Annotated in this window: 50 protein-coding genes, 2 pseudogenes and 1 riboswitch (1 of these 53 running past the window's edge); of the genes and pseudogenes, 22 read left to right on the top strand and 30 right to left on the bottom strand. The window is 77.0% G+C overall.

Features of this window, described 5'->3' with window-relative positions; translation table 11 throughout:
* The 7 genes from BLS82_RS06375 to BLS82_RS06345 form a co-directional block, all read right to left on the bottom strand.
* Positions 1–31 carry the 5' portion of a CinA family protein gene (locus BLS82_RS06375; RefSeq protein ID WP_092864863.1) on the bottom strand. The gene continues 434 nt to the left of window position 1, outside the view, so 31 of the gene's 465 nt are visible here — the first part of the coding sequence; its start codon is at positions 29–31; its stop codon lies off the left edge, out of view.
* A 58-nt stretch (positions 32–89) separates the two neighbouring features.
* The gene (pgsA, locus tag BLS82_RS06370) at positions 90–716 is read right to left on the bottom strand and encodes a CDP-diacylglycerol--glycerol-3-phosphate 3-phosphatidyltransferase (RefSeq protein ID WP_092863008.1); all 627 of its coding nucleotides are present in this window, start codon (positions 714–716) and stop codon (positions 90–92) included.
* Positions 713–2,236 (bottom strand): MiaB/RimO family radical SAM methylthiotransferase, encoded by a 1,524-nt coding sequence (locus BLS82_RS06365; protein ID WP_092864860.1) that lies wholly within the window; start codon positions 2,234–2,236, stop codon positions 713–715. Before BLS82_RS06365 ends, pgsA begins: the two co-directional genes overlap by 4 nt.
* 68 nt (positions 2,237–2,304) lie before the next feature.
* Positions 2,305–5,055: a DNA translocase FtsK gene (locus BLS82_RS06360; protein WP_092863005.1), complete on the bottom strand. Its 2,751-nt coding sequence runs from the start codon at positions 5,053–5,055 to the stop codon at positions 2,305–2,307.
* Between the two features lie 95 nt (positions 5,056–5,150).
* Entirely contained in the window at positions 5,151–6,836 is a 1,686-nt protein-coding gene (locus BLS82_RS06355) for a ribonuclease J (protein WP_092863002.1), read from the bottom strand.
* 64 nt (positions 6,837–6,900) lie between these two features.
* The gene (dapA, locus tag BLS82_RS06350; RefSeq protein ID WP_092864857.1) at positions 6,901–7,815 is read right to left on the bottom strand and encodes a 4-hydroxy-tetrahydrodipicolinate synthase; all 915 of its coding nucleotides are present in this window, start codon (positions 7,813–7,815) and stop codon (positions 6,901–6,903) included.
* Between the two features lie 10 nt (positions 7,816–7,825).
* Positions 7,826–8,797, bottom strand: coding sequence for a lysophospholipid acyltransferase family protein (locus BLS82_RS06345; protein ID WP_092863000.1), 972 nt, complete (start codon positions 8,795–8,797; stop codon positions 7,826–7,828).
* A gap of 100 nt (positions 8,798–8,897) precedes the next feature.
* Here BLS82_RS06345 and BLS82_RS06340 point away from each other — a divergent pair, with 100 nt between their 5' ends.
* On the top strand, positions 8,898–9,644 hold the full coding sequence (locus BLS82_RS06340) for an alpha/beta hydrolase (RefSeq protein WP_092862997.1): 747 nt from the start codon (positions 8,898–8,900) through the stop codon (positions 9,642–9,644).
* A complete protein-coding gene (locus tag BLS82_RS06335; protein WP_092862994.1) occupies positions 9,641–10,285 on the top strand; it encodes a hypothetical protein in 645 nt (214 codons plus the stop codon). The genes BLS82_RS06340 and BLS82_RS06335 overlap by 4 nt, the downstream gene beginning before the upstream one ends.
* Before the next feature lie 6 nt (positions 10,286–10,291).
* On the opposite strand, the gene BLS82_RS06330 is transcribed toward BLS82_RS06335, so the two are convergent.
* On the bottom strand, positions 10,292–11,260 hold the full coding sequence (locus tag BLS82_RS06330; protein ID WP_092862991.1) for an ROK family glucokinase: 969 nt from the start codon (positions 11,258–11,260) through the stop codon (positions 10,292–10,294).
* 7 nt (positions 11,261–11,267) lie between these two features.
* The gene (locus tag BLS82_RS06325) at positions 11,268–12,209 is read right to left on the bottom strand and encodes an ROK family glucokinase (protein WP_092862988.1); all 942 of its coding nucleotides are present in this window, start codon (positions 12,207–12,209) and stop codon (positions 11,268–11,270) included.
* 190 nt (positions 12,210–12,399) lie between these two features.
* Here BLS82_RS06325 and BLS82_RS06320 point away from each other — a divergent pair, with 190 nt between their 5' ends.
* On the top strand, positions 12,400–14,190 hold the full coding sequence (locus BLS82_RS06320) for an AMP-dependent synthetase/ligase (protein WP_218123827.1): 1,791 nt from the start codon (positions 12,400–12,402) through the stop codon (positions 14,188–14,190).
* Here BLS82_RS06320 and BLS82_RS06315 read toward each other — a convergent pair.
* The 3 genes from BLS82_RS06315 to BLS82_RS06305 are packed head-to-tail and all read right to left on the bottom strand — an operon-like array spanning position 14,178 to position 17,164.
* Positions 14,178–15,344 (bottom strand): glycosyltransferase family 4 protein, encoded by a 1,167-nt coding sequence (locus BLS82_RS06315; RefSeq protein ID WP_369811064.1) that lies wholly within the window; start codon positions 15,342–15,344, stop codon positions 14,178–14,180. The genes BLS82_RS06320 and BLS82_RS06315 overlap by 13 nt on opposite strands.
* A gap of 25 nt (positions 15,345–15,369) precedes the next feature.
* Positions 15,370–16,968, bottom strand: a complete 1,599-nt coding sequence (locus BLS82_RS06310) for a hypothetical protein (RefSeq protein WP_143028762.1) — start codon at positions 16,966–16,968, stop codon at positions 15,370–15,372.
* Entirely contained in the window at positions 16,940–17,164 is a 225-nt protein-coding gene (locus tag BLS82_RS06305; protein ID WP_092862980.1) for a hypothetical protein, read from the bottom strand. The genes BLS82_RS06310 and BLS82_RS06305 overlap by 29 nt, the downstream gene beginning before the upstream one ends.
* A 157-nt stretch (positions 17,165–17,321) precedes the next feature.
* On the opposite strand from BLS82_RS06305, the gene BLS82_RS06300 reads away from it, so the two are divergent.
* Together BLS82_RS06300 and BLS82_RS06295 are read left to right on the top strand one after the other, a co-directional pair.
* The gene (locus tag BLS82_RS06300) at positions 17,322–19,115 is read left to right on the top strand and encodes a DEDD exonuclease domain-containing protein (protein WP_092862977.1); all 1,794 of its coding nucleotides are present in this window, start codon (positions 17,322–17,324) and stop codon (positions 19,113–19,115) included.
* The gene (locus BLS82_RS06295) at positions 19,112–19,393 is read left to right on the top strand and encodes an Lrp/AsnC family transcriptional regulator (protein WP_092862974.1); all 282 of its coding nucleotides are present in this window, start codon (positions 19,112–19,114) and stop codon (positions 19,391–19,393) included. Before BLS82_RS06300 ends, BLS82_RS06295 begins: the two co-directional genes overlap by 4 nt.
* Positions 19,394–19,464: 71 nt before the next feature.
* Here the strand turns inward: BLS82_RS06295 and trpD are convergent, their stop codons facing one another.
* On the bottom strand, positions 19,465–20,517 hold the full coding sequence (gene trpD / locus BLS82_RS06290) for an anthranilate phosphoribosyltransferase (protein ID WP_092862971.1): 1,053 nt from the start codon (positions 20,515–20,517) through the stop codon (positions 19,465–19,467).
* Positions 20,518–20,573: 56 nt separating this feature from the next.
* On the opposite strand from trpD, the gene BLS82_RS06285 reads away from it, so the two are divergent.
* The 5 genes from BLS82_RS06285 (at position 20,574) to BLS82_RS06265 (ending at position 26,091) form a co-directional block, all read left to right on the top strand.
* Positions 20,574–21,221: an aa3-type cytochrome oxidase subunit III gene (locus BLS82_RS06285; RefSeq protein ID WP_092862968.1), complete on the top strand. Its 648-nt coding sequence runs from the start codon at positions 20,574–20,576 to the stop codon at positions 21,219–21,221.
* A 137-nt stretch (positions 21,222–21,358) separates the two neighbouring features.
* Positions 21,359–22,153, top strand: coding sequence for a cytochrome bc1 complex diheme cytochrome c subunit (locus tag BLS82_RS06280; RefSeq protein WP_092862965.1), 795 nt, complete (start codon positions 21,359–21,361; stop codon positions 22,151–22,153).
* 109 nt (positions 22,154–22,262) lie between these two features.
* Positions 22,263–23,291, top strand: a complete 1,029-nt coding sequence (locus BLS82_RS06275; protein WP_092862962.1) for a cytochrome bc1 complex Rieske iron-sulfur subunit — start codon at positions 22,263–22,265, stop codon at positions 23,289–23,291.
* Positions 23,288–24,937 (top strand): cytochrome bc1 complex cytochrome b subunit, encoded by a 1,650-nt coding sequence (locus tag BLS82_RS06270; RefSeq protein WP_092862959.1) that lies wholly within the window; start codon positions 23,288–23,290, stop codon positions 24,935–24,937. The genes BLS82_RS06275 and BLS82_RS06270 overlap by 4 nt, the downstream gene beginning before the upstream one ends.
* A 35-nt stretch (positions 24,938–24,972) precedes the next feature.
* Positions 24,973–26,091, top strand: coding sequence for a polysaccharide deacetylase family protein (locus tag BLS82_RS06265; protein ID WP_143028761.1), 1,119 nt, complete (start codon positions 24,973–24,975; stop codon positions 26,089–26,091).
* A gap of 31 nt (positions 26,092–26,122) precedes the next feature.
* On the opposite strand, the gene BLS82_RS15260 is transcribed toward BLS82_RS06265, so the two are convergent.
* The 8 genes from BLS82_RS15260 to BLS82_RS06220 form a co-directional block, all read right to left on the bottom strand.
* Entirely contained in the window at positions 26,123–27,022 is a 900-nt protein-coding gene (locus BLS82_RS15260) for a universal stress protein (protein WP_176818964.1), read from the bottom strand.
* Positions 27,023–27,219: 197 nt separating this feature from the next.
* Positions 27,220–27,618 (bottom strand): cytochrome c oxidase subunit 4, encoded by a 399-nt coding sequence (locus tag BLS82_RS06250; protein WP_092862949.1) that lies wholly within the window; start codon positions 27,616–27,618, stop codon positions 27,220–27,222.
* A gap of 1 nt (position 27,619) precedes the next feature.
* Positions 27,620–29,359 (bottom strand): aa3-type cytochrome oxidase subunit I, encoded by a 1,740-nt coding sequence (gene ctaD / locus BLS82_RS06245; protein WP_092862946.1) that lies wholly within the window; start codon positions 29,357–29,359, stop codon positions 27,620–27,622.
* On the bottom strand, positions 29,359–30,219 hold the full coding sequence (gene coxB / locus BLS82_RS06240; RefSeq protein WP_218123677.1) for an aa3-type cytochrome oxidase subunit II: 861 nt from the start codon (positions 30,217–30,219) through the stop codon (positions 29,359–29,361). The genes ctaD and coxB overlap by 1 nt, the downstream gene beginning before the upstream one ends.
* 216 nt (positions 30,220–30,435) lie before the next feature.
* Positions 30,436–31,182 carry a leucyl/phenylalanyl-tRNA--protein transferase gene (gene aat, locus BLS82_RS06235; protein WP_255378166.1) on the bottom strand — a complete coding sequence of 249 codons (747 nt, stop codon included), beginning with the start codon at positions 31,180–31,182 and terminating at the stop codon, positions 30,436–30,438.
* Between the two features lie 20 nt (positions 31,183–31,202).
* A complete protein-coding gene (gene erpA, locus BLS82_RS06230; protein WP_092862940.1) occupies positions 31,203–31,586 on the bottom strand; it encodes an iron-sulfur cluster insertion protein ErpA in 384 nt (127 codons plus the stop codon).
* Between the two features lie 109 nt (positions 31,587–31,695).
* On the bottom strand, positions 31,696–32,832 hold the full coding sequence (locus BLS82_RS06225) for a glycerate kinase family protein (protein WP_092862937.1): 1,137 nt from the start codon (positions 32,830–32,832) through the stop codon (positions 31,696–31,698).
* Positions 32,833–32,934: 102 nt separating this feature from the next.
* A complete protein-coding gene (locus tag BLS82_RS06220; protein WP_092864848.1) occupies positions 32,935–34,326 on the bottom strand; it encodes a dipeptidase in 1,392 nt (463 codons plus the stop codon).
* On the opposite strand from BLS82_RS06220, the gene BLS82_RS06215 reads away from it, so the two are divergent.
* Positions 34,226–35,029, top strand: a complete 804-nt coding sequence (locus BLS82_RS06215) for a DUF3043 domain-containing protein (protein WP_092862934.1) — start codon at positions 34,226–34,228, stop codon at positions 35,027–35,029. The genes BLS82_RS06220 and BLS82_RS06215 overlap by 101 nt on opposite strands.
* A 61-nt stretch (positions 35,030–35,090) precedes the next feature.
* Positions 35,091–35,423 (top strand): annotated as a pseudogene (locus BLS82_RS06210) (aldo/keto reductase); the annotation flags it as partial.
* A gap of 97 nt (positions 35,424–35,520) precedes the next feature.
* Here the strand turns inward: BLS82_RS06210 and BLS82_RS06205 are convergent.
* Positions 35,521–35,736, bottom strand: coding sequence for a hypothetical protein (locus BLS82_RS06205; RefSeq protein ID WP_092862931.1), 216 nt, complete (start codon positions 35,734–35,736; stop codon positions 35,521–35,523).
* Between the two features lie 28 nt (positions 35,737–35,764).
* Here BLS82_RS06205 and BLS82_RS06200 point away from each other — a divergent pair, with 28 nt between their 5' ends.
* Positions 35,765–36,484, top strand: a complete 720-nt coding sequence (locus BLS82_RS06200) for a hypothetical protein (RefSeq protein WP_092862928.1) — start codon at positions 35,765–35,767, stop codon at positions 36,482–36,484.
* A 56-nt stretch (positions 36,485–36,540) separates the two neighbouring features.
* On the opposite strand, the gene BLS82_RS06195 is transcribed toward BLS82_RS06200, so the two are convergent.
* Positions 36,541–37,263: a M50 family metallopeptidase gene (locus tag BLS82_RS06195; RefSeq protein WP_218123675.1), complete on the bottom strand. Its 723-nt coding sequence runs from the start codon at positions 37,261–37,263 to the stop codon at positions 36,541–36,543.
* Positions 37,264–37,297: 34 nt separating this feature from the next.
* Between BLS82_RS06195 and BLS82_RS06190 the strand changes: the two genes are divergently transcribed.
* Positions 37,298–38,977: an ABC-F family ATP-binding cassette domain-containing protein gene (locus BLS82_RS06190; protein WP_092862922.1), complete on the top strand. Its 1,680-nt coding sequence runs from the start codon at positions 37,298–37,300 to the stop codon at positions 38,975–38,977.
* A gap of 46 nt (positions 38,978–39,023) precedes the next feature.
* On the opposite strand, the gene BLS82_RS06185 is transcribed toward BLS82_RS06190, so the two are convergent.
* The 3 genes from BLS82_RS06185 to BLS82_RS06175 all read right to left on the bottom strand — a co-directional run bounded on the left by BLS82_RS06185 (position 39,024) and on the right by BLS82_RS06175 (position 41,882).
* Positions 39,024–39,944, bottom strand: coding sequence for a MetQ/NlpA family ABC transporter substrate-binding protein (locus tag BLS82_RS06185; RefSeq protein ID WP_092862919.1), 921 nt, complete (start codon positions 39,942–39,944; stop codon positions 39,024–39,026).
* A 91-nt stretch (positions 39,945–40,035) separates the two neighbouring features.
* Positions 40,036–40,797 carry a methionine ABC transporter permease gene (locus tag BLS82_RS06180; RefSeq protein ID WP_369811063.1) on the bottom strand — a complete coding sequence of 254 codons (762 nt, stop codon included), beginning with the start codon at positions 40,795–40,797 and terminating at the stop codon, positions 40,036–40,038.
* Between the two features lie 23 nt (positions 40,798–40,820).
* A complete protein-coding gene (locus BLS82_RS06175) occupies positions 40,821–41,882 on the bottom strand; it encodes a methionine ABC transporter ATP-binding protein (protein WP_092862916.1) in 1,062 nt (353 codons plus the stop codon).
* A 358-nt stretch (positions 41,883–42,240) separates the two neighbouring features.
* Positions 42,241–42,353: riboswitch (SAM riboswitch) on the bottom strand.
* A gap of 165 nt (positions 42,354–42,518) precedes the next feature.
* Between BLS82_RS06175 and BLS82_RS06170 the strand changes: the two genes are divergently transcribed.
* Entirely contained in the window at positions 42,519–44,051 is a 1,533-nt protein-coding gene (locus BLS82_RS06170) for a leucyl aminopeptidase (protein WP_176818962.1), read from the top strand.
* Positions 44,052–44,111: 60 nt separating this feature from the next.
* Here the strand turns inward: BLS82_RS06170 and BLS82_RS06165 are convergent, their stop codons facing one another.
* The gene (locus tag BLS82_RS06165) at positions 44,112–44,462 is read right to left on the bottom strand and encodes an oxidoreductase (RefSeq protein ID WP_092864839.1); all 351 of its coding nucleotides are present in this window, start codon (positions 44,460–44,462) and stop codon (positions 44,112–44,114) included.
* Between the two features lie 102 nt (positions 44,463–44,564).
* Here BLS82_RS06165 and lpdA point away from each other — a divergent pair, with 102 nt between their 5' ends.
* The 3 genes from lpdA (at position 44,565) to BLS82_RS06150 (ending at position 49,151) form a co-directional block, all read left to right on the top strand.
* On the top strand, positions 44,565–45,953 hold the full coding sequence (lpdA, locus tag BLS82_RS06160) for a dihydrolipoyl dehydrogenase (protein ID WP_092864836.1): 1,389 nt from the start codon (positions 44,565–44,567) through the stop codon (positions 45,951–45,953).
* A gap of 98 nt (positions 45,954–46,051) precedes the next feature.
* Complete coding sequence (gene sucB, locus BLS82_RS06155) at positions 46,052–48,232, top strand: 2-oxoglutarate dehydrogenase, E2 component, dihydrolipoamide succinyltransferase (RefSeq protein ID WP_092862913.1); 2,181 nt, start codon at positions 46,052–46,054, stop codon at positions 48,230–48,232.
* A gap of 28 nt (positions 48,233–48,260) precedes the next feature.
* Complete coding sequence (locus BLS82_RS06150) at positions 48,261–49,151, top strand: TIGR01777 family oxidoreductase (RefSeq protein ID WP_092862910.1); 891 nt, start codon at positions 48,261–48,263, stop codon at positions 49,149–49,151.
* 45 nt (positions 49,152–49,196) lie between these two features.
* Here BLS82_RS06150 and BLS82_RS15255 read toward each other — a convergent pair whose 3' ends face one another.
* Positions 49,197–50,837: a serine/threonine-protein kinase gene (locus BLS82_RS15255; RefSeq protein WP_176818960.1), complete on the bottom strand. Its 1,641-nt coding sequence runs from the start codon at positions 50,835–50,837 to the stop codon at positions 49,197–49,199.
* A 72-nt stretch (positions 50,838–50,909) separates the two neighbouring features.
* On the opposite strand from BLS82_RS15255, the gene BLS82_RS06140 reads away from it, so the two are divergent.
* The gene (locus BLS82_RS06140; RefSeq protein ID WP_092864833.1) at positions 50,910–52,184 is read left to right on the top strand and encodes an NAD(P)/FAD-dependent oxidoreductase; all 1,275 of its coding nucleotides are present in this window, start codon (positions 50,910–50,912) and stop codon (positions 52,182–52,184) included.
* Positions 52,185–52,262: 78 nt separating this feature from the next.
* Positions 52,263–53,213, top strand: a complete 951-nt coding sequence (locus BLS82_RS06135; protein WP_092862907.1) for a phosphatase PAP2 family protein — start codon at positions 52,263–52,265, stop codon at positions 53,211–53,213.
* Here the strand turns inward: BLS82_RS06135 and BLS82_RS06130 are convergent.
* Positions 53,164–54,222: a Gfo/Idh/MocA family protein gene (locus BLS82_RS06130; protein WP_218123672.1), complete on the bottom strand. Its 1,059-nt coding sequence runs from the start codon at positions 54,220–54,222 to the stop codon at positions 53,164–53,166. The genes BLS82_RS06135 and BLS82_RS06130 overlap by 50 nt on opposite strands.
* A gap of 20 nt (positions 54,223–54,242) precedes the next feature.
* Positions 54,243–56,732, bottom strand: coding sequence for an MMPL family transporter (locus tag BLS82_RS16020; protein WP_218123671.1), 2,490 nt, complete (start codon positions 56,730–56,732; stop codon positions 54,243–54,245).
* A 60-nt stretch (positions 56,733–56,792) separates the two neighbouring features.
* Between BLS82_RS16020 and lipB the strand changes: the two genes are divergently transcribed.
* A complete protein-coding gene (lipB, locus tag BLS82_RS06120) occupies positions 56,793–57,473 on the top strand; it encodes a lipoyl(octanoyl) transferase LipB (RefSeq protein ID WP_092862900.1) in 681 nt (226 codons plus the stop codon).
* A 66-nt stretch (positions 57,474–57,539) separates the two neighbouring features.
* Positions 57,540–57,671, top strand: a pseudogene (locus BLS82_RS16735) (lipoyl synthase); the annotation flags it as partial.

Here is a 57,671-nt window from a genome sequence, read left to right as displayed (position 1 = left end):
CCGTCAGCCCGGCGGCCCGCAGCGCGGCCACGACCGCCGCCGCCTCAGCCGCCGCCTCAGCCGCCGCCTCCCCCGCGGGAGCGCTCGGGTCAGCGGCCGCCACGGGCGGAGCGGCGCAGCCGCACGGCCCGCACCACGTAGTCGGCGCCGGTGACGACCGTGACGACCACGGCGGCCAGGAGCACGGCGAAGGCCGTCCCCCGCGCCACCGCCTCGGCCGCGCCGTCGAACCACGTGCGCAGCGGCAGCAGGTACATGCCCAGGGCGACGAGCTGGAGCACCGTCTTCAGCTTGCCCCCGGACGACGCCGGGATCACCCCGTGGCGGATGACCCAGAAGCGCAGCGCCGTGACCCCGAGCTCGCGCCCGAGGATGACGACGGTGATCCACCACGGCACCTCGCCCAGCCACGACAGCCCGACGAGCACCGTGCCGAGCAGCAGCTTGTCCGCGATCGGGTCGGCGACCTTGCCGAAGTCGGTGACGAGGTTGCGCCGGCGGGCCAGCTCGCCGTCGATGCGGTCGGTGATGCCGGCGAGCACGAACGCCGCGAACGCCAGCAGGCGCAGCACCGGGTCCGCGCCGCCGTCCAGGAGCAGCAGCCAGGCCACCAGCGGCACGAGCGCGACCCGCACCACGGTCAGGACGTTGGCGATGTTGAGGTTGCGCGGCGGCGGCGACGCCGAGGGCACCGCTAGGGGGTCGGCGCGGGTCACGACGGCCTCCCGGCGCCGGCCTCCAGCGGCTCGGCGACGAGGTCGACGCCCTCGGCGGCGACGACGCGCGCCGGCACGAGGGCGCCGACCGGGTGCGCCGCGGCCGGGCCGAGCAGGCGGGTGGTGCCGTCGACGTCCGGGCCCTGGTGCTCGGCGCGCCCGACGGCGGCGCCGTCCTCGACCTCCTCGACCAGCACGGTGACGAGCGAGCCGACCCGCTCCTCGGCGCGCTGGCCGGTCAGCTCCTCCACCAGCCGCGAGAGGCGCGCCACCCGGGCGGCGACCTCGTGCTCGCCGACCTTGGCGTCCAGCGACGCGGCCTGCGTGCCCTCCTCGTCGGAGTACCCGAAGACGCCCACGACGTCCAGGCGCGCGGCGGTGAGGAACCGCTCGAGCTCGGCGACGTCCTCCTCCGCCTCCCCCGGGAACCCGGCGATGACGTTGGAGCGCACGCCGGCGTCCGGGGCGAGGGCGCGCACGTGCTCGAGCAGCCCGAGGAAGGCCTCCGTGCCGCCGAAGCGCCGCATGCGCCGCAGCACGCCCGGCGCCGCGTGCTGGAAGGACAGGTCGAAGTAGGGGACGACGCCGGGCGTGCCGGCGATCGCCTCCAGCAGGCCGGGGCGCACCTCGGCGGGCTGCAGGTACGACACGCGCACGCGCTCGACGCCGTCGACGGCGGCCAGCTGCGGCAGCAGGCGCTCCAGGGCCCGCAGGTCGCCGAGGTCCTTGCCGTAGGAGGTGGAGTTCTCCGAGACGAGGAACAGCTCGCGCGCGCCGCGCTCGGCGAGCCAGCGCGCCTCGGCGAGCACGTCCTGCGGGGGCCGGGAGACGAACGCGCCGCGGAAGGAGGGGATGGCGCAGAAGGTGCAGCGGCGGTCGCACCCCGAGGCCAGCTTCAGCGGCGCCCAGGGGCTGGGGGCACCTCCCGCGTGCGGGGACCCGTCCAGGCGGGCTCGCACCACCCGCGGCCCCGAGGGGGGCGCCGCGCCCGCCGGCAGGTCGCCCGCAGGGCCGTGGCCGGGCAGCGCGACCGCGCCCGCCGCGGCCTGGCGGGCGGCGGGGCTGACCGGCAGCAGCGAGCGCCGGTCGCGCGGCACGTGCGGCGCCGGGGCGCGGCCGTGCAGCAGCCCCTCCAGGTGCGTGGACAGGTCCGCGTAGCTGTCGAAGCCGAGCACCGCGTCGGCCTCGGGCAGGGCCTCGGCCAGCTCCGCGCCGTACCGCTCGGCCATGCAGCCGACCGCGACGACCGCCCGGGTGCGCGGGCGGCGCCTCCCGCCCGCGCCGTCGCCCGACCCGCGCGCGGGCGCGCCCTTGAGGTCGGCGACCTCCAGGAGCACGTCGACGGAGTCCTTCTTCGCCTGCTCGATGAAGCCGCACGTGTTGACGACGGCGACGTCGGCGTCCGCGGGGTCCTGGACGAGGTCCCACCCGGCGCCGGCGAGGCGGCCCGCGAGCTCCTCGGAGTCGACCTCGTTGCGGACGCAGCCCAGCGTGACGAGAGCGACGCTGCGTGCTGGCACGCGCCCAGGGTACGGGTCCGCGCCCGCGTCCACCGGCCCGTCGTGGGGGCCGTGGACGCGAGCGCGCCTCACGCCCGGTCGGTCAGCTGCCAGGCGTCCTCGGACGCCCCGTCGTCCTCGCCGTCGTCCTCGCCGTCGTCCTCGCCGTCGTGCCACCCGGTGCCGTCCGCGCCGGCGCCCGCCGCGGAGGCGCCCGCCGAGGCGAGGGGGGTGGCCCCGCTGCGCGCCGACCCCGCGGTCGCGCCGCCGGAGCCCGCGGCCGCGCCGCCCTGCCCGCGCAGGGACGCCAGCAGCGTCGGCAGGTCGTCGGGCTTGACGAGGACGTCGCGGGCCTTGGAGCCCTCGCTGGGGCCCACGACGTCCCGGGACTCCAGCAGGTCCATGAGCCGCCCGGCCTTGGCGAAGCCCACGCGCAGCTTGCGCTGCAGCATGGACGTGGAGCCGAACTGCGTGGTCACGACGAGCTCGGCGGCCTGCAGCAGCAGCTCCAGGTCGTCGCCGATGTCCTCGTCGACCTCCTTCTTCGCGCCGGTCGACGCGCCGACGTCCTCGCGGTAGTCGGGGTCGAGCTGGCCCTTCACGTGCGCCACGACGGCGGCGACCTCGGTCTCGGTCACCCACGCGCCCTGCACGCGGGCCGGCTTGGAGCTGCCCATGGGCAGGAACAGCGCGTCGCCCTGGCCGATGAGCTTCTCCGCGCCCGGCTGGTCCAGGACGACGCGGGAGTCCGCGAGCGAGGACGTCGCGAACGCCAGGCGCGAGGGCACGTTGGCCTTGATCAGGCCCGTGACGACGTCCACGCTCGGGCGCTGGGTCGCCAGCACCAGGTGGATGCCGGCCGCGCGGGCGAGCTGGGTGATCCGGACGATGGAGTCCTCGACGTCGCGGGGCGCGACCATCATCAGGTCGGCGAGCTCGTCGACGACGACGAGCAGGTACGGGTAGGGGCGCAGCACGCGCTGGCTGCCCGGCAGGGGCTCGACCGCGCCGGCGCGCACCGCCCGGTTGAAGTCGTCGACGTGCTTGAACCCGAACGCGGCGAGGTCGTCGTAGCGGGCGTCCATCTCCGCCACGACCCACTGCAGCGCCTCGGCCGCCCTCTTCGCGTTCGTGATGATCGGCGTGATGAGGTGCGGGATGCCGTCGTAGGCGGTCAGCTCCACGCGCTTGGGGTCGACGAGGATCATCTTCACCTGGTCGGGCGTGGCCCTCATGAGGATCGAGACGATCATCGAGTTGACGAAGCTGGACTTGCCCGCGCCGGTGGCGCCCGCGACGAGCAGGTGCGGGGTCTTGGCGAGGTTCGCCACGACGTAGCCGCCCTCGACGTCCTTGCCGACGCCCATGAGCATCGGGTGCTCGTCCTTGCGGGCCGCCGAGCTGCGCAGCACGTCGCCGAGGGAGACGGTCTCGCGGTCGGTGTTGGGGATCTCCACGCCGATGGCGGACTTGCCGGGGATCGGCGAGAGGATGCGCACGTCGGCGCTGGCCACCGCGTAGGCGATGTTCTTGCTCAGGGCCGTGACCTTCTCGACCTTCACGCCGGTGCCGAGCTCGACCTCGTAGCGCGTCACGGTCGGGCCGCGGGTGTAGTCGGTGACCCGGGCGTCGATGCCGAAGTTCTCCAGCACCCCGGTCAGCGCCTCGACGACGCGCTCGTTGGCCGGCGTGCGCGTCTTGTGGCTGCTGCCCGTGGCCAGCGCGGCGTCCGGCGGCAGGGTGTAGGTGACGTCGCCGGAGAGGAACAGCTGCTCCACGCGCTCGGGCAGCTGCGTGGTGGGCGGGGCCTCCAGGACGGCGCGGTCCGGCTCGGGGCGGCGCTGCGGCGCGGGCGGGGCCGGGACGGGCACGGTCCGCGCAGCGGCCTCCTCCGCCCGAGCCGCCGCCCGGGCGGAGGCCTGGTGCGCGTCCAGCGCCTCCTGGACCTCCAGGGCCTCCTCGGCCTCCCGCGCCTGCTGGGCCTCGCGGGCCTCGCGGGCCTCCCGGTCGGCGCGCACGAGCGGGGACTCGTAGGCCTCGTCGCCGTCGCGCGGCTCCCCCAGCGGGTGCGCGCCGGCGCGGCGGCGCCGGGCGCGGGCGCGCGGCGCCGGCTCCTCCAGGTCGCCGTCCTGGCCCGTCAGGCGGGAGTAGCCCTCGCGCAGCCGCGAGGGGATGGCGTGCACGGGCGTCGCGGTGACGACGAGCACGCCGAACAGGGCGAGCAGCACCAGCAGCGGCACGGCCACCCAGACGGTCAGCGCCGCGGCCAGGGGCGTGGCGACGAGGTACCCGACGATGCCGCCGGCCTCCCGCACGGGCGCGGCGCCCTCGGTGGGGTTCGGGGACCCGGAGCCGAGGTGGACCAGCCCGGCGACGGCCACGGCGATGGCGCTGAGGCCGATGGCCACCCGGTTGTTGGCCCGGGCGGAGTCGGGGCGGCGCAGCAGGCGCACGGCGCAGACCAGCAGCAGCAGGGGCAGCGCCAGCCCGACCCGCCCGACCGTGCCGCCGACGACCGCGTGCACCACGTCGCCGAAGGAGCCCCGCAGGCCCCACCACTCGCGGGCGGCGACCACGATGGCCAGCCCCACCAGGGCCAGCCCGACGCCGTCGCGCCGCACGTCCGGGTCCAGGTCCGTCCCACCGTCCTCCCGCAGGCGGCGGGCCGTCCCGCCGACGAGGTGCGCCGTCCCCATCCAGGCGCGGCGGACGGCGCGCAGCGGCAGCGGCAGCCTGGCGGGCTCCGCGCGCTGCTCGCGCCCCGCCGGTCGCCGCGTGGACCGGACCGGCGCGCGTCGGGTGCTCTTCGCCCCCCGGCGCGTCGGGGTGCGCGTCGCCATGCACCCACGCTACCGCGCAGTCACATCTTCAACACCCGTCCCACGCCGGGGCCGCCGGACCTCGACCTCGGGCGGAGGTCGAGGTCCAGCCGTGCTCAGGCCTCCAGGACCACCGGGATGATCATCGGTCGGCGGCGCAGCGTCGTGCCCGCCCAGCGCCCGACGACCCGGCGCACCACCTGCTGCAGCTGGTGGGTGTCCCGGGCCCCGTCGCTGGCGGCCTGGGCCAGGGCGTCGGCGATGCGCGGCTTGATGGTCTCGAAGACCGCGTCCTCCTCGGCCACGCCCCGCGCGTGCACCTCCGGGCCCACGACGACCTTGCCCGTGGCGGCGTCGACGACGACGAAGACGGACACGAACCCCTCGTCGCCGAGGATGCGGCGGTCCTTCAGGTCGGCGTCCGTGATGCTGCCCACGGAGGAGCCGTCGACGTAGACGTAGCCGCACGGCACGGCACCGGCGATCTGCGCCCGGCCGTCGCGCAGGTCCACGACGACGCCGTCCTCGGCGATGACCACCCGCTCGCGCGGCACCCCGGTGCTCACGGCGAGGTCGGCGTTGGCGTGCAGGTGGCGCACCTCGCCGTGCACGGGCATGACGTTGCGCGGGCGCAGGATGTTGTAGACGTACAGCAGCTCCCCCGCGCTGGCGTGCCCGGACACGTGCACGCGCGCGTTGCCCGAGTGCACGACCTCCGCGCCGAGGCGGATCAGGCCGTTGATGACGCGGTAGACGGCGTTCTCGTTGCCGGGGATGAGGGAGGACGCCAGCACCACCGTGTCGCCCGTGCCGACCTGGATGCGGTGGTCGCGGTTGGCCATGCGCGACAGGGCCGCCATCGGCTCGCCCTGGGAGCCGGTGCACATGAGCACCACGCGCTCGTCCGGCAGGTCCTCGACGTCGCGCAGGTCGACGAGGACGCCCCGCGGCACGTCCAGGTAGCCCAGGTCGGCCGCGACGCCCATGTTGCGCACCATCGAGCGCCCCACCAGGGCCACCTTGCGCCCGTGCGCGGCCGCCGCGTCGAGGACCTGCTGCACCCGGTGCACGTGGCTGGCGAAGCTCGCGACGATGATGCGCCGCTGCGCGGTGGCGAAGACCCGCTCCAGCGCCGGGCGGATCTCCCGCTCCGACGTCGTGAACCCGGGGACCTCCGCGTTGGTGGAGTCGACCATGAACAGGTCCACGCCGGCCTCGCCGAGCCGGGCGAAGGCGCGCAGGTCGGTGATCCGCCCGTCCAGCGGCAGCTGGTCCATCTTGAAGTCGCCCGTGTGCAGCACCGTGCCCGCCGCCGTGCGCACGGCGACCGCGAGGGCGTCGGGGATGGAGTGGTTGACCGCGACGAACTCGCACTCGAAGGGCCCGAGGCGCTCGACCTGCCCCTCGCGCACGGCGAGGGTGTACGGGGTCAGGCGGTGCTCCTTGAGCTTGGCCTCCACCAGCGCCAGCGTCAGCGTGGAGCCGACGAGCGGGATGTCCGGGCGCAGGCGCAGCAGGAAGGGCACGGCGCCGATGTGGTCTTCGTGCCCGTGGGTGAGCACGAGCGCGACGACGTCCCCGAGCCGGTCGGCGATGTGGCTGAAGTCGGGGAGGATCAGGTCGACGCCCGGCTGGTTCTCCTCGGGGAAGAGCACGCCGCAGTCGATGAGCAGCAGCTTGCCGTCGATCTCGAGCACGGCCATGTTGCGGCCGACCTCGCCCAGGCCCCCGAGCGGGACGATCCGCAGCGCGCCCGGCGCGAGCGCGCGCGGCGGGGACAGCTCCGGGTGCGACTGGCTCACGCCGCCTCCTCCGTCGTCGCCGTGAGCGATGCCCTGCGCTCGACGGTTCGCTCGCTTCGCTCGTTCACAGGACTCCCGCTTCCTCGAGGTCGGCGCGCAGCTGCTCGACCTGGGAGGGCGTGGCCTCCACCAGCGGCAGGCGCACGGTGCGGTGGGCGAGGGTGCCCTGCAGCTGCAGCGCGGCCTTGACCATGATCGCCCCCTGGGTGCGCGTCATGATCGCGGTCACGGCGGGCAGCAGCCGGCGGTGCAGGGCCAGGGCCGTCGCGAGGTCGCCGGCGTCGACCGCCGCGGCCATCTGCGCGTACTGGGCCGCGGCCACGTGGCCCACGACGCTGACCATCCCCACCGCCCCCTGCGTCAGGTGGGCCAGGTTCAGCGTGTCGTCGCCGGAGTAGTAGGCCAGGTCGCAGCCGGCCATGACGACCGAGGAGGCGAACAGGTCCGCCTTCGCGTCCTTGACGGCGACGATCCGCGGGTGCTCGGCCAGGCGCAGCAGCGTGTCGGTGGCGATCGCCACGGCGGTGCGACCGGGGATGTCGTAGAGCATGACGGGCAGGCCCGTGGCGTCCGCGACCGCCTCGAAGTGGCGGCGCAGGCCCTCCTGGGGCGGCTTGTTGTAGTAGGGGCTGACCACCAGCAGCCCGTGCACGCCCGTGGCCTCCGCCGCCCTCGCCCGCGCGACGCTGTGCGCGGTGTCGTTGTTGCCCGAGCCCGCGACGACGGTCGCGCGGTCGCCGACGGCCTCCACCACGGCCGCCAGCAGCGCGTCGTGCTCGCGCTCGGCCAGCGTCGGGGACTCCCCGGTCGTGCCCGCGACGACGAGCCCGTCGTTGCCGGCGTCCACCAGGTGCGCGGCGAGGCGCTGGGCGGCGTCGAGGTCGAGCTCCCCCTCGGCGGTGAAGGGGGTGGCCATCGCGGTCAGGACCGTGCCGAAGGGCCGCGGCCGGGACGGCGGCGGGGCGGCGGGGGCGGACATGGGGGCCACGCTACCGGGGCTCCCCGCGCCGCCCTCCGCGCTCGTCCTCGACGACGGCGTCGAGCGCGTCGTCCAGCATGCCGTCCGCGGAGGCGTCGCCCGACCCGCTCACCGACCCGTTCGCCGACCCGCCGCCCGACCCGTCGAGCGCGGCGCCGTCGTCGGCGACGGGCTCCTGCTCCGGCGCCGGGCGGCCGCCCGGGGCGCTGTCGGCGGCGGCCTGCGCGGCCGCGCGCGCCCGGGCCACGCCCTCCTCGCCGCCCACGGCGCCACGGGTCGCGGCGGCGAGGCGGTCCTTGACCGAGGCCGCGCTCAGGCGCTCCTTCATCGTGGTCGCGTACAGGTCGACGTACTCCTGGCCCGACAGCCGCATGATCTCGTACATGATCTCGTCCGTCACGGAGCGCAGCACGAAGCGGTCGTTCTCCATGCCGGCGTAGCGCGAGAAGTCCAGCGGCCGCCCGATGACGACGCCGACGCGGCGGATCCGCGGGATCGTCCGCCCCACCGGCTGGACGACGTCCGTGCCGAAGAGGGCGACGGGGATGACGGGCACGCCCGCCGTCAGCGCCATGCGGGCCACGCCCGTGCGGCCGCGGTACAGGCGCCCGTCGGGGCTGCGGGTGCCCTCCGGGTACAGCCCGAGCAGCTCGCCGCGCGCGAGCACCCCGAGCCCGGTGCGGATCGCCGCCTCGCTGGCCTTGCCGCCGGAGCGGTCGATCGGCAGCTGCCCGACGCCCTTGAAGAAGCCCGCCGTCAGCCGGCCCTTGACGCCGCGGCCGGTGAAGTAGTCCGACTTCGCGAGGAACGTGACCCGGCGCGGGACGACCAGCGGCAGGAAGACGGAGTCGGAGAAGGAGCGGTGGTTGGCCACGAGGATCGCCGGCCCCGCCGCGGGCACGTTCTCCAGGCCGCGCACCCACGGGCGGAACAGCGCGGTCATCAGGGGGTACAGGACCGCCTTGGCGAGCCAGTAGAACACGCGGTCCTCCTCCCCCGGCGACCGTCGACCGGGTGCCCGCACTCTAGGTCCACGCCGCCGGGTGCGGCAGGAGCGGCGGTCGCCGTGACACCATGACGGCGTGCCCGTCCTGCCCGGCGCCGAGCCCTTCTCCGCCGACGGCGGGGACCGGGCGGTGCTGCTGTGCCACGGGTTCACGGGCTCCCCGCAGGGCCTGCGCCCGTGGGCCCAGGACCTCGCCGACGCCGGCCTGACGGTGCGCCTGCCGCGCCTGCCCGGGCACGGCACCACCTGGCAGGAGATGGCCCGCACCGGCTGGGACGACTGGGTGGCGGCCGTCGCGGCCGAGCTGGCCGCCCTGCGCGCGCGCGGCTGCACGACGGTCGTGGGCGGGCTGTCGATGGGCGGGGCGCTCGCGCTGCGCCTGGCCGCCGACCACCCCGGGGACGTCGCCGGGCTGGTGCTCGTCAACCCCTCCGTGCGCCAGGGCGCCCGCGAGCGCCTCGCGGTGCCCGTGCTGCGCCGGCTGGTCGCGAGCGCCCCCGGGGTGGGGGGCGACCTGCGGGTGCGCGACGTCGCGGAGCTCGCCTACGACCGGGTGCCGCTGGGCAGCCTGCACACCTTCCAGCGCGCCAGCCGCGAGCTCGTGCGCGACCTGCACCGGGTGGTCGCGCCGCTGGTGCTGCTGCGCTCGGCGGTCGACCACGTCGTCCCGCCCTCCAGCAGCGCCCTGGTGCTCTCCTCGGTCTCGTCCACGGACGTGCGCGAGCACGTGCTGGCCGACAGCTACCACGTGGCGACGCTGGACCACGACGCGCCGGCGATCAGCGCCACCACGCTCGACCTCGTGCGGAGGGTGGCGCCGTGAGCGGGACCCCGGAGGACCGGGAGGGCGAGCGGCCCGAGGAGCGCCCGGGGCCCGAGACGCCGCCGGAGCGCAGCGGCGTGGACGTCGAGGCCGCCTGGGCCGACATCGTCGCGCACTGGGACGCCGAGCGGCCGCCCGTCGGCGCCTGGCCCGCCCAGGAGGACACCGAGCCCCTCGACCCCCCCGGCCCAGCCGACCTGACCGGCCCGGTCGCTCCCCCCGGCCCGGTCGCTCCCCCCGGCCCGAGCGACGCGACCCGCGACGCCCGAGACGCCCGCGACCCGTGGACCGGCGAGACCGCCAGGGGGTCAGCCGGAGGGTCAGCCGCGGGGTCCGCCGGGGAGGCCGCGGCGCGCCGTCCCCGCCCGCCCCGGCCGGAGCCGGAGCCGGCGGAGGACCCGGAGGACCGCTTCGTGCCGCCGGAGCCGGCGCCGCTGCGGCCGTCGTGGTCCTCCTGGCTGCCGTGGCTCGGCGCGGTCGGCGCCCCCGTGCTGCTGCTCGTCACGGTCGTGGTGGGCCCGGCCCTGCCCGGGACGGCGGTGCTGCTGCTCGTGGCGGCCTTCGTCGCGGGCGCGGTGGCCCTGGTGCTGCGCCTGCCGACGTCCCGCGACGACGACGAGGACGACGGCGCCGTCGTCTGAGGGCGCTCAGGCGGTGGCGTGTCGGCGGCCGAGGTCGGCCATGCCGACCAGCCCCGCCTGAGCGCCCAGCTGCGCGGCGAGCACGCGGGCCTGCGGCCGGTACCCCCGGCCGGTCAGGGAGCGGGCGAACGCCGCGCGCGCCGGGCCGAGCAGCAGGTCCCCGGCCTCGGACAGGCCGCCCCCGACCACGAACGTGCCGGGGTCGAGCGCCGCTGCGAGGTTGGCCAGGCCCGTGCCGAACCAGGTGCCGACGTCCTCGAGGACCTCCCGCGCGGCCGGGTCCCCCGCCTGCGCCGCCTCGGTGAGCAGCGGCCCGGTCACCGCGTCGGGGTCCCCGCCGGCGCGGCGCAGCAGCTCGTGGGCCACCGGGGAGCCGGAGCGCGCCAGCTCGCGCGCCTCGCGGGTGACCGCGTTGCCCGAGGCGTACTGCTCCCAGCAGCCGCGGCCGCCGCACTCGCAGCGGTGGCCGCCGGGCACGAGCACCATGTGCCCGAACTCCCCGGCCACCCCGTAGCGGCCGCGCTCGAGGCGCCCGTCGAGGACCAGGGCGCCCCCGATGCCGGTGCCGAGGGTGATGCACACCAGGTGGCTCTCCCCGCGCCCGGCACCGAAGCGCCACTCGGCCCACGCGGCGCCGTTGGCGTCGTTGTCGACGAGCACGGGCCGGTCGAGGCGGTTCTGCACGGCGTCGCGCAGCGGCTCGTTGCGCCACGCCAGGTGCGGGGAGAACAGGACCGTGGCGCGGTCCTGCGCCACGAACCCGGCCGCCCCGACGCCCACCGAGACCACCTCGGCGCCGCACACCCGCGCGTGGGCGGCGAGCTCGCCCACCACCTCCACGATGGTGTCCTCGACGGCGCCGGCGTCGCGCCCGGGCGTGGGGCGGCGGGCGGTGCACACGACGGCGCCGTCCTCGTCGACCAGGCCGGCGGCGACCTTGGTGCCGCCGATGTCGACCCCGACGGCGAGGCTCACGGGCGCCTCACCGGATCCGCGCGAGCCCGGCGACGCCGATCATCCCGGCGTCGTTGCCGAGCTGCGCCAGCTCCACTGCCGGCTCGGGGCGGTGGCCGCGCGCGGTCAGCTGGCGCCGGAAGGCGGCGCGCACGGGCTCCAGCAGCAGGTCCCCCGCCGCGGAGACCCCGCCGCCGACGACGACCATCGACGGGTCGAGCACCGCGACGACGCTGGCCGCGCCCTCGCCGATCCAGCGGCCGAGGTCCGCGAGCAGCTCGACGGCCGCCGGGTCGCCCTCGGTGGCGGCGCGGGTCACGTGCGGGCCCTCGATCCGGTGCGGGTCGCCGCCGGCGAGCTCGAGCAGGCGGGCGGCCGCCGGCGGGGCCGTGACGGCCAGCTCGCGGGCCTCGCGCACCAGCGCCCGCCCGGAGGCGTACTGCTCCCAGCAGCCGCGGTTGCCGCACCCGCAGCGGAAACCGTCGGGCACCACGCGCAGGTGCCCGAGCTCCCCGGCGAAGCCGGCGGGCCCGCGCAGCAGGTGCCCGCCCGTGACGATGCCGCCGCCGAGCCCGGTGCCGATGGTCAGCAGCACCATGTCCTGCACCGCCCGGCCGGCGCCGTGGACGAACTCGCCCCAGGCGGCGGCGTTGGCGTCGTTCTCGACGACCACGGGCAGGTGGAGCTGGCGCTCGAGGTCCGCGCGCAGCGGCTCGTCGCGCCAGGCGAGGTTCGGCGCGAAGGTGACCACCGACCGGGTGGCGTCGACGAACCCGGCGGCGGCCACGCCGACGGCCTCGGTCTCGTGCTCGGCGCGCAGCTCGCGCACGGCGTCCACGACGGCGTCCTCGATGGCCTGCACGTCCGTGGCCGGCGTCTCGCGCCGCACGCGGGCGAGGATGCGCCCGTCCTCGGTGACCACGCCGGCGGCGATCTTCGTGCCGCCGATGTCCACGCCGATGGTGTGCACGCTGCCGCCTCCTCCTCCCGCTCCGGGCCGCGCCCGGAGCGCGGCGCCAGCCGGGGAGGCTATCGGCGGCCCCGCCGGGCCCGCACCGCGGTGCCGCCGTGCGGGCGATCCTGCACCCCCGCGAGCGGCCGTCCCGATAGGCTCGTCCTCCTCCGCCGCAGCGCCGTGGCGCCGAGCCAGAGGAGCAGCCGTGTCCGAGCACGCCGTCCCCCTCGCCGTCCGGGTGGACCCGGCCACCACCATCCCGGACCTGGTCCTGGACGCCGCCCGGCGGGACCCGCAGCAGCCCCTCTACCGGCGCTGGCGCGACGGGGCGTGGGTCGACGTGAGCGCCGCCGCGTTCCTCGAGGAGGTCACCGCGCTCGCGAAGGGCCTGGTGGCGGCGGGCGTGCAGCGCGGCGACCGCGTCGGCCTGCTGGCCCGCACCCGCTACGAGTGGACCCTCGCGGACGTCGCGATCTGGTTCGCCGGGGCCGTCTCCGTCCCCGTCTACGAGACCTCCTCCGCCGAGCAGGCCCGCTGGATCCTCTCCGACTCCGGCGCCGTGGGCTGCGTCGTCGAGGGCGCGCGGCACGCGCAGCTGGTCGCCGGGGTGCGCGGGGACCTCCCGCAGCTGCGCTCGGTGTGGAGCATCGAGGACGGCGACCTGGAGCGCCTGGCCGCCGAGGGCGCCGCCGCCGGCGACGAGGAGCTGCAGGCGCGCCGTCGCGGGGCCCGCGGCGACGACCTGGCGACGATCATCTACACGTCCGGGACGACGGGGCGGCCGAAGGGCTGCCAGCTCACCCACGCCAACTTCGTCGTGCTGTCGAAGAACGCCATCCACGCCGTGCCCGAGGTCTTCTCCGCCGAGGGCGCCTCGACGCTGCTGTTCCTGCCGCTGGCGCACGTGTTCGGCCAGTTCATCCAGGTGCTGTGCCTGGCCAGCCCGGTCACCCTCGGCCACGCCGCCGACATCAAGAACCTCACCACGGACCTCGCCACGTTCCGCCCGACGTTCCTGCTCGCCGTCCCCCGGGTCTTCGAGAAGGTCTACAACGGCGCCGAGCAGAAGGCGATCGCCTCCGGCCGCGGCCGGGTCTTCGCCCGCGCCGCGCAGGTCGCCGAGCGGTACAGCCGGGCGCTGGACGACGGCGGGCCGGGCCTGGGCCTGCGCGCCCAGCACGCGCTGTTCGACCGGCTCGTGTACTCGCGGCTGCGCGCCGCCCTCGGCGGGCGCGCGCAGTACGCCGTGTCCGGCAGCGCGCCCCTCGGCGAGCGCCTGGGCCACTTCTTCCGCGGCGCCGGGATCGTGGTGCTGCAGGGCTACGGGCTGACCGAGACCACCGCGCCGACCTGCGTCACCCTGCCGGGGAGCCTGAGGATCGGCACGGTCGGCCCGCCGCTGCCCGGCTGCTCGGTGCGCGTCGCGGACGACGGGGAGGTCCTCGTCGCCGGCCCGCACGTCTTCACCGGCTACTGGAACGACCCGGCGGCGACCGCCGCCGCGATGGAGGGCCCGTGGTTCCGCACGGGCGACCTCGGCGTCCTGGACGACGAGGGCAACCTGACGATCACCGGCCGCAAGAAGGAGATCATCGTCACGGCGGGCGGGAAGAACGTGGCGCCCGCGGTGCTCGAGGACCAGCTGCGCGCGCACCCGCTGATCAGCCAGACCATCGTCGTCGGCGACCAGCGCCCGTTCGTGGCGGCCCTGGTCACCCTCGACGCCGACATGCTGCCCGCGTGGCTGAGGAACCACGGCAAGCCGGAGATGACGGTCGCGCAGGCCGCGCAGGACCCCGACGTGCTCGCCGAGGTCCAGCGCGCCGTGGACACCGCGAACACGGCCGTCTCGCGGGCCGAGTCGATCCGCAAGTTCGTCGTCCTCGACACCGACTTCACGGAGGAGGGCGGTCACCTGACGCCCTCGATGAAGCTCAAGCGCTCCGTCATCGCCCGCGACTACGCGCCGCGCGTGGAGGAGATCTACGCCGGCTGAGCCGGTGCTCCCGGGGCGAGCAGCTGCTGCAGCCGGTCGGCCTGGTGCCGCCAGCGCCACCGCTGCGCCACCCACGCCCGGCCGCGCTCGCCCATCGCCCGCGCCCGGTCCGGGTCGGCGAGCAGGCCCGCGAGCCCGTCGGCCACGGCGACGGGGTCGGTGCCGTCCACGACGAGGCCCGTCTCGCCGTCCCGGACCGCCTCCGGGGCGCCGCCGGAGCGCCCGGCGACCACGGGCAGCCCCGTGGCGGCCGCCTCCAGGTAGCAGATGCCCAGGCCCTCGGTCTCCAGCCCGCCGAGGCGGTCGCGGCTGGGCATGCAGAAGACGTCGCCGGCGTCGTAGTGGGCCGGCAGCTCCTGCGCGGGCACGCGGCCGGTGAGCACCACGTGCCGCTCCAGGCCCAGGCGCCGCACCTCGCGCTCCACGGCGGGGCGGTGCGGCCCGTCGCCGACCAGCAGCAGCACCGCGTCGGGGGCGCGCGAGAGCACGCGCGGCAGGGCCCGCACCAGCACGTCCTGGCCCTTGCGCGCCACCACGCGCGAGACGCACACCACGACCGGGCGCCGCCCGAGGCCGAGCCGCGCGCGCACCTGCTCACCGCCGCACCCGGGCCGGAACACCGCGTCGTCCACGCCCGGCACCAGCGGCACCATGCGCGGGCGCAGGTGCTCCGGCAGCGCGGCGGCGATGCGCCGGCGGGTGTGCTCGACGAGGTAGGTCAGGACGTCGTTGCGCTCGGCGACCGCGCGCAGCAGGCGGCGCGCGCCCGGCACGGCGGCCCACCACACCTCGTGCCCGTGCGTGGTGGCCACGGTGCGCGCCACGCCGGCGCGCCGCAGCGCGGGGGCCATCAGCCCCAGGGGGGCCGCGGCGCCGAACCAGGCCCGGTCGCAGCCGTGCGCCCGCGCCGTCGCGGCGACCCGGGCGGCGGTGGCGGGCGTCGGCAGCAGCACCCGGGTCGGGTCGCGCACCACCGGGAAGGGCAGCGTCGCGTCGAAGGCGGCGTCGCCGTCCTGGCGGGAGGCGTGGACGACGACGCTGCCGGGCGGGGCGAGCGTCGTCATCGCCAGCACGAAGGACTCGATGCCGCCCGGGCGGGGCGGGAAGTCGTTGGTGACCACGAGGGTGCGGCCTGCGGCCGGCGCTGCGGGCACCACGGCACCACTGTACGGACGCCGCTCAGGCGGCCAGCTCCTGCAGGCGCGCCCGCCAGTCGCGCACGAGGGCCTCCCGGTCGGTGCCCAGCACCTCGCCCAGCGCCTCCTGCGCGTGCGCCTCGGCCGCGCGCTCCCGCTCCGCGCTGCCGGGAGGGGCGAGCTCGTGCGCGGCGTCCGGCGCCTGCGCACCGCCCTGGGCCTGCGCACCGCCCTGGGCCTGCGCACCGCCCTGGGCCTGCGCACCGCCCTGGACCGCGGCGTCCGCGGACGCCGCGCGGTACAGCCGCACCAGAGCGGCCCCGCCGGAGCGCTCGGCCACGAGGTCGGCCGCCAGCCACGCGCCGGCGTAGGCGCGGGCCAGCCGGCCGCCGGCGGGGTCGAAGTCCTCCTCCCCGGGCAGGTCCTGCGGGGCCCGCCCCGCGCGCACCTCCGCGAGCAGCTCCGCCGCCACCACCTCGGGCGGCAGCCCGCTGCCCTCGTAGGCCACCCAGTCGGCGAAGCCCTCGCTCAGCCACACCGGCACCGGCCGCGTCGCCGTCGAGCGGGTCGCCACGTGCGCCAGCTCGTGGGCGAGGACCACGCGCTGGCCCTCGGGGACCAGCGCGTCGAAGGCCCCGGGGTTGAGCAGCACCCGGTCCGCGCGCCCGCCGGCCGCCGCCCCGGGCGCGCCGCCGGTCGTCACGGCGGCGATCTGCTCCAGCCCCGCGGCGTCGGCGCGCCCCAGCAGGCGCGCGAGCTGCTCCTGCGTGGCGGGCACCTCCACGACCGTGGTGCGCGGCCACGCCGTGCCCCACACCCGGTCCACCCGCTCGGCGGCCTCGGCCACCAGGGGCGCGCGCGCCCTGAGCACGGCGGGGTCCGCGGTGCCGACGAGCAGCGCCCGCGGCGTGCGCACCGCCGTCACGTCGCCGAGGTCCCACAGGTCCGGGTCGGTGGTGCCGTCGGCGTCCCCCGCCAGCGCCCAGCCGCCGCCGCGCGGCACCACCGTCAGGTGCTGCTCGCGGCGCACCTCACCCGCCCCGGCGCCCTGGAGCCGGTAGGAGAGGACGACGCGCGCCACCCAGCTGCCCGCCGGCAGCGCCGCCCGCCGCTGCGGCGGCAGCTCGGGCCCGGTGCCCTGGTGCGCCCAGCTCCAGGACTCCAGCGGCACGGCGGCCAGCCGGTCGAACACCTGCGCCTGGCGCTGCGCGTAGTCGGCGGCGAGCCCGGCGTCGACGGCCTCGAGCCAGCCCTCGCGGTCGCGCGCCAGCAGCGCCGCGGCGCGCTCGGCGAGCAGCGCCTGCAGCGCCGCGCCGCGCTCGTCGGCCGCCGGCGGCAGCGCCGACCCGGCCGCGTCGCCCTCGGCGGCCGGCCACGAGGCCGCGGCCACCTGCCGCGGCGCCGGCGCCGCTCGCGGACCGGCGCCGGCCCACAGCCCGGCGCCGAGCAGGAGCGCCAGCACCGCGGCGAGCGCGGCGGAGGGACGGCGGGACGGCCGCGCCCGGTGCCTGCCGGTGCGCCGGCCCGCGGGCCCGCCGGGACGCGGACGGGTGCGGGACCCCGGCAGCTGCGCGCGGTGCCGGCCGGTGCTCCCGGTGGAGGGGGCCGGGTGGTCAGCCGGCGCGGGGGGCACCGCTGTCACGGCCGCCATCGTAGGCAGCGGGGACCAGCCGCAGCGGCGGGACGAGCCCGGAGGAGGCGAGCACGCCGAGGGCGGCGCGCTCGCCGTCGTCCAGCCGCACCGCCCGCGCCGGCGCGGGCACGCCCAGGAGGACGGTCACGACGCAGTCCGAGCACGCGGCGCCGCGGACCTCGCAGGTGTCGCAGTCGACCAGCACGACGCACCTCCCCTGCCGCCACCGGCACCTCCGGCGGGACGGGCAGGACGCTAGGGACGGGGTCCGACAGGACGGACCGCAGCGACGGGCCGCAGCGGGCGGCCGGAGGGCGGGACGGCGCCGCCGGCTGTCGGTGCCGGCGCCTAGCGTCCGCGCCATGGCTCCCGCGGCGGCCCGTCGGGCCCCTTCCCCCGCGCCGGAGCTCGTCCAGGGCACTCTCGACGAGCTCGGCACGCCCCTGTCAGAGGTCACCTTCGTCGTCGTCGACCTGGAGACGACGGGGGCCTCGGCCACCAGCTGCGGCATCACCGAGCTGGGCGCGGTCAAGGTCCGCGGAGGGCGGGTGGTCGGGGAGATGAGCACCCTCGTGCGCCCCGAGCAGGCCATCCCCGCCGCCATCGCCGTCCTGACCGGCATCACGGACGCGATGGTGGCCACCGCCCCGCGCATCGGGGCCGTGCTGCCCACCTTCCTCGAGTTCGCGCGCGGCTGCGTGCTGGTCGCCCACAACGCGCCCTTCGACGTCGGCTTCCTCGTCGCCGCGTGCGAGCGCACGGGCACGACGTGGCCGCGCCCGCAGGTGGTCGACACCGTGCGCCTGTCGCGGCAGGTCCTCGGCCGCGACGAGGTGCGCAACCACAAGCTGTCCACGCTCGCGCGCCACTTCGGGGCGTCGACGGCGCCCACGCACCGCGCGCTGGACGACGCGCGCGCCACCGTGGACGTGCTGCACGCGCTGCTGGCCCGCGTCGGCGGCCTGGGCGTGACCACGCTGGAGGAGCTGGCCACCTACAGCGCCCGCGTGCCCGAGCAGCTGCGCCGCAAGCGCCACCTCGCCGACGGCGTGCCGTCCGCCCCGGGGGTCTACCTGTTCTCCGACGCCGAGGGCCGCGTGCTCTACGTCGGCACCAGCGGCGACCTGCGGGCGCGGGTGCGCAGCTACTTCACCGCCTCCGAGCGGCGCTCGCGCATGGCGGAGATGGTCGCGCTCGCCGCGCGGGTGACACCCGTGGTGTGCGCGACGCCGCTGGAGGCCGCCGTCCGCGAGCTGCGCCTGATCGCCGAGCACGACCCGCGCTACAACCGCCGCTCCCGCCGCCCCGACCGGGCGCCCTGGGTCAAGCTCACCGCCGAACCGTTCCCGCGCCTGTCGGTGGTGCACCAGGTGCGCGACGACGCGGCGGCCGGGGCCGCCTACCTCGGCCCCTTCTCCACCCGGTCGGCCGCCGAGGCCGCCGTGGCGGCGCTGCACGGCGCCTTCGCGCTGCGCCAGTGCACCGGCCGGCTGCCCCTGCGCCCCTCCCCCTCGGCCGCCGCCTGCGTGCTGGCGGAGATGGGCCGGTGCGGCGCGCCGTGCACGGGCGCCCAGTCCGCCGCGGAGTACGCGCGGGTGGTGGAGGCGGTGCGCGCCGCCGTGCTCGCCGACCCCGAGCCCGTGCTGAGCGCCTCCAGCGCCCGGCTGGCGCGCCTGGCCGAGGCGGAGCGCTACGAGGAGGCCGCCGCCGTGCGCGACCGCTCGACCGCCTTCCTGCGGGCCGCCGCGCGCACCCAGCGCCTCGCGCCGCTGGCCGCCGCGCCGGAGCTGGCGGCCGCGCGCCGCACCGCGGACGGCGGGTGGGAGCTGGTCGTCGTCCGCTACGGCCGGCTCGCCGGGAGCGCGGCGTGCGCCCCCGGCGCGGACCCGCGACCGCACCTGGAGGCGCTGCGCGCGACCGCGGAGGCCGTCGCGCGACCGCCGCTGCCGGCTCCCGCGGGCACCCCTGAGGAGGCCGAGAAGGTGCTGCGCTGGCTCGAGCAGGACGGCGTCCGGCTCGTGTCGGTCGAGGGCGAGTGGAGCTGCCCCGTGCGCGGCGCCGCGGGCCGCGCCCGCGACGGCGCCCACGGCCCCGGGCACGGTCTAGGGTCGGTGCTCGCCGGGCCCGTGCCCGCAGACGCAGGAGGTGCCGGGTGATCACCGCCATCGTGCACGTCAACACCGACGTCGACCGCATCCCCGAGGCCGCCGCGGACATCGCCGAGCTCGACGGGGTCAGCGAGGTCTACTCGGTCACGGGGGACACCGACCTCGTCGCCGTGGTGCGCGTGCACGAGCACGAGCAGCTCGCGCAGGTGATCGCCGAGCGGATCAGCAAGGTCGCGGGCGTGCGGGCCACGCGCACGTACCTGGCCTTCCGCGCCTACTCGCGCCACGACCTCGACGCCGCGTTCGCCCTCGGCCTGGAGGACTGAGCCCGGAGGACCGGGCTCGGAGGACCGAGCCCGGAGGACCGAGCCCGGAGGACCGGGCCGCCCGCCGCGGGTCAGGCGCGGCTCGCGGCCACCCAGCGCTCCAGGACGCCGGCCGCGGCACCGGAGTCCAGGGCTTGCGCGGCGCGCTCGAGGCCGGCGCGCAGGTCGCCGACGAGCCCTCCGCCGCCGGGGGACGCCGCCGCCAGGGCCGCCGCGGCGTTGAGGAGCACCGCGTCGCGCACGGGCCCGCGCCGCCCGGCGAGCAGCGCCCGCGCCACCCCCGCGTTGTGCGGCGCGTCGCCGCCGCGCAGGGCCTCCAGCGGGGACGTCGGCAGCCCCAGGTCGTCCGGGTGCAGCCCGGACTCGGCGACGTCGCCGTCCCGCACCCGCCACACGCGCGAGCCGGTCGAGGTCGTCAGCTCGTCGAGGCCGTCGTCGCCGCGGAAGACGAGGGCGCGCGCGCCGCGCCCGGCGAGCACGCCGGCCACCAGGGGCGCCATGCGGGCGTCCGCGACGCCGATCGCCGAGGCGGCGGGGCGCGCCGGGTTCGTCAGCGGGCCGAGGAAGTTGAACGCCGTGGCGATGCCCAGCTCCCGGCGCGGCGCCGCCGCGTGGCGCATCGCCGGGTGGAACACCTGCGCGAAGCAGAACGTGATGCCGACCTCCCCGACCAGCTCGCCGACGCGCGCGGGCGGCAGGTCCAGGCGCACGCCGAGCTCCTCGAGCAGGTCGGCGGAGCCGCACAGCGAGGACGCCGCGCGGTTGCCGTGCTTGACGACGGTGCAGCCGGCCCCCGCCACCACGAGCGCGGCCATCGTGGAGATGTTCACCGTCCCGGCGCGGTCGCCGCCGGTGCCGACGACGTCCACCGCCGGGCCCGTCCCGGGCGGCAGGGGCACGGGCACGGCGTGCTCGAGCATGGCGTCGGCGAGCCCGGCCAGCTCCGGCACCGTCTCGCCCTTGGCGCGCAGCGCCACCAGCAGCCCCGCCACCCGCGCGGGGCTCGCCTCCCCCGCCATCACCTGCGACATCGCCCACGCCGCCTGCTGCGCCGTCAGGTCCCGCCGCTCGATCAGCTGGGCGATCAGCCCCGCCCAGCTGGGTCCTCCACCGCTGCCCGTCATCGCCCGTCCGTCCGCCGCCGCCCCCGTCCGTCGCTCCGGGGCCCGATGACCCCATAATGGCGCTCGTGGCGAGCACAGCAGCGGTGCGGGACGTGTCGGCGCACGCGACCGTCAACCGGCCGGACATGGTCTCCGTCGGCACGATCGTGTGGCTGTCCAGCGAGCTGATGTTCTTCGCCGGCCTCTTCGCCATGTACTTCACGATCCGGGCGACGGTGCCGGGGCTGTGGGAGACCGAGCCGGAGCTGCTGAACATCCCGTTCTCGGTGGCCAACACCACCGTGCTGGTGCTCAGCTCCTTCACCTGCCAGATGGGCGTCTTCGCCGCCGAGCGCTACCAGCCGGGCCGCACCGGCTCGCTGCTCAACGCCGTCCGCTGGGGCATGCGCGAGTGGTACGTCCTCACCTTCGTCATGGGGTCGGTGTTCGTCGCCGGCCAGGTGTACGAGTACGCCGAGCTGGTGCACGAGGGGCTGACGATCGCCTCCAGCCCCTACGGCTCGGTGTTCTACATGGCGACGGGCTTCCACGGCCTCCACGTCGTGGGCGGCCTGATCGCCTTCCTCATGGTGATCGGCCGCAGCTTCGCCGCTCGCCGCTTCGGCCACCAGGAGGCCACCACCGCGGTGGTCACCTCCTACTACTGGCACTTCGTCGACGTGGTCTGGGTCGGCCTCTTCGCCGTCATCTACGTCATCCAGTGAGTCAGGGATGAGCGGCGGACGGGCGCGGGAGACCTCGTGGACGGACCTGCTCACGACGGCGGGACGATGATCGTGAGTCCTGTCACGTACGGTCCGCCTTGGTCGCCCGAGCCGGCCAGAGAGATGAGGATGTCCCTGTGAAGGCACTCGCAGCCCGTCGGCGGCACCCGCTGGCGACCGTGCTGATCATGCTGCTCGGCCTGGTGCTCGTGGGCACGGGGTACTCGGCGGTCGCGCCCTCGCGCGCGGAGGCGAGCACCGCGGTCGGCGAGGCGGACATCGCCGCGGGCCGCGCCCTGTTCCTCGCCAACTGCTCCACCTGCCACGGCCTGCAGGCCGAGGGCACCGACCAGGGCCCGACCCTCATCGGCGTGGGCGCGGCGGCGGTCGACTTCCAGGTCGGCACCGGGCGCATGCCGCTGCAGGCCGACAGCATCCAGGCGCCGGCGCGCACGGTGGACTACACCGAGGAGCAGATCGCGCAGCTGTCCGCCTACGTGGCCTCCCTCGCCCCCGGGCCCGCGATCCCGCCCGAGGAGCTGACCGTCGCCCTCGACGACCCGGAGCGGATCTCCGAGGGCAACGAGCTGTTCCGCACCAACTGCGCCATGTGCCACAACGTCGTGGGCGCCGGCGGGGCCCTGACGCGCGGCAAGTACGCGCCGTCCCTGGAGGGCGTCAGCGGCAAGCACGTCTACGAGGCCATGCAGACCGGCCCGCAGTCGATGCCCGTCTTCAACGACGAGAACATCACGCCGGAGGAGAAGCAGAGCATCATCAGCTACCTCTCCTACGTCGAGGAGGAGCCGAACCCCGGCGGCCTGCTCAAGCTGGGCTCCCTGGGCCCGGTCTCGGAGGGCCTGTTCGCCTGGACGGTCGGCATCGCGCTGCTGGTCGCCTGCGCCGTCTGGCTCGCCACGAGGGCGTCGTGACGACGCCCTCGACGCCGGTGACGACGCCGGTGACGACGCCGGTGACGACGCGCAGGACGACCGCCCCCTCCGCGCCGGCACCGGCGCGGACCCGGCCCGAGGACGGACGATGAAGGACGACGAGCACGACCTCATTCCGAGCCAGGGCCTCGCGGCCCCGGACGACCGGCCGCTGCCCGACCGGTTCGCCAACCCGGGCCTCGCCCCGCACCGCTTCCGCACCACCGACACCGACACCAGGGCCGCCAAGCGGGCCGAGCGCCAGGTCGCGACGATCTTCGGCATCTCGGCCCTGGGGTCGGTCCTCGCCATCGTCAGCTACCTCGTCTTCGACCTCGAGGGCACGTTCGCGAGCGTGCAGCGCTCGACGATCTTCCTGGGCCTCGGACTGGGCCTGGCGATCTTCTGCATCGGCATCGGCGCCGTGCACTGGGCCCGCACGCTCATGCCCGACCACGAGCAGGTCGAGGAGCGCCACCCGATCGGCGGCAACGACGTCGAGCGCGCGCAGGCAGCGGCGATCCTCGAGGACGGCCTCGAGGAGAGCGGCCTCGGCCGCCGCAAGCTCATCCGCAACTCCCTCTTCGGCGCGGCGGCGCTGGCCCCCGTCCCGGCGGTGCTGACCCTCGGCGACCTGGGCCCCCTGCCGGGCACGAAGCCGTACGAGACCCTCTGGTCCTCCGGCGTGCGCCTGGCCCGCGACCCCGACGAGAAGCCCATCCGGGCGGAGGACGTCACGCTGGGGTCGGTCTTCCACGTCGTCCCCGAGGGCCTGTCCGAGTCCGAGCACCCGCTCGAGGAGAAGGCCAAGGCGGCCGTCCTCCTCGTGCGCATCGAGCCCGGCCAGGTGCGCCAGGACCCCGAGCGCGTCGGCTGGGACGTCGACGGCATCTACGCGTACTCCAAGATCTGCACGCACGTCGGCTGCCCCGTCGCCCTGTACGAGCAGCAGACGCACCACCTCCTGTGCCCGTGCCACCAGTCGACCTTCGACCTGACACAGCACTGCCGGGTGATCTTCGGGCCGGCCGTGAGGCCGCTGCCCCAACTCCCCATCACCGTCGATGACGAGGGCTACCTGGTCGCGACCGCTGGCCTCTCGGACACCCCGGGACCGAGCTTCTGGGAGCGCGGATGAGCACCATCTTCTCCTCGCGCGCCGCGGAGTACGTCGACGAGCGCGTCGGCAGCTCCAAGATGGTGCGCACCTTCGCCCGCAAGATCTTCCCCGACCACTGGTCGTTCCTCCTGGGGGAGATCTCGCTCTACACCTTCATCGTGTGCCTCATCAGCGGCACGTTCCTGACGTTCTGGTACGTGCCCAGCATGGGCCTGGTCACCTACGAGGGCAGCTACGCGCCGCTCGTGGGCCAGCAGGTCTCCGAGGCGTACGCCTCCACGCTGAACATCTCGTTCGACGTGCGCGGCGGCCTGCTGATGCGGCAGATCCACCACTGGGCGGCGCTGCTGTTCGTGGCGTCCACGATGATCCACATGGCGCGCGTGTTCTTCACCGGCGCCTTCCGCAAGCCGCGCGAGATCAACTGGGTGATCGGCGCCGCGCTGGCCGTCCTCGCCCTGGGCGCCGGCTTCACCGGCTACTCGCTGCCGGACGACCTGCTCTCCGGCAACGGCCTGCGGATCATCGAGGGCATCCTGCGGTCCATCCCCGTGGTGGGCACGTACCTGTCCTTCTTCGTCTTCGGCGGCGAGTTCCCCGGCGAGACGATCATCCCGCGCCTGTTCATCGCTCACGTGCTGCTGATCCCGGCCGTGCTGCTGGCCCTGATCGCCCTGCACCTGGCGCTGCTGGTGCTGCACAAGCACACGCACTTCCCCGGCCCGGGCCGCAAGGACACCAACGTCGTCGGGTACCCGCTGTACCCGGTGTACGTGGCCAAGGCCGGCGGCTTCTTCTTCATCGTCTTCGGCGCCGTCGTCCTCATGGCCGCGTTCGTGACGATCAACCCGATCTGGAACTACGGCCCGTACGACCCCTCCCCCATCTCGGCGGGCACGCAGCCGGACTTCTACATCTTCCTCTTCGACGGCGCGCTGCGGCTGTGGCCGGGCTGGATCGGCGACGTGCCGACCGAGTTCGTCATCTTCGGCAACACGCTGTCCCTGAACATCCTGCTCCCGGCCCTGGGCCTGTTCAGCCTCATGGCCGGCGCGATCTTCGCGTACCCGTTCGTCGAGGCCTGGGTGACCGGCGACCGCCGCGAGCACCACCTGCTCGAGCGCCCGCGCAACAACCCCACGCGCACGGCCCTCGGCATCGCCTTCATCGCCCTCTACCTCGACGTGGCCCTCGCGGCGACGAACGACCTCATCGCCACGCACTTCGGGCTGTCGATCAACGACATCACCTACGTCCTGCGCGCCGGTGTCGTCGTCGCTCCCGTCGCCGCGTTCTGGATCACCAAGCGGGTGTGCCTGGGCCTGCAGCGGCGCGACCGCGAGCTGGCCCTGCACGGGCGCGAGACCGGGCGCATCGTGCGCACGGCGGACGGCGAGTACTTCGAGGTCCACGAGCCCCTCTCCCCCGAGGAGCGCTGGGTGCTCGTGCAGCACGAGACGCACCGGCCGATCGAGCTCGACCCCATCGGCCAGCGCAGCCGCACCGAGCGGGTCCGCGCCAAGCTGTCGACGTGGTTCTTCGAGGACCGCATCGAGCCCGTCACGCCCAGCGAGCTCGAGGCCGCGCACCACGAGGGCGGCCAGCACGGCGAGGTGCTCGCCACCGAGGAGCACCGTCCGGCGATCGGCTCCGGCCAGCAGTGACGTCCGGCGCACGGCGCCGAGGGGGCGGGGACCGCGTGGTCCCCGCCCCCTCGGCGTTCCGGGTGGGCGCGGGGGACCTGCGCACCGGCCCCGTCGACCCGGGCGCGGTGCGGGCGCTGGCGCGGGCGGTCACCTCCGAGCAGGAGGAGCGCTCCGGGGTGGCGATGTACCTGGCCCTGCAGGACCTGGCCCTGCAGGACGCGGCCCTGCACGACGCGGCCCCGTACGAGCCGGCCGGCCGGGACGGCGCCCCCGACGCCGACGCGCTGCGGGACGGGCGCGAGGTCGCCCGCGCGCTCGCGCACTGGCACGCCCTCCTGGGCCTGGACGACGGCAGCGACGCCGTCCAGCACGTCCTGGCGACGCTCGCGGCGCACCGGGTGCGCCTGAACCCGCCGACCGCGGACGACGCCGCGGACGACGCCGCGGACGAGCCCCTCGTCGTCCTGCCCGGCTACGCCCCCTCCCGCCCGGGCGCCCTGGAGCGCGTGGTCGACGTCGTCCGGGGCGGGCGGCTGGTGCGGGTCGTCAACTACCACAGCACCCCGCGCGCGCAGGCGGAGCAGGTCGCCGCCGACCTCGCCGACTACGCCGCCCGCTACGCGCCGCTGCGCCCGGGCGACGTCCACCGCTTCCTCGACACGGGCAGCTGGGGCACGCACCGGCCCGGTCTGGTGGTGGCCTTCTTCGACGGGTACCGCAACGCCGTCGACGTCGCCGCTCCCGCCTGCGAGGCCGCGGGCGTGCCCGGGTGGTTCTTCGTGCCCACGGCCTTCCTCGACGTCCCCGAGGAGGACCAGCGCGCCTTCGCCGCCACCCACGACCTCGACCTCGTGGCCGAGGAGCGCCACGGGCGCGGCCGCGTCGCCATGACGTGGGACGAGGCGGCCGCGCTCGCCGAGCGGCACGTCGTGCTCGCGCACACCGCCTCGCACACCACCGCCGCGGGCGTGCGCACGCCCGAGGAGGTGCGCCGGGAGGTGCTGGAGCCGCTGCGGCGCCTGGAGGACGTCACCGGGCGCCGTCCCGAGGCGTTCGCGTGGCTGGGCGGCACGCCCTTCGACCCCGCCGAGCCCGGGTGCGCCGCGCTGCGCGACGCCGGCGTGCCGCTCCTCGTCTCCGGCACGGGCGTCGAGCGGCTGAGCAGGCCCTGAGGCCCCGCCCGAGCCCCGAGCGCCCCCCGCGCTAGCGCGCGTCCTCGTCCTCGGAGGGCACGACCACCACCGGCAGCGCCGCCTTCTGCAGCACCGCGTGGCTGGTGGAGCCCAGCAGGGCCGAGGCGACCGCGCCGTGGCCGCGGGTGCCGATCACCAGCAGCCGCCCGTCCCGGGACGCCTCGAGCAGCGCCCGCGGCGTCGAGGCGTCGTGGACCAGCCGCTGGTGCACCACGAGGTCCGGGTGGTCCTCGCACATGCCCGCCACCGACTCCGCGAGCATGAGCCGGTGCTCCGAGGCGTAGTCGTGGGCGATGCCCGCGTACAGCGGAGGCGCCAGCATCGACCCCGCGTCCGCGAGGTCCCACGCGTGGACGGCGGTCAGCTCCTCGCCCAGCAGCGCCGCCTCCTCGGCGGCCCAGCGCAGCGCCCGCAGCGACGCCAGGGACCCGTCGACGCCCACCACGACGCCGCGGCCGCGCGAGGCGGCGCTCTCGCGCACGACCACGACGGGGCACGGGGAGTGCGCCACGAGGTACAGGCTCGTGGAGCCCAGGAGCAGCCCGGACAGGCCGCCGCGCCCCCGGGCGCCCACGACGACCAGACCTCCGGACGCCGCCTGGTCGAGCAGCGCCCGCCGCGGCGGCTCCAGCACCAGGCAGGTGCTCACCTCGACCCCGGGAGCCGCCTCGCGGACGCGCTCCTCGGCCTCGGCCACCACCCGGCGGCCCTCCTCCTGGACGCCCTCCAGGAGGTCCGTGGCGAGCATGAACGCCTCACCGTAGGTGGGCGGGTAGCGCAGGGCGTGCACCAGCCGGACGGGCAGGCGGCGCCGGGCCGCCTCGGCCGCGCCCCAGTCGAGCGCGCGGCGGGAGTGGGGTGAGTCGTCGACACCGATGACGACGGCCCTGGTCGTCGTGTGGATCGCCACCTGGACCTCCTCACGAGCCGGGCGAGGCCGGCGCGCCGGTTCGCCCGGAGCTGGTGCGGCGCGGACGCGCCGCACCCCCAGGGTGCACCTGCGGCGCCCGCGGCGACAGGGGTCTGCGCACGACGAGACCCCCGCACCCGTGCGCTGGCACGGGTGCGGGGGTCTCGTCGGGGAGGGCCGGCGAGCGCCGGCGGCGCTCAGTGGGCGTGGGCCCCGCGGTAGAACTCGAAGACCCAGCCGACGAGCGCGAGGGCGGACAGCCCGATGCCGATCAGGACGAGCCAGAACGCCATGGCCATGCCGAGGAACGTGACGCCGATCGCGGCGCCCAGCCACAGCGGCCACCACGAGTGGGGGGCGAAGACGCCCTGCTCGCCGGCGCCCTGCTCCACCTCGCCGTAGACGTCGTCCTCGGGACGCTCGTCGATGCGGCGGCTGGTGACGTACAGGTAGCTGCCGACGAGGGCGAACAGGCCCCCGACCAGCAGGATGCCCGTGGTGCCCACGGCTTCCCACGCCGACAGCCAGCCGTAGATGACGCCCAGCGGCAGGAAGAACAGGCCACCACCGACGAACAGCCAGTACTCGACCTTCACGTCACTTCCCCCTCATGTCGGGCTGCTGGGTGCCGAAGCCACCCAGCACGCCCTCCTCCGGGGCCGGCTTGTCCATCGCCGCGACCTCGGGGTGGTGCAGGTCGAAGGCCGGCGACTCGGAGCGGATCCGCGGCATCGAGATGAAGTTGTGCCGCGGTGCGGGGCAGGAGGTCGCCCACTCGAGGGAGCGGCCGAAGCCCCACGGGTCGTCCACGATCACCTTCTCGTCCTTGCGCGCGGTGATCCACACGTTCCACAGGAACGGCAGCATCGAGGCGCCGAGCAGGAAGGAGCCGGCTGTGGACACCTGGTTCATGAACGTGAAGCCGTCGTCGGCGAGGTAGTCGGCGTAGCGGCGGGGCATGCCCATGACGCCGAGCCAGTGCTGGATGAGGAACGTCAGGTGGAACCCGATGAACAGCATCCAGAAGTGGATCTTGCCCCACCTCTCGTCGAGCATCGTGCCCGTCCACTTCGGCCACCAGAAGTAGAAGCCGGCGAACATCGCGAACACGACGGTGCCGAACACGACGTAGTGGAAGTGGGCGACGACGAAGTAGCTGTCGTTGAGGTGGAAGTCCAGCGGCGGGCTGGAGAGGATCACGCCGGTCAGGCCGCCCAGGAGGAACGTGACGAGGAAGCCGATCGACCACAGCATCGGCGTCTCGAACGTGATGGACCCGCCCCACAGGGTGCCGATCCAGTTGAAGAACTTCACGCCCGTCGGCACCGCGATGAGCATCGTGGTGAAGGCGAAGAAGGGCAGCAGCACCGCGCCGGTGGGGTACATGTGGTGCGCCCACACCGCCACCGACAGCGCCGCGATGGCGATGGTGGCGAAGACGAGGCCCTTGTACCCGAAGATCGGCTTGCGGCTGAACACGGGCAGGATCTCGGTGATGATGCCGAAGAACGGCAGGGCGATGATGTAGACCTCGGGGTGCCCGAAGAACCAGAACATGTGCTGCCACAGCAGCGAGCCGCCGTTCTCGGGGTTGAAGATCTGCGCCTGCAGCACGCGGTCGGCGCCGAGCGCGAAGAGCGCGGCGGCCAGCACCGGGAACGCCATGAGCACCAGCAGGCTGGTGATGAGGATGTTCCAGGTGAAGATCGGCATGCGCCACATCGTCATGCCGGGCGCGCGCATGCAGATGATCGTCGTGATGAAGTTGACGGCGCCGAGGATGGTGCCGAAGCCCGTCATGGCCAGCCCGAACACCCACATGTTGCCGCCCAGGCCGGGCGAGAAGGTGTCGTCGGACAGCGGCGCGTACGCGTACCAGCCGAAGCTCGCCGCGCCCGAGGGCAGCAGGAGGCTGCCCGCGACGATGGCGGCCCCGAAGAAGAACAGCCAGAACGAGAGCATGTTCAGCCGCGGGAAGGCGACGTCCGGGGAGCCGATCTGCAGCGGCATGATCGCGTTCGCGAAGCCGGCGAACAGCGGCGTCGCGAACAGCAGCAGCATGATCGTGCCGTGCATGGTGAACAGCTGGTTGTACTGCTCGATGGTCTGCACGACCTGGATGCCGGGCGCGAACAGCTCGGCGCGGATGAGCAGCGCCATGAGGCCGGCCAGGAGGAAGTAGAACAGGCTCGTGATGATGTAGAGGAAGCCGATGACCTTGTGGTCGGTGGCCGTGATCCACCGGATCACCACCCGGCCGTAGCTGTCCCTGCGCGTGACCGTGCGGCTGCGCGGCACGGCCGTCGCGGCCCCGGCGGCCTCGTAGTACGTGGTCATCAGTACTTGTGCTCCGCCCCCGGCTGGGTGCCGATCTGGTCTTCCTCGCGGTCACCGGTCAGGATCCGGCCGATGTTGGTGGGCAGCTGGCCCGTCTGGCCCGCGTCCCGCAGCGCCTGCAGCTGGTCCTCGTACCGCTCGGGGGAGACCACCTCGACGTTGAAGAGCATCTGCGGGTGGTACTGGCCGCACAGCTCGGCGCACTTGCCGACGTAGGAGCCCTCCTCCTGCGGCGTGAACGCCCAGTAGTTCGTGCGCCCGGGGATGACGTCCTTCTTGTAGTTGAACGCCGGCACCCAGAAGGAGTGGACGACGTCGCGCGAGCGCAGCGTCAGCTCCACGCTCTGGCCCGCGGGCAGGTACACGGTCGGGACGATGTCGTTGATGTCCTTGTTGCCCACCGGGGACTGGCGGCCGGTGTCGTAGACCTCGGCGTCCAGGTAGTTGATGTCCCACGACCACTGCTTGGCGACGACCTCGATGTTGACGTCCGGGTCCGCCGGCCGGGACTCGATGGCCGCCTGGTCGCGCGCGGTGAAGTAGAAGAGCACGCTGACGACGAAGATCGGCACGACGGTGTACAGGATCTCCATCGGCACGTTGTAGCGCAGCTGCGCGGGCAGCCCGGTGTCCGCCGGACGGCGCCGGTAGCGCGCGATGCACCAGATGATCAGGCCCCAGACGACGATGCCGAGCGCCATGGCGGCGATCCAGGAGCCGTTCCACAGGCTGCCGACCACGCCGGTGAAGTTCGTCGTCTCCGCCGTGCCGGGCAGCCACAGCCGGCTGATCGAGACGGCCGCGCCGGACTCCGACTCCTGGGAGCCCTCCTCGGAGGAGCAGGCGCTCAGGAGCGCCACGGCTCCGGCCGCACCGACGGCGAAGGCCGCCCGGCGCGCGGCGGCGCGCCGGCGCCGCGGCGGGCTCCCGGGATGGTGGTGGTCGAACACTCGCGGTCCCCACTCCTGACAGGCCCGGCACGCCCGGGGCAGCAGACTCGGCTGCCCGAACACTACCCCTCGGCGCTCTCGCGGCCCCCCGGGGTCGAGCCCCCCGGCCGGTGCGCGTGATCCACCTCACCCGCCCTGGTCGCGGGCCCGCGGCGGCCCGCCCCAGGCGGGCGGCAGCGGCAGCGGCAGCGCCGCCTCGAGGCGGCGCAGGTACTCGGCGCGCGGGACCTCCACCACGCCGAGCGAGGCCAGGTGGTCCGTGCGCCACTGCACGTCCAGGAGCCGCCGCGGCTCGCCGTCCTCGCGCAGCAGGCCCACCAGGGCCACCAGGGCCGCCTTGGAGGCGTCGGAGGCGCGGGAGAACATCGACTCCCCGGCGAACAGGCCGCCGACCGCCACCCCGTAGAGCCCGCCGAGCAGCCGCCCGTCGCGCCAGGTCTCGACGGAGTGCGCCCACCCCGCCCGGTGCAGGCGGCCGTAGGCGCGGGCGACGGCCGGGGTGATCCACCGGCCCGGGCGGGAGGGGTCGGCGCAGGCCTGCACGACGGCGTCGAAGGCGGTGTCCAGGCGCACCTCGAAGCGGGCGGCCGAGCGGCGCAGGGAGCGGGAGACGCGCAGCGCGTCCAGCGGCAGGACGCCGCGCGGGTCGGGGCACCACCAGCCGAGCGGGTCCGCGCCGCCGTCGCCCAGGCCCATGGGGAACAGGCCCAGGCGGTAGGCGGCCAGCAGCGTGCCCGGCTCCAGGTCGGCCCCGGCGCCCGCGACCTCCTCCCCCGGTGCGCCCGCCGCCAGCAGACGCGAGCGAGCCGCAGCCAGCCCCCTGGCCCAGGGGGACGGCGGCGGCTCGCTCGGGGGGCCCGCCGGACGCCCCACCGGCGACCGGCCGGGGCCGGTCAGGAGAAGGAGTCGCCGCAGGCGCAGCTGCTGCCCGCGTTGGGGTTGTCGATGGTGAAGCCCTGCTTCTCGATGCTGTCGGCGAAGTCGATGGAGGCGCCGTCGAGGTACGGGCGGCTCATCTTGTCGACGATGACCTCGACGCCGTCGAAGTCGCGGGTCGCGTCGCCGTCGAGGAAGCGCTCGTCGAAGTACAGCTGGTAGATCAGCCCGGAGCAGCCGCCGGGCTGCACCGCCACGCGCAGGCGCAGGTCGTCGCGGCCCTCCTGCTCGAGCAGGCTCTTGACCTTGGCGGCGGCGACGTCGGTCAGCTCGACGCCGTGGGTCTCCTCGGCCTCGACCGCCGGGGCGGTCGGCTGGGCGATCTGGGTGGTGTCGGTCATGGGTCCTCCTCGAGGCTCGCGGAAGGCTCGCCAGCGCGCTGGTGCGCGTCCACCGGCGCCAACGCGGGCCGGCCCGGTCGTGTTCCGGCACCGCGAGCCTACGCCCGGCTCACGCCCCCCAGCCCGCCGCCAGCCGGCGCACCCGCGCGGCCAGCGTGCCGGCGGGGTCGGCCAGCGCGGCCGGCACGTCCTCGGGGCGCTCGGCGACGGCGGCCGCGGCGGCCAGGCCCGCGGCCCGGGCCTGCTCCGGCTCCAGCCGCACCTGGCCGGCCACGGCGACCACGGGGACCCCGGCCTCGCCGCCGCAGCGGGCCACCTCGGCGACGACCTTGCCGTGCAGGGACTGCCAGTCCAGGCTCCCCTCCCCCGTCAGCAGGGCCCCGGCGCCGCGGGCGCGCTCGGGCAGCCGCACGGCGCCGGCCACGGCGCGCGCGCCGCCCTCGCGGCGTCCGCCCAGCAGCGCCAGGGCGTACCCGAGGCCGCCGGCCGCGCCGGAGCCGGGCCGCTCCGCCAGCGCTCGCGCCGCCGGCCCGAGCGCGCCCTCCGCGGCCCGCACCAGGTCGGCGAGCGCGGCCTCGAGCGCCTCCACCTGCGCGGGGCCGGCGCCCTTCTGCGGCCCGAAGCCGCGCGCCGCGCCGCGCGGGCCGAGCAGGGGGACGTCGACGTCGGAGGCGGCGACGAGGTCCACGTCGGCCCAGCGGGCGCGCACGTCCCGCAGGCCGGCGAGGTCGCCGGCCTCCACCCCGGCCAGCGCCCCGCCGCCGCGGCCCAGCCGGTCGGGGTCGCCCGCGCCCAGGGCCGCGAGTACCCCGGCGCCGCCGTCGGTGGTGCCCGAGCCGCCCAGGCCCACCACGACGCGGCGGGCGCCGGCCTCCAGCGCGGCCGCCAGCAGCTCGCCCACGCCGGTCGTCGACGCCGCCAGCGCGTCCCGGCGGTCGGCGGGCACCAGCGCGGAGCCGCACGCGAGCGCGGACTCGACGTACGCCGTGCGCTGCCCACCCGCGTCGACGAGGAGGACGGGCGCGCGCACGGGGTCCCCGAGCGGGCCGCTCGCCCCGACGTGCAGCAGCCGTCCGCCGAGCACGGAGGCCAGCACCTCGACGAACCCCGGGCCGCCGTCGGACAGCGGGCACAGCTCGACCTCGTCGCCGGGGCGGGCGGCCGACCACCCCCGCGCCATGGCCCGCGCCGCCTGCGAGGCGGTCAGGGTGCCGGTGAAGCCGTCGGGGGCGACGAGCACGCGCATGGCCCGATCCTGCCGTGCGCGGAGCGCTCGGCGCCGCGCCGACGACCCCGGCGCCGCGCCGACGACCGAGGGGCGCTGGCGCCCGCTCCCCGGGCGGGTGCGTCAGCCGGCGGCCAGGCGCTGAAGCAGCAGGGCCTCGGCGAGCACGGCGCGCTCGAGCACCGCCAGGGACAGCGACTCGTCGTGGCCGTGCGCGCGGGTGTCCGGGTCCTCCACGCCCGTGACGAGCACGGTGGCCCCGGGGAGCTGCTCGACGAGGTCGGCGATGAACGGGATGGACCCGCCGATGCCCGTCAGCGCCACCTCGGCGCCGCCCCACGCCTCGGCCAGCGCCGCGCGGGCGGCGTCGGGGACCGGGCCCTCGACGTCCCCGGCGAAGGCCTGGCCCGCCTCGAGCAGCGAGACCTCGACGCGGGCCCCGAAGGGCGCGGTGGCCAGCAGGTGGGCGCGCAGGGCCTCGTAGGCCTCGCGGGCGTCCTGGCCGGGCGCCACCCGCAGCGACAGCTTCGCGGTCGCGCTCGGCTGCAGGGTATTCGAGGCCCGCGCCACCGCCGGCAGGTCGGTGCCGACGACGGTCAGCGCCGGTCGGCTCCACAGCCGCGCGGCGAGGCTGCCGCCGCCGACCAGCCGCACGCCGTCCAGGACGCCGGCGTCGGCGCGCAGCCGCTCCTCGGGGACCTCCGCGTCCGGCTCGCGGCCGGCGCGCAGGCCGGGAACGGCCAGCTCGCCGTCCTCGTCGCGCAGCCGGTCGAGCAGGCGCACCAGCGCCGTGGCGGCGTCGGGCACCGGCCCGCCGTGCATCCCCGAGTGCACGGCGTGGTCGAGCGTGCGCACGGTCACCAGCGCCTCGACGAGGCCGCGCAGGCTCGTCGTCAGGGACGGGACGTCGACGCTGCGGTTGTCGGAGTCGGCGACGACGACGACGTCCGCGGCGAGGCGGTCGCGGTGGCGGCGCAGGAAATCGGCGAAGGACGGCGACCCGACCTCCTCCTCCCCCTCGACGAAGACCGTGACGCCCACGCCGTCCCCGGGGCCCCACCGCCCCAGGAGGGCGCGCAGCGCACCGAGGTGGACGGCGACGCCGGCCTTGTCGTCGGCGGCGCCGCGCCCGTAGAGGCGCCCGCCCCGCTCGACGGGCTCGAAGGCGGGGGTGGTCCAGCCGTCGTCGCTGCTGGGGGGCTGGACGTCGTGGTGGGCGTAGAGCAGCACCGTGCGCGCCCCGGGCGGGGCCGGTCGGCGCGCGACCACGGCGGGCGCGCCGTCCGTGCCGTCGGGGCGCCGGGCCCGCAGCACCTCGACCTCCGGCAACCCCGCCCCGCGCAGCAGGTCGGCCACCGCCCGCGCGCTGGCCCGCACGTGCGCCTGGTCGAAGGCCGCCGCGGACACGCTCGGGATGCGCACGAGGTCCTCGAGGTCGGCGCGCAGGCGCGGCATCAGGCCGTGCACCTCCTCCCGCAGGGCGCCGGCGACGGGGGAGGGCGGGGTCGCTGCCATGGCCGGGCAACGTAGCGCCCGGCGGCGACGGCGCCGGAGGGCACCGCGCACGCCGTACCCTGGGCCCGTGCTCGGACGTGGGAAGCAGGGTGCGACGCCGCTGCGCAAGCTAGGGGCGTCGCCGCTGGGGAGGCGGGCCGCGGCACCCGTCGCACCGCCGGCACCGGCGCGGCCCGAGAAGGCCGGCGGCAAGAATCGCCCGACGCCGAGCCGCGCGTCCGCGCAGGCCGCCAACCGCCGTCCCCTCGTGGCCTCCGACCGGCGCGCGGCCGGCCGCGGCTCGCGCGAGAGCGCCCGCGCGGAGCGGGTGCGGGCCCGCGAGGGGATGCTCGCCGGCGACGAGCGCTACCTGCCCAGCCGCGACCGCGGCCCGGTGCGCCGGTACGTGCGCGACGTCGTCGACGCCCGCCGCAACGCCGGCGAGCACTTCCTCCTCGTCGTCATCGCGATCCTCGTCACCCAGCTCGTCGTGCGCTCGGTCACGTTCCAGCTGGTCACCACGGCGGTGCTGTGGGCCGCCGTGCTCGTCGTCGTCGTCGACGGCTTCCTCCTCGCCCGCGCGCTGCGCCGCGGGATCACCGAGCGGTTCGGCGCCGCCGCGCTGGAGCGCGGGGTGGTCCGCTACGGGGTCTTCCGCGCCCTGCAGCTGCGCCGCAGCCGCATCCCGCGCCCCGCCGTCCAGCGCGGCCAGCGCCCGCGCTGACGCGGCGCACCCGCCCGGCGCCCGGGTCGTCGGCGCGCCTGCGCGGCCCTGGGGTCGGGCCGTGGGGTTCCGACGCCTCGGCAGCAGCGGCCTGAAGGTCTCCGAGATCACGTACGGGAACTGGCTGACCCACGGGTCCCAGGTCGAGGACGACACCGCCACGCGGTGCGTGCACGCCGCCCTCGACGTCGGCATCTCGACCTTCGACACCGCCGACGTCGACGCGGACGGCCGGGCCGAGAGCGTCCTCGGCGCGGCGCTGGCGGGCGAGCGGCGCGAGTCCCTGGAGATCCTGACCAACGTCTACTGGCCCACCGGCCCGGGCGGCAGGAACGACACGGGCCTGTCGCGCGAGCACGTGGTGGAGTCCATCGACGCCTCGCTGCGGCGCGTCGACGAGGCCCTCGGGGACGTCGTCGAGCGCGACCCGGCCCGCACGGCGCAGGACGCGCCGCAGCGGCGCCCGGCCTGACCGGCCGGCCCGCGCCCGGTCACTCGGTCGGGCGCAGGCTGAGCGGCCCGTAGACGCGCTCGCCGTCCACGAGCAGGCTCACCTGCTCCACGCCGCCGGCGACGAGCTGGCGCCAGCTCTCCCCCAGCCAGGTCTCGGCGTCGGCCTGCGCGGGGAAGCCGCTGCCCGGCGGGGTCGGCGCCGCCCGCACCGCGCGCCCCTCCGCGTCCTCGCACGACCACGTCCACACCGGCATCCGCCCACGCTACTGCGAGGATGGGCGCGTGGGGCTGGGCGGCGGACCGCGGTGGTGGGACGAGTACGAGTGGGTGGACCTGTCGTCCCTGCGCGCCGAGCCGCAGCCCGAGCGCGGTGGGCGGGCCCGGTCGCGCCGCGAGCGCGCCGGTGCCGGGGACGCCGGTCGAGACGCGGGGCAGGACGCCGGCCGGGACGCGGGCCGGGACGCGGGCCAGGACGCGGGCGGGCGGGGTGCCGCGGAGCCGGCGCCGGACCCGCTCGCCGACGCGCTCCGCGACCTGCTCACCGAGCGGCCGCTGTGGGTGGACGCCCCGGGCGCGCGCGTGCTCCTGGTCGACCTCGACAACCTGCGCGCCGGCCCGGCCCGGTGGCGCGCGCGGATGGCGGCGGTGGTCACCCTGGCCCGCCAGGCCGACACCGCGCACCTGGCCGGGCAGGAGGGGGCGGTCGAGCGCGCGCGCCCGCACCTGGCCGAGTTCGCCGACCGCGCCGTGGCGGTGCCGGACGGCAGCGACCTGGCCGACCACGTGCTCCTCGACGCGGCGGCGGCCGACGCGGACGCCGCGCGGGGGCCGGTGCAGGTGGTCGTCGTCAGCAACGACGGCATCTTCGCGGACCTCGCCTCGCGCGGGCCGCTGGTGGTCCTCAGCCCGGGCGTGGACGCCCTCAGCGACCGCCTGGACGACGCGGCGACCGACGTGCTGGACCTCGCGGCGCTGGAGCAGGACGTCGCCGCGTCGGCCTGAGGGCCGGGCCCGCGCCCGCGCCGGTCGCCTGGCCGCGGCGCACCGCGGCGCGCGGGTCAGCCGCCCAGCGCCCCGGCCAGCAGCCAGCGCCCGCCGAGGGCCAGCGCGGCCGCGGCGAGCAGGAGGAAGGCCGCGACCCAGGCGGGCGCCGGCACCCCGGTCAGCCGCGCCAGCTGGTCGGCGTCGGACGTCGGGGCGCGCTGGCGGCGGCGGGCGCTCGCCAGCTCCAGCACCGTGCGCGGGGCGGCCAGCAGCAGGAACCACGCGACCAGGTGCGCGAACGCCGACTGCGCCTGCTCCGGCAGCCCGAGCGTGACGCCGACGAGGACGGCGCCGAGGACGAGCACGGACCACAGGCCGAACCAGGTGCGCACCTGCACCAGCAGCAGGGCCAGCGCCGCGAGCAGGCCCCACAGCAGGGCGACGGCGTGCCCGGTGCCGAGGACGGCCGCCGCGCCCAGGCCCAGCAGCGCCGGGCCGGGGTACCCGGCCGCCGCGGTCAGCACCATCCCCGCCCCCGTCGGGCGGCCGGCGGAGACGGCGACGCCGGAGGAGTCCGAGTGCAGCCGGATGCCGCGCAGCCGGCGTCCGGCCAGCGCCGCCACGACCCCGTGGGCGCCCTCGTGGACGATCGTCACCACGTGCCGCGCTCGCGCCCACGCCGGGCGCAGCGCCACCAGCGCCAGGGCCGCGACCGCGGTGGCGAGCACGACGACCGGAGGCGGCGCGGGCTGGGCGCCGCTCACGCGCTCGAGCAGCTGGGCCACGGCGTCGCTCACCGGCCGATCATCGGCGACTGGGAGCATGGCGGCCGTGAGCGCCACCCTGGTCGCGCGCGGCCTCGCCGCCGGGCACGCCGACCGCACCCTGTTCTCCGGCCTCGACCTCGTCGTCGCCCCGGGCGACGTCGTGGGCCTGGTGGGCGCGAACGGGGCGGGCAAGTCCACCCTGCTGCGCCTGCTCGCCGGGCTCGAGGCGCCGCTGGCGGGCAGCGTCGCCCTCACCCCGCCCGGCGCGAGCGTCGGGTGGCTGCCGCAGGAGGTCTCCCGCACGCCCGGGGAGACCGTGCGCGAGCACCTGGCCCGCCGCACCGGCGTGGCGGCGGCGCAGGCCGAGCTGGACGCCGCGACCGCCGCGCTCGCGGACGCCCACCACCCGCGGCACGCCGGCGCGGAGGACCGCTACGCGGCCGCCTTCGACCGGTGGCTGGCGCTCGGCGCCGCGGACCTGGAGGAGCGCACCGACCAGGTGGTGGCCGACCTCGGCCTGCCCGCCGACCTGCTGCGCGGCGGCGGCGCCGCCATGACGGGCCTGTCGGGCGGCCAGGCGGCGCGCGTGGGCCTGGCCGCGCTGCTGCTCTCCCGCTTCGACGTCCTGCTGCTCGACGAGCCCACCAACGACCTCGACCTCGACGGGCTGGCGCGCCTGGAGCGCTTCGTGAGCGCGCAGCGGGCCGGCACGGTCGTGGTCTCGCACGACCGCGAGTTCCTCGCCCGCTCGGTCACCTCCGTGGTCGAGCTGGACCTCGCGCAGCAGCGGGTCGGCGTCTACGGCGGCGGCTACGAGGCGTACCTGCAGGAGCGGGCGGTGGCCCGCCGCCACGCGCGCGAGGCGTACGAGGAGTACGCCGGCGAGCGCGGCCGGCTGCTGGAGCGGGCGCGCACGCAGCGGGCGTGGATGGACAAGGGCGTGCGCGACGCGGTGCGCAAGGCCTCCGACCCGGACAAGGTCCTCAGGCAGCACCGCCGGGAGGCCTCGGAGAAGCAGGCCGCCAAGGCGCGCCAGACCGAGCGCCGCCTGGAGCGCCTCGAGGCCGTCGAGGAGCCGCGCAAGGAGTGGCAGCTGCGCTACGCCATCGCCCCGGCGCCGCGCTCGAGCAGCGTCGTGGCGACCCTGCGCGGCGCCGTCGTCACCCGCCCGGGCCCGGACGGCGCGCCCGCCTTCGTGCTGGGCCCGGTGGACCTGCAGGTCGACGCCGGGGACCGGATCGGGGTGACCGGTCCGAACGGCGCGGGCAAGACCACGCTGCTCGCGGCCCTGCTCGGCCGGGCACCGCTGGCGGCCGGCACGTCCGCGCTCGGTCCCAGCGTGGCCGTCGGCGAGGTGGACCAGGCGCGCAGCCGGCTCGCCGGCGCAGCGCCGCTCGCGGAGGCGCTCGGGGCCGAGCTGCCCGAGTGGCCGGGAGCCGACGTCCGCACCCTGCTCGCCAAGTTCGGCCTGCGCGGGGGCTCCGTGCTGCGCCCCGCGACCTCCCTCTCCCCCGGCGAGCGCACGCGCGCCGCCCTGGCGCTGCTGCAGGCGCGCGGGGTGAACCTGCTCGTGCTCGACGAGCCCACCAACCACCTGGACCTGCCCGCGATCGAGCAGCTGGAGGACGCGCTGGAGGCGTACACCGGGGCGCTGCTGCTCGTCACGCACGACCGGCGGCTGCTGCAGGCGGTCTCGCTGACCCGCCGCTGGCGCGTGGAGGCCGGGCGGGTCAGCGAGACCTGACGGAAGCGGCTGCCGTGCGGCTGGCGCGTCGTCTACCGCGCGTCGGCTACCGGGCGTCGAGGGGCAGCAGCACGCCCTGCACCTCCGGGTCGGTGGCCAGGTACTCCTGCACCGCCGGGTCCTGGAACGCCTCGACCAGGTCGACGATGTTCGGCTCGTCGAGCCACTCGGTGCCGACCGTCAGCTGCCCGGCGAACTCGTCCGGGGCCGGCGGGGCGAAGATCTGCTTCTCCAGCGGGACCTTCGCGGCCAGGTAGTACTCGGTGTAGCCGACGGCGGCGTCGAGGTCGGGCAGCGCGCGGGACTGCGCCCCGAAGTCCAGGAGCGTGAACTGCAGGCCCTTGGGGTTCTCCGCGACGTCGTCGACCGTGGCGCGCCACTCGTCGACCGCCGGGTCGAGGGTGATCAGGTCGGCGCGCTCGAGCACCCACAGGCCCTGCGCCTCGTTGGCGGGGTCGGAGTAGAGGGAGATGGTCGCGCCGTCCGGGATCTCCTCGACGCTGCCCCACCGGTCCGACCACAGGCCGAAGCCCCACCGGAAGACCGGCGTGGCGGCGGTCTCCTCGAAGTCGGGGTTGGCCTCGAGCACCTGGGAGAGCCACAGCTCGTGCTGGTAGACGGTGGCCGCGACCTCGCCCTCGCTGACGGCGCGGTTGATGGTGTTGGAGTCGGCCAGGCCCTTGAACGCGACCTCGATGCCGTAGCGCGGCGCGACCTCCTCGGCGACGAACTCCACGAGCGCCTGCTCGCGGGCGTTGCCCTCGGCGGTGGCGACGTACAGGGTCGCGCCGGGCACCTCGTTGGCCACGGGGTCGGCGGTCAGGCGCGGGACGACGACGGCCGCGGCGACGCCCGCGGCGGCGAGGCCGGCGCCGGCGACCCAGGGCCAGCGGCGAGCACGGCGCAGCGTGAAGCCGTGGGTCTCGTCGACGGGCGCGGCGGGGCGGGTGGTGGGCTCGGTGGTCATGGCGGTCTCCTCGGGATCGGGTGCGCGGACGGCGCGGGTCGGGTCGGGCGGGGTCGGGCGAGGTCGAGCGGGGGCCGGGTGGGGCGGGGGCTCAGGCGGCGGCCTGCGGCGCGGCCGGAGCGGGGTCGGGGCGCGCAGCGGCGCCCGCGCGGCCGCGACGGGCGGTGCGCAGGTGCGGGGTGAGCCGGCGCACGAGCCGGTCGCCGACCAGCTGCACGAGGGCGACGGCGCCCACGAGGATCGCGATGGTCGTGATCATCACGGCGTGGTCGAAGCGCTGGTAGCCGTAGGTGACGGCCACGTAGCCGATGCCGCCGGCGCCGATCGTCCCGGCGATGGCCGAGTACTCGATCATCGCGATGGTGTTGATCGTCAGGCCGCCGACGACCAGCGGCGCCGCCTCGCTCAGCTGCACCGTGGTGATGATCTGCAGCGGGGAGGCGCCGGAGGCCCGGGCGACGCGCACGAGCTCCGGCGGGACGCTGCGCAGGGCGTTCTCGACGATGCGGGCGAAGAAGGCGGTGCCCGCCAGCGTCATGGGCACCACGGCGGCGGCGATGCCGATGTTGGTGCCGGTGATGAAGCGGGTCACCGGCACCAGGGCCGCCATGAGGATGAGGAACGGCAGGGAGCGCCCGACGCTGACGACCCAGCCGAGGGCGGTGTGCAGGGGCCGGTTCTCGAACAGCCCGCCGGGCGCCAGGTCGTGCACGAGGACGCCGAGGGGGACGCCGAGCGCGACGACGAGGACCATGACGACGCCGACCATGAGCAGCGTGTCGCCGAGGGCCGGGACGACGAGGGCGGGGATCTGTGCGAGCGGCGTGTCGCCGGAGGCGGTGAGCACGGGCAGGGCGGGGGTCGCCGGAACGGCGCTCACGCCACCGGCTCCAGCCGCGCGGCGGCGTCCGGGGCGGACGGCGCGGGGGCGGGGGGCTGCGCGGCGGCGGGAGCGCTGCCGGCGCCGCGGCCCGGGGCGAGGCCGAGGGCGCGCAGCACGCCCTCGACGCGCACCGGGTCGGTCCGCTCGTCGATGCGCACCGTGGCGCGCCCGACGGTCTGGCCGCCCACCGCGCCCACGGAGGCGTCGAGGAGGGCGACGTCGGCGTTGAGGGCGAGGGAGGCGCGCACGAGCCAGTCCCCCGGCACGTCCGGGGACCGGTAGGTCACCGACCACACCCCCGCGCGCGCCGGCCCGGCGTCCTCGCGGCGTCCGAGCAGGGCCGCGCCGAGGGCCGAGGACGGGTCGCGCAGCAGGTCCACGACGCGCCCGGACTCCCCGATCCGCCCGGCCTCGAGGCGGGCGGCGCGGTCGGCCACGTCCACGACGACGTCCATCTCGTGCGTGATGAAGAGGATGGACAGGCCCAGCTCGTCGCGCAGCTGCCGGACCAGGGCCACGACGGACGCCGTGGCCTCGGGGTCGAGGCCGGAGGTGGCCTCGTCGGCGAGCAGCACCGAGGGGCGCAGGGCGAGGGCGCGCGCGATGCCGACGCGCTGGCGCTGCCCTCCGGAGAGCTGGTGCGGGTAGTGGCGGGCGCGGTCGGCCAGGCCGACGCGGTCGAGCAGCTCGGCCACGCGCCGGCGCCGCTCCGCGGGCGTGACGCCCAGGTACCGCAGCGGCAGCGCCACGTTCTCCTCCGCGGTGCGGCGCGACTGCAGGCCGTCGGACTGGAAGATCGTGCCGATCTGGCGGCGCGCGGCGCGCAGGCGGCGCTCGCCGAGGGAGGACAGGTCCACCCCGCCCACGACGACCGACCCGGAGGTGGGCCGCTCGAGGAGGTTCACGCACTGCGCGAGGGTGCTCTTGCCGGCGCCGCTGGGGCCGACGATGGCGACGATCTCGCCGGTGCGCACGGTCAGGTCCAGGTGGTCCAGGACGACGGTGCGCCCCGGTCCGTGGCCGTAGGCCTTGGTCAGCTGGTCGAGCTCGATCACGGGGTCTCCGGGGGTGGGTGGACGGGTCGGCGGGCGCGGCGCGGCGCCCGCGGGGCGGGGCCGGCTGCGCGAGGGCAGGGGTGGGCCGGGCAGGGGTGGGCCGGGCAGGGGTGGGCCGGGCGAGGGCGGGCTGCGCCGGGCGCGGTCCAGGTCGGGTGCGCCCGTCCGGCTCGGGGGTGCGGGGCGGGGCCGCGCAGGAGCGCCGGTGCGCCGGTGGTCTCAGCGCGCCGCGGCGCCGGGGCCGGTCAGCGGTGGACGGCGGTGCGCGGCCCCCGGCGACACGGGTCGTCGCGGCGGGCGGGGCGGCGCGGCAGGTGGCGCGGGGCGGGGCACGGCGAGCAGCGCACGGAGCTCTCCTGGGTCGTCCTTACCAGGGCCGGTCGGCCGCTGGTCTGGTCATCACCCGGGGCACCCCACGACGAGGAGGGTTGCCGGCCAGCGAGCCGGGGCTTCGCGCTGGCGCTCATGACCGCAGGACGGAACCTGGCAGGCGGTGCGAGGTCCTGTCAAGCACCCGCCCGGGAGCGCGGCGCGCCGGCGCCGCGTCGCGCGCGGGTCCCGCCTCCCTGGCCGGGCGCGGTGTCGGGGCGCCTCGTTAAGGTTCTGCCCTGCCCGCCGCAGAACCCGAGGAGAGCCGTGCCCACGCTGACCGCCACCGCCAGGACGCTGCAGACCGTGCCGGCCGACGCGGTCGTGCTCGGCGTCGCCGCGGGCGCGAGCGGCGCGGGGCCCCGGCTGCTGGGGGCCGACGACCTGCCCGCGGAGCTGCGCGGGGTCCTGGGCGCCTCCCTGGCGGGCCTGGGCGTCACCGGCCGTCCCGACGAGGTGCGGCGCGTGCCGACCGCCGGCGCGCTGGGCGCCCCGGTCCTGGTGCTGACCGGGCTCGGCCGCGTCGGTGCCGCGGGCCCGGACGCCGAGGCCCTGCGCCGCGCCGCGGGAGCGGCCGTGCGCGAGCTGGCCGGCACGGGCTCCGTGGCGCTGGCGCTGCCGGCCGACGACGTCGACGCCGCCGCGGCGGTGGCCGAGGGGGCCCTGCTGGGCGCGTACGCGTACCGCGCCTACCGGCGCCGCAGCGCCGCGGAGCACCGCGCGCCCGTCGAGCAGCTGCTGCTCGTCACGCCGCTGCACCGCGAGCGCGCCCTGGAGGACCGCGTCGAGCGCGCCACCGTGCTGGCCGCGGCGGTCGCGGGCGCCCGCGACCTCGTCAACTGCCCGCCGGCCGACCTGTACCCGGCGTCCTTCGCCGACGCGGTGCGCGAGCGCGCCAAGGGCCTGCCCGTCAAGGTCACCGTGCTGGACGAGCAGGCGCTGGCCGAGGGCGGCTACGGCGGCATCCTCGGCGTCGGCCAGGGCTCCAGCCGTCCCCCGCGCCTGGTCGCGCTGTCCTACGCGCCCCGCGGCGCCAAGGCCCACCTCGCGCTGGTCGGCAAGGGCATCACGTTCGACTCCGGCGGCCTGTCGATCAAGCCGGCGGGCAGCATGGAGACGATGAAGTGCGACATGGCCGGCGCGGCGGCGGTCCTCGAGGCCGCGCTCGCCGTCGCGCGCCTCGGGCTGCCGGTGCGCGTGACGGCGTGGATGGCGCTCGCGGAGAACATGCCCTCGGGCACCGCCCAGCGGCCCTCCGACGTCCTGACGACCTACGGCGGGCGCACGGTGGAGGTGCTCAACACCGACGCCGAGGGCCGCCTGGTGCTCGCGGACGCGCTCGTGGCCGCCGGGGAGGAGCAGCCCGACGCCGTCGTCGACGTCGCGACCCTGACCGGCGCGCAGGTCGTCGCCCTCGGCACCCGCGTGTCGGCCGTCATGGGCGAGGACGACGCGTTCCGCGAGCGCGTGCTCGCCGCGGCCTCGCGCGCCGGTGAGCAGTTCTGGCCCATGCCGCTGCCGGAGGAGCTGCGGGCCAGCATGGACTCCCAGGTCGCCGACATCGCCAACATGGGCGACCGGATGGGCGGCATGCTGGTGGCAGGCCTGTTCCTGCGCGAGTTCGTCCCGCGCACCGGCGGCGGGAGCGCCCCCGAGGACGCACCGCGCCTGCCGTGGGCCCACCTGGACGTCGCCGGGCCGGCCTTCAACGAGGGCGCGCCGCACGGCTACACCGGCAAGGGCGGCACGGGCGTGGCCGTGCGCACGCTGGTGGCCCTCGCGGAGGACTACGTCTCCTGAGCCCTCACCCGCGGCTCCGGGCGCGGGCCCGCCGTCGGCCGGGTCGCTGCGGGCGGTGCCTCAGCCCGGCTGCTCGTCGCGGCGGCGGCGCGCCGTGTGCTCGCGCATCCGCTGCGGGTACCCGGTCTGGTTCACGTCGTACACCGGGATCCCGAGGCGCCGGGCGAAGGCCCACGCCGCGGCGGGGTCCGGCACGCGGCGGCGCGTCCACTCGCCGTCCTGCGCGACGAGCACCAGCGTCGTCGGCGTCACGGACGTCGCCGGCTCGACGTAGGCCTCCACGCCCGTGCGGGAGGCCGCGAAGGAGCGCAGGTGCTCGGCGTCCGCCCCGGAGCGGGCCCGCCACCCGCCCTCGGCCGCGGCGGCGGACGACCGCCGGCGGCGGCGCCACCACCGCGAGAGTAGGCCCACCCCGTCACGGTAGCCCTCGCGCCGCACCCGAGGGGCCGAGCGGGTGCGGGTGGTGCCAGGATGGACATGCTGCCCGCGCCACCGCTGTCGAAGGAGGGTCCCGTGGCCGAGTCGACCCACGAGCAGGTGTACGACGTCGTCGTCCTCGGCGGTGGGAGCGGCGGGTACGCCTGCGCCTTCCGCGCCGCGGAGCTGGGCATGAGCGTGGCGCTGGTCGAGAAGGACAAGCTCGGCGGCACGTGCCTGCACCGCGGATGCATCCCCACCAAGGCGCTGCTGCACGCCGCCGAGGTCGCCGACGCCGCCCGCGAGAGCGAGCAGTACGGCGTCCGCGCCAGCCTCGAGGGCATCGACATGGCGGGCGTCCACAAGTACAAGGACGGCGTCATCGGCCGCCTGTACAAGGGGCTGCAGGGCCTGGCCAAGGCCAACAAGGTGACGATCGTCGAGGGCGAGGGCCGGCTCGTCGCCGAGGACGCGGTCGAGGTCGGCGGCCAGCGCGTGCGGGGCCGCAACGTCGTGCTCGCCACGGGGTCCTACTCCCGCTCCCTGCCGGGGCTGGAGATCGGCGGCCGCGTGCTGACCAGCGACACCGCGCTGACCCTGGACCACGTGCCGGACAGGGCCGTCATCCTCGGCGGCGGGGTGATCGGCGTGGAGTTCGCCAGCGCCTGGAAGTCCTTCGGCGTCGACGTGACGATCGTCGAGGCCCTGCCGCGCCTGGTGCCGGCCGAGGACGCGGCGTGCAGCAAGGCGATCGAGCGCGCCTTCCGCAAGCGCAAGATCGACTTCAGGACGGGCGTGCGCTTCTCCGGCGTCGAGCAGACCGACGACGGCGTGACGGTCTCCCTCGAGGACGGTACGACGCTCGAGGCCGACTACCTGCTCGTCGCCGTCGGTCGCGGCCCCACGACCGCGGGTTTCGGCTACGAGGAGCAGGGCATCATCATCGACCGCGGGTTCGTCGTCACCGACGAGCGCCTGCGCACGGGCGTGGACGGCGTCTGGGCGGTGGGCGACATCGTGCCCGGCCTGCAGCTGGCGCACCGGGGCTTCGCCCAGGGCATCTTCGTCGCCGAGGAGATCGCCGGCCTCGACCCGATCCCGGTGATCGACTCCGGCGTGCCGCGGGTCACCTACAGCGACCCGGAGATCATCTCGGTGGGCCTCACCGAGGCGCAGTCGCGGGAGACCTACGGCGAGGACGCCGTCGAGGTCTACGAGTACAACCTCGCAGGCAACGGCCGCAGCCAGATCATCGGCACCCAGGGCTTCCTCAAGCTGGTGCGCCGCAAGGACGGCCCGCTCGTCGGCATCCACGGCGTCGGCTCCCGGATCAGCGAGCAGGTCGGCGAGGCGCAGCTGATCGTCAACTGGGAGGCGTACCCCGAGGAGGTCGCGCAGCTGATCCACGCGCACCCGACCCAGAACGAGGCCATGGGCGAGGCGCACCTGGCCCTGGCCGGCAAGCCGCTGCACGCCCACGGCTGACCCCACGGCTGACGGGCCGCCTGCCCACCCGCACCTCGCACCGCTCCCAGCGACGACGATCACCGGCCGGGACCCCGGCCGGTGAGACAGGAGACCTGATGTCCGAGTCCGTGCAGATGCCCGCCCTCGGGGAGAGCGTCACCGAGGGGACCGTCACCCGCTGGCTGAAGCAGGTCGGCGAGCGGGTCGAGGTCGACGAGCCGCTGCTCGAGGTCTCCACGGACAAGGTCGACACCGAGATCCCCTCCCCCGTCGCGGGAGTGCTGCAGGAGATCCTCGTCGCCGAGGACGAGACCGCCGAGGTGGGCGTCGCCCTGGCCCGGATCGGCGACGAGGCGCCGAGCGACGGCGGCGGCGCACCGTCCTCCTCCGGCGGCGACGGGCAGCAGGCTCCGTCCGCTCCGGCCCAGGAGCCGCAGCCGGGCCCCGAGCCGGACGCTCCCGCGGCTGCCGGCTCTCCGGGCGCCGGCACCCCGGTCGCCGCCCAGGACGGCGGCTCCGGCGGCTCCGGCGGTGGTGCGAGGGGTGTGCCCGTGACCATGCCGGCCCTGGGCGAGAGCGTCACCGAGGGCACGGTGACGCGGTGGCTGAAGGCGGAGGGCGAGACCGTCGAGGTCGACGAGCCGCTGCTGGAGGTCTCCACCGACAAGGTCGACACCGAGATCCCCTCGCCCGTGGCCGGCACCGTGCTGAAGATCCTCGTGGGCGAGGACGAGACCGTCGAGGTCGGCGCCCAGCTGGCGCTGGTCGGCAGCGGCACCGCCGGGGGCGGCGACCAGGCCGGCGGTCAGGACGGCGGTCAGGCCGGTGAGCAGGCCGGTGAGCAGGCCGGCGGCGCGCCCGTCGAGCGGGTGGGCGACGCCTCCGGCGGCCAGGACGCTGCGGCCGGCTCCCTCGCCGAGGAGGTCGAGCAGCGCGAGCAGGCGGCGCAGCAGTCGGAGGAGAAGGCCGAGCGCCAGGTCCGGCAGGCGCGCTCCGGCGGGGACGGCGGCGGGTCCGGTGGGTCCGGTGGGTCCGGTGGCGGCGACAGCGGTGGGACCGGCGGTCGCGCGGGCGCCGAGGCCGCGGCGCCGGCGCCCTCGCCGGCGTCGCGGGACGACACCGGCCAGAGCGCCGGGCAGGACGACCAGGGCCAGCCGCAGCGCCAGCTCGGCGCCGACAGCAGCGCTCCCGAGCCCGAGCAGGCCAGCGAGGACTACAACTCCATCGCCCCGCAGACCGGCGGGCCCGTGCGCCCGCCGACGGGCGAGCAGGTGCCCGGCCCGGCCCCGGAGGTCTCCTCCTACGTCACGCCGCTGGTGCGCAAGCTCGCCGCCCAGCACGACGTCGACCTGTCGTCGCTGACGGGCACGGGCGTCGGCGGGCGCATCCGCAAGCAGGACGTCCTCGACGCCGCGGAGCGCCGGCGCGCCGAGGCCGAGCAGGCGCAGCAGGCCGCTCAGCAGCCCGCCCAGCCCGCGCAGCAGCCCGCGCAGCAGCCCGCTCAGCCGAGCCAGGCGCCGGCGCCTGCGTCGTCCGCGCCCGCCACGGCGCGGCCGACGGCGGCACCGGAGGTCGCCGCCAAGCGCGGCACCACGGAGAAGATGTCGCGCCTGCGCAAGGTGATCGCCCAGCGCATGGTGGAGTCGCTGCAGGTCTCCGCGCAGCTGACCAGCGTGGTCGAGGTCGACGTCACCCGCATCGCGCGGCTGCGGGCCCGGGCCAAGGACGAGTTCAGGGCGCGCGAGGGCACGAGCCTGTCGTTCCTGCCGTTCTTCGCGCTCGCGGCGGTCGAGGCCCTCAAGGCCTACCCGCAGGTCAACGCGAGCATCGAGGGCGACACCATCGTCTACCACGCCCAGGAGAACCTCGGCGTGGCCGTCGACACCGAGCGCGGCCTGCTCGTGCCCGTCATCAAGGACGCCGGCGACCTCAACATCGCCGGGCTCGCCCGCCGGATCGCCGACCTCGCGGCCCGCACGCGCGCCAACAAGGTCACGCCCGACGAGCTCGGCGGCGGCACGTTCACGCTGACGAACACCGGCAGCCGCGGCGCCCTGTTCGACACGCCGATCATCAACCAGCCCCAGGTCGCGATCCTCGGCACCGGCGCCGTCGTCAAGCGCCCGGCCGTGGTGGCCGACGCCGACGGCGGGGAGTCGATCGCGGTCCGCTCGATGGCCTACCTGGCGCTGTCGTACGACCACCGCCTCGTGGACGGCGCGGACGCCGCGCGGTTCCTCTCCGCCATCAAGGCGCGCCTGGAGGAGGGCGCGTTCGAGGCCGACCTCGGCCTGTGAGCGCCGCGACGCCGCCCAGGAGGCACCGGTGAAGGTCGTCGTCGCCGGCGCCTCGGGCCTGATCGGCGTGCCGCTGGTGCGCCGGCTGCGCGCGCAGGGCCACGAGGTGGTGCGCCTGGTGCGCCGGGCGCCCACCGCGCCGGGCGAGGTGCGGTGGGACCCTGCGACGGGCGTGCTGGACCCCGTCGCGGTGGCCGGCGCGGACGCCGCCGTCGACCTGGCCGGCGCCGGCATCGGCGACCGACGGTGGACGCGGCGCTACCGCCGCACGGTCCTGCACTCGCGCACCTCGAGCACCGGCACCCTGGCCCGGGCCCTGGCCGCCCAGGACCGCCCGCCCGCCGTGCTGCTGCAGGCGAGCGCCACCGGGTACTACGGGGACCGCGGCGAGGAGGAGCTGACGGAGGCGTCCGCGCCCGGCACGGGCTTCGTCCCGGGGGTCTGCATGGCCTGGGAGGCCGCCGCGGAGCCGGCGCGCGCCGCGGGGATCCGGGTGGTGGCGCTGCGCACGGGCCTCGTGCTCACCCCCGAGGGCGGGCTCGTGGGCCGGATGGCGCCGCTGCTGCGCACCGGGCTGGCCGGCCCGCTCGGGTCCGGGCGGGCGTGGTGGTCGTGGATCACGCTGGAGGACCAGCTGCGCGCCCTGCTGTTCCTCCTCGAGCACGACGTCGCCGGGCCGGTCAACCTCGTCGCCCCCGAGCCGGCGCGCAACGGCGACCTGGTGCGGGCCCTGGCGCGCGGGTACTCCCGGCCGGCGCTGCTGCCGGTGCCCGCCCTCGCGCTGCGCGCGGCCGTCGGCGGGTTCGCGGAGGAGATCCTCGCCAGCCGCCGCGTGCTGCCCCAGGTGCTGGCAGGGGCGGGCTTCCGCTTCACGGCGCCCGACCTCGCCGGCGCCGTGCGGCAGGTCACCGCCGCCTGACCCGCCACCTGACCCGCCGCCCGACGCGCCGCCGGCGCGCCGCGCTCAGGCGGTCGACTCCACGACCCACCGCTGCCCGTCGCGCACGAGCACCAGCAGGGAGGTGACCGGCGCGGACGCCGGCACCGCCACCGAGGTGCCGTCCGGCAGCACCCGCTCGTGGGCCGAGGTGACCACCGTGGCGCGCACGCGCGCACGCCGCGCCCCGTCGGCGCTCGCGGGCGCGGACAGCACCTCGGTGGCGAGCACCTCGAACGCGAGGCCGTCCAGGCGCGCTCCGCCGGCCAGGGAGCGCTCGAGCTGGGCGAGGTCCGCCTGCGCCGCGGGCGAGCCCGCGGCGTTGACCTCCCGCAGCAGGTCGGCGTCCGCCTCGGTGTAGGCGCGCGAGCGCAGCGCGGCCAGCGCGGGGACGGCGGCGGCCGGGTCGGCTGCCGCGCTCGGCGCGACACCGGACGGGACGGCGCCGACCGGGGCCGGACGGCCAGCCGGGGTCGGTGGACCGGTCGGGGCCGGCGGACCGGTCGGCGCGGAGGTGGTGAGGAGGACCGCGACGACGGTCGCCCCGGCGAGGCCGGCCAGCGCGAGCCCGCCGGCGACGGCGCGGCCGCGGGCGGGCCAGCGCCGCTCCTGCCCGGCGTCCTCGGCCGCGGCGGCGGCCTCCAGCCGCAGGCGCCGGGTGACGGCACCGGCCGAGGACGCTGCGGCGTCCGGAGCCAGGCGCACGGGCTGCGCGGGCAGCAGCGCCCAGGCCGCGTCGGCGAGCTCGGCGGCGCCGGGGCGGTCGGCGGGCGCCGCGGCCGTGCCGCGCCGGAGCAGGTCGAGCAGCGCCGCGCGCGCCGGCCCGCCACCGGGCTCCGCCTCCCCCGCGGCGTCCGGAGCGGCGTCCGGAGCGGCGTCGAGGAGGTCGTCGAGCGCGTCCGGTGGGACGTCCCCGGTGCTCGGCGCGCGGCCGGTGAGCGCGAACCACCCCACCGCCGCGAGCCCGTGGACGTCACCGGCGGGCGCGGCCGCGGCGCCGCTGAGCCGCTCGGGCGCGACGAAGCCCGGGGTCGCGGTCAGCCACGCCTGCGGCGCCTCGCGCCCGGGCCGCCGCGCCCGCCGCCCGCGGCCCGTCGGCGGCACGACCCCGGCCGCGCTCTCGACCACGCTCTCGACCGCGACCCCGGCCGCGCTCCCGACCGCGCCGGCCTGGCCCCCGTCGGACAGCAGCGGCCGGCCGTCGTCGTCGAGGAGCACGTTGCCGGGGGCGACGTCGCCGTGCACGAGCCCGCGCGCGTGCAGGGCGGCGAGGGCGCTGCCGAGGCAGCCGACCACGGTGACGACCTCCGCGGCGTCGAGGGGACCGCGGGCCGCCACGAGGTCCTGCAGGCTCCCCCCGCCGGCCAGCTGGAGCACCAGGGCGGGGCCCGTGCTGGTGCGCACGACGTCGAGCAGGCGCACCACGTGGGGGTGCTCGACCGCCGCCAGCAGGGAGGCCTCGGAGGGCTCCGGTGCCCCTGGCGGCAGCCCGAGGAGCACCTTGACGGCGACCTGCGAGCCGTCCGGCGCCGTCGCCGCCCACACCTGGCCGCTGCCGCCCGCGCCCAGCAGCCGCCCGAGGCGGTAGCCGGGCACGCTCGGGATGACCGGCGCGGGTGCACGGACGGCACCGACGGCACGGACGACGCGGACGGGGCGCTCGCTCACCCGCCCACCCTGCCGCGCGCGGACGCAGGCGCGCCGGCGCTGTCCACAGGCCCCGGCGGTACCGTCGCGCCGGTGGACAGCGCCGAGGTCGTCGTCGTGGGCGCCGGGCTGGCGGGCCTGGCCTGCGCCCAGCGGCTGGCGGCCGCCGGTGTGCCCGCGCTCGTGCTCGAGGCCTCCGACGGCGTCGGCGGGCGCGTGCGCACCGACGTCGTCGACGGCTACCGCTGCGACCGCGGGTTCCAGCTGGTCAACCCCGCCTACCCGGCGCTGCCCCGCGTGGTGGACCTGGCGCGCCTGCAGCTGCGGCCCTTCGCCGCCGGCGTCGTGGTGGCGACGGGCGCCGGGCGGCACCGCGTCGCCGACCCGCGCCGCCTGCCCTCGGCGGCCCTGGAGTCGCTGCGCGCGCCGGTGGGCTCCCTGCCGGAGAAGGCCGCCTTCGCCCGCTGGGCGCTGGGCGCGGCGCTGGCCGACCCCCGGCGCGTGCGGGACGGCACCGACGAGCCGCTGTCCTCGGCGCTCGACCGCGCGGGCGTGCACGGGCGGCTGCGGCGCAGCGTGGTCACGCCCTTCCTGGCGGGGGTCCTCGGCGAGGACGGCGGTGCGACGTCCGCCGCGTTCACGCGCCTGGTCGTGCGCAGCTTCGTGCGCGGGACGCCCGGCGTCCCCGCCGGCGGCGTCCAGGCGCTGCCCCAGCAGGTGGCGGCGTCCCTGCCGGCCGGCGCCGTGCGCACCGCCGTGCCCGTCATCGGGGTCGAGCGCACGGGGGCCGGTGTGCGGGTGGGCACCGCGGCGGGCGCGGTGCGGGCGCGGGCGGTGGTGGTCGCCACCGACGCCGCGGCGGCCGCGCGCCTGCTGCCGGGCCTGCGCGTGCCGCCGCCGCGCGCCCTGACGACCTGGTGGCACCTCACCGACGTCCCGCCCGCCCCCGCGCGCACCCGCCGGCTGCTGCACGTGGACGGCGACCGGCGCGGACCGCTCGTCAACAGCGCCGTGCTGACGGCGGTGGCACCCGGCTACGCGCCGGCGGGCGCGGACCCGGCGCGGCACCTGGTGGCCAGCACCGTGCTCGGCGCCCGCGCCGACGGGGCGTCGGAGCGGGACGTCCGCGCCCAGCTGGCCCTGCTGTACGGCACGGCCACCGCCGGCTGGGACCTGCTGGCGGTGCACGCCCTGCCGCACGCCCTGCCCGCCGTGACCGCGCCCCTGCAGGCCCGCCGCCCGGTCGACCTGGGCGGGGGCGTCTTCGTGGCCGGGGACCACCGCGACACCGCCAGCCAGCAGGGCGCCCTGGTCTCCGGCCGCCGCGCGGCGGGCGCCGTGCTCGCCGCCCTGGGCGCCGCTGGGTGAGACGCACCTCACAGATCGTCCGGGAACCCGGCGGTCCTCGCGCCGCGTGACGACCGGTGCCTCGGGTAAGCGCGGCGCATGGCCCTGCCCGGACTCAGCGCCCCCGTGCGCCACCGGCCGCCGTCCTCGCGCCACCGCGCCCTGGCACGCGCGCGCGGGCCCGTCGCCTCCCTCGCACCCGGCCGCGCACCGGACCGCGCACCGGACCGCGGGCCGGGCCCCGAGCTGGTCCGCGAGCTGGATCGCGCCACCGCACGAGCGCTCGAGGGTGCCCGCCCGGCTTCCCGCACCACGCAGCGGCGGCCCGCGCGGGCTGCGGTCGCGGCGGCGGTGCGCTGGTGGCCGCTGGCGGCCGCGGCGGTGCTCCTCGCCGTCGTCGTCGACGTCGTCACCGCCGGGCCGCTGGTGCGCCTGGACGTCGCGGTGCAGGCGTACGCGCCGCTGCAGCGGTGGCCGGCGCTCGAGGACGCCGCGTGGGTGATGGACGACATGGGCCTGCGCGGCCTGACGGTCCCGCTGCTGGTGGTGGTCGCGCTGCTGCTGCGCTGGCGCACCGGCGACTGGCGGCCCCTGCTCGTGGTGGTGGTCTCCGAGCTCGCCCTCAACCTCGTCGTGGGCTCGACCAAGCTCGCCACCGGTCGGGGCTTCCCCCGCGACGGCGACCCGGCCCTCGGCCAGGACGGGATCATCTTCCCCTCCGGGCACGCCGCGAACACCGCGCTGTGCGCCGCGCTGCTCGTGCACTTCGCGGGCCGGTGGCGCGGGAGGCGCCTGCGCCGGCGCACGCAGGTCGCGGCCGTGGCCGGACCGACGGCGACGATGGCGGCGATCTCCCTGTACCTGGGCACGCACTGGGTCACCGACCTCGTGGTCGGCGCCCTCGTCGGCCTGCTGCTGGCGCGGGCGGCGCTGCGCTGGCAGGAGCAGATCGCCCGCGTCGCGCGGCGGCTGACCGGGTGGCGGCTGGACGCCCCTGGCGTCAGGGCGCGGACGGCGCCACCGGCACGACCCGCCCCTGCTCCGCGCTGAGCCGCGCGGCGTCGAGGACCGCGAGGACGTGCACGGCGTCCTCCGGCTGCACCGGCATCCCCGCCTGCCCCGTCCCCTCGCGCAGGGCCGCGCCCAGCAGGCGGTAGAAGTCCGCGTGCGCCCCGGGCGCCGTGGGGACCGGGACGGGCTCCTCCCCGCCGAAGACCCACCCGGTGCACCCCGGCGGCGCCGTGGACGGCACGGCTGTGGCGTCGGGCACCCCCTCGAACCCGGTCGCCAGGTACGCGCCGCGCGCTCCCAGGACGCGGGTGCGCGGCCCGGGCGCCGCGACGAGGGAGGCGGCCCACAGGTGGCTGCGCACCCCGCCGGCGTGGACGCAGGAGAGGAACACGTCGTCCTCGGCGACGGTCGTGCGCGCGGCGATCTCGGCCCCGACGGCGGTGACGGGGCCGAAGAGCTGCACGGCGGAGTCGACGAGGTGGCTGCCGAGGTCGAGGAGCAGGCCGCCGCCCTGCTGCGGCGGGGCGTTCTCGCGCCAGCGGTCCTTGGGCACCGGCCGCCACCGCTCCCAGCGCCGCTCGAAGCGGTGCACCGGGCCCAGGGCGTCCTGGTCCAGGACCGCCGCGAGGGTGCGCTGCTCGTCGTCCCAGCGGCGGTTCTGGAAGACGGTCAGCGGCACGCCCGCCTCCCGCGCCGCCGCCACGAGGGAGGCGGCGGTCGGGGCGTCGACGGCCAGCGGCTTGTCGCAGACCACGGGCACGCCGGCGGCGACGCACGCGAGAACCTGCTCCGCGTGCGCGCCGGTGGGGGAGGCGAGGACGACCGCGTCGGGGCGGGCGTCCAGCAGCGCGGGCAGGTCCGGCACCACGGCGGCGCCGGGCAGCTCCTCGCGCGCCGCCGCCACCCGCTGCGGGCTGGCGGTGGCCACCACGGCGACGTCCAGCCCCGCCTCCCGCAGCAGCCGGGCGTGGATCCCGCGCCCGGCGTCCCCGTACCCGACCAGCCCGATCCTCGCGCCGTCCACGCCGCTCGCCCCCGTCCCGCTCACCGATCCGCTCACCGTCCCGCTCACCCGTCGGCCCGCACGGGCTCGCGCGGCCGCTCCCGCGCCTCCTCGCCCGCCTCCTCGCCCGCCTCCGGGTGCTCGCGGGAGAGCCGGCTCGGCCACCACACCCGGGACCCGATGTCGTACACGGCCGCTGGCACCAGCAGCGAGCGGACGACGAGGGTGTCGAGCAGGACGCCGAGGGCGACGATGACCGCGATCTGCAGCAGGAACAGGATCGGGATCGTCGCGAGCGCGCCGAAGGTGGAGGCGAGGACGACGCCCGCGCTCGTGATGACGCCGCCGGTGACGGCCAGGCCCACGAGGGTGCCCGGGCGGGTGCCCCGCGCCACCGACTCCTCGCGCACCCTCGTCGTGAGGAAGATCGAGTAGTCGATGCCGAGCGCGACGAGGAAGACGAACCCGTAGAGCGGGATCGCCGGGTCGCCGCCCGGCAGGTCGAGCACGGCGTCCCCGAACAGGATGGCGCTGGCGCCGATGGTGGCCGCGAAGGACAGCACGTTGGCGGCCACGAGCAGCACCGGCGCCACGAGGGAGCGCAGCAGCAGCACGAGGACGACGAGGATGACCGCCAGCACCGCCGGCACGATCACGCGCAGGTCGCGCTCGCTGGCCTCGCGGACGTCGAGGTTGGAGGCCGTCTGCCCGCCGACGAGGACATCGGTGCCGACGGCGTCCAGGCGGGTGCGCAGGTCCGCGACGACGTCCTCGGCCTCGGGGCTGCCCGCCGGCGGCTGCAGGGTCGCCTGCACCTGCACGGTGCCGTCGACGACGAGGGGCGGGCCGGGCGGCGCGCCGGGCGCGGCCGGGGCGGCGGAGGTCGCCACCGCCGCCTGCACGCCGTCGGTGGCGGTGACCACCTCGAGCACCTGCGGCAGGTCGGCCTCGTCGGCGAGGACGAGCGCGGGGGTGCCGGACCCGCCGGGGAAGTGCCCGAGGAGCACCTCCTGGCCCACCACGGACTCCACGCGGTCGCGGAAGACGTCCGTCTGCTCCACGCCGTCGGCCTCGAACTGCGGCACGAACGCCGCCAGGCCGAGCAGGGCGGCCAGCGTGAGCACCCACACGGCGCGCGGACGGCGTCCCACGAGGGAGGAGACCCGGCCCCACAGGCCGCGCGCGCCGACGACGCCGGCGGAGTGCGCGTGGTCCAGGTGCGGCACTCGGGGCCAGAACAGCCACCGGCCGGAGGGTGCCCGGGCGTACCAGGGGGCGTCGTGCCCACCGGCGACGTGCCGCCCGTGCGCGTGCAGCGCCCGCCAGCGCAGCGCCGCCAGGACGGCGGCGGCGAGGACGACGACGGCCGCGCCGACCGCGGCCCCGGCGGCTCCCGCGAGGGCCGCGCCGGCGCCGGCGGCGACCGCGAGCGCGACGAGGAGGAGCAGCACGACCGGCACCAGCAGCAGCACCGGCAGCAGGGTCAGCGACGAGACGAGCGCCGCGACGATGCCGATGGCGCCGACGGGGCCGAGGCCGCGCGTGGAGCCGAGGTCGGCCAGCAGCAGGCACAGCAGCCCCAGGACGACGGTCGCGGCGCTCGCCGCGATCGGCTCCAGCGAGGCCCGCCACGCGCGGCGCATGGCCGTGTACTTCGACGGGTGCTCGTGCAGCTCCTCGCGGTAGCGGGCGACGAGGAGGAGGGCGTAGTCGGTCGCGGCGCCGACGACGAGGATGAAGAGGATGCCCTGGCTCTGGCCGTTGATGTCGATGGCGCCGGCGTCGGCGAGCGGGTAGACGAGCGCACCCGCGGCCGCGAGGGCGAAGAGGGCGGCGAGCAGGGCCGCGACGGGCAGCAGCGGGCTGCGGTAGACCAGCAGCAGGATGACGAAGACCACCGCCAGCGACACCTGCAGCAGCCGGCCGTCGATGCCGGCGAAGGCGGTGACGAAGTCGGCGAGCACGCCGCCGGGGCCGGTCACCCACGCCTGCAGGCCCGGGCTGGCCGCCTCCACGTCCGCGGCCAGCGACGTGCGCAGCGCCTGCGCGGCGCCGAAGAGCGCCGGCTCGCCGTCGGGGAGGTTCTCCCCCGCGGCCTGCGCGTCCAGCGGCACGGGCACCAGCAGCGCCGCGCCGTCCCGGCTCGGCACGGGGACGACCGGCTCGTCGGCGAGCAGGTCGCCCAGCGGCACGGGGTCGGCGTCGGCGACCTCCACCTCCACGTCCGGCAGGCCCGCGATCCACTGCTGCACGGCCGGGGCGTCGCTCGCGGCCAGGCCGCCCTCGCGCTCGAGCACGACGAAGAACGGCAGCGCGTCCGAGCCGGCGAAGGCGCCCGCGCGCTCGGAGACCGCGGAGGACTCGGCCTCCTCGGGCAGGAAGGACGCGTTGTCGTTGCGCTGCACCTCCGACAGGCGGCCCACCAGCGGCCCCCCGACGCCGGCCAGCGCCAGCCACACGCCGAGGACGGCCAGCAGCGCGCCGGCCCGCGCGACGGCCCGGCGCGGGCTCGGGCGCGGGCTCGGGTGCTCGCCCGGTGCGCTGCTCGTCGTCACGCCGGCATGGTCCCCCGCACGACCGGCAGCGGCGACCGCGGGCCGCCGTAGCCTGGTGCCGTGCAGGTCTTCCGGGTCGCCTTCAGCCCCACCCCGCTGGAGTACCGCGAGGGCTGGCAGCTGCAGCGCTCCGCCCACGCCGACGTCGTGGCCGGGCGGCGCGAGGACACCGTGCTCCTGCTCGAGCACGCCCCCACCTACACGGCCGGCAGGCGGACGGCGGACGACGAGCGGCCCCGCGACGGCACGCCCGTCGTCGACGTCGACCGCGGCGGGAGGATCACCTGGCACGGTCCCGGGCAGCTCGTGGGCTACCCGATCGTGCGCCTGCCCGAGCCCGTGGACGTGGTGCGGTACGTGCGCCTGCTCGAGGAGGTCCTCATCGCCGCCTGCGCCGACCTGGGCGTGGTGGGCGGGCGCGTGGACGGGCGCAGCGGGGTGTGGGTCGCCGCCGACGGGCGCGGGCCCGCGCGCAAGGTGGCCGCGATCGGCGTCCGCGTGGCCCGCGGGGTGGCGATGCACGGGTTCGCCCTCAACGCCGACTGCGACCTGGCCGCGTTCGGCGGCATCGTGCCGTGCGGCATCCGCGACGCCGGCGTGACGTCGCTGAGCGCCGAGCTGGGGCGGGACGTCGGCGTGCCGGAGGCGCTGCCCGTGGTCGAGGCGCACCTGCTGCGCCTGCTGCCGCCGGCGCTGCGGGCCGCGCCGTCCGGCGAGGAGCTCAGCGCAGCTGGGGCATGACCTCGGCCGCGATCAGCTCCAGGTGGGCGAGGTAGGACAGGTGCGCCGCAGGCGTAGCCTGGTGCGGTGACCCTGGCCCCTGAGGGACGTCGGATGCTGCGGATCGAGGCGCGCAACGCGGCCGTTCCGATCGAGCGCAAGCCGGAGTGGATCAAGACGCGGGCGCGGATGGGCCCGGAGTACACCGAGCTGAAGTCC

The sequence above is a fragment of the Quadrisphaera sp. DSM 44207 genome (assembly GCF_900101335.1).
GTDB lineage: Bacteria > Actinomycetota > Actinomycetes > Actinomycetales > Quadrisphaeraceae > DSM-44207.
This window is presented reverse-complemented; position numbering and strand designations above follow the sequence as displayed.

What these genes read in the sequence shown, in the direction of transcription:
- BLS82_RS06360 (WP_092863005.1), bottom strand. Translation starts at nt 5,055, where the DNA reads ATGGCGACGCGCACCCCGACGCGCCGGGGGGCGAAGAGCACCCGACGC.
- dapA (WP_092864857.1), bottom strand. Translation starts at nt 7,815, where the DNA reads ATGTCCGCCCCCGCCGCCCCGCCGCCGTCCCGGCCGCGGCCCTTCGGC.
- BLS82_RS06300 (WP_092862977.1), top strand. Translation starts at nt 17,322, where the DNA reads ATGGCTCCCGCGGCGGCCCGTCGGGCCCCTTCCCCCGCGCCGGAGCTC.
- trpD (WP_092862971.1), bottom strand. Translation starts at nt 20,517, where the DNA reads ATGACGGGCAGCGGTGGAGGACCCAGCTGGGCGGGGCTGATCGCCCAG.
- BLS82_RS06285 (WP_092862968.1), top strand. Translation starts at nt 20,574, where the DNA reads ATGGCGCTCGTGGCGAGCACAGCAGCGGTGCGGGACGTGTCGGCGCAC.
- BLS82_RS06275 (WP_092862962.1), top strand. Translation starts at nt 22,263, where the DNA reads ATGAAGGACGACGAGCACGACCTCATTCCGAGCCAGGGCCTCGCGGCC.
- BLS82_RS06270 (WP_092862959.1), top strand. Translation starts at nt 23,288, where the DNA reads ATGAGCACCATCTTCTCCTCGCGCGCCGCGGAGTACGTCGACGAGCGC.
- ctaD (WP_092862946.1), bottom strand. Translation starts at nt 29,359, where the DNA reads ATGACCACGTACTACGAGGCCGCCGGGGCCGCGACGGCCGTGCCGCGC.
- erpA (WP_092862940.1), bottom strand. Translation starts at nt 31,586, where the DNA reads ATGACCGACACCACCCAGATCGCCCAGCCGACCGCCCCGGCGGTCGAG.
- BLS82_RS06225 (WP_092862937.1), bottom strand. Translation starts at nt 32,832, where the DNA reads ATGCGCGTGCTCGTCGCCCCCGACGGCTTCACCGGCACCCTGACCGCC.
- BLS82_RS06215 (WP_092862934.1), top strand. Translation starts at nt 34,226, where the DNA reads ATGCGCACGAGGTCCTCGAGGTCGGCGCGCAGGCGCGGCATCAGGCCG.
- BLS82_RS06220 (WP_092864848.1), bottom strand. Translation starts at nt 34,326, where the DNA reads ATGGCAGCGACCCCGCCCTCCCCCGTCGCCGGCGCCCTGCGGGAGGAG.
- BLS82_RS06205 (WP_092862931.1), bottom strand. Translation starts at nt 35,736, where the DNA reads ATGCCGGTGTGGACGTGGTCGTGCGAGGACGCGGAGGGGCGCGCGGTG.
- BLS82_RS06185 (WP_092862919.1), bottom strand. Translation starts at nt 39,944, where the DNA reads ATGACCACCGAGCCCACCACCCGCCCCGCCGCGCCCGTCGACGAGACC.
- sucB (WP_092862913.1), top strand. Translation starts at nt 46,052, where the DNA reads ATGTCCGAGTCCGTGCAGATGCCCGCCCTCGGGGAGAGCGTCACCGAG.
- BLS82_RS06135 (WP_092862907.1), top strand. Translation starts at nt 52,263, where the DNA reads ATGGCCCTGCCCGGACTCAGCGCCCCCGTGCGCCACCGGCCGCCGTCC.